The 57,671-nt window shown below is 62.8% G+C and carries 43 protein-coding genes and 2 pseudogenes (2 of these 45 cut by a window edge); 25 read left to right on the top strand and 20 right to left on the bottom strand.

What is annotated here, in order from left to right:
* The 12 genes and pseudogenes from LQK83_RS17015 to LQK83_RS16960 all read right to left on the bottom strand — a co-directional run.
* On the bottom strand, positions 1–939 hold the 5' portion of the coding sequence (locus tag LQK83_RS17015) for an IucA/IucC family protein (protein ID WP_230838591.1). The gene continues 867 nt to the left of window position 1, outside the view; only the first 939 of its 1,806 coding nucleotides appear in the window; the start codon lies at positions 937–939; its stop codon lies beyond the left edge, outside the window.
* Complete coding sequence (gene basC, locus LQK83_RS17010; RefSeq protein WP_230838590.1) at positions 923–2,281, bottom strand: putative histamine N-monooxygenase; 1,359 nt, start codon at positions 2,279–2,281, stop codon at positions 923–925. Before basC ends, LQK83_RS17015 begins: the two co-directional genes overlap by 17 nt.
* Before the next feature lies 1 nt (position 2,282).
* Positions 2,283–2,873, bottom strand: a complete 591-nt coding sequence (locus LQK83_RS17005; protein WP_230838589.1) for a GNAT family N-acetyltransferase — start codon at positions 2,871–2,873, stop codon at positions 2,283–2,285.
* Positions 2,866–4,623, bottom strand: coding sequence for an IucA/IucC family protein (locus LQK83_RS17000; RefSeq protein ID WP_230838588.1), 1,758 nt, complete (start codon positions 4,621–4,623; stop codon positions 2,866–2,868). Before LQK83_RS17000 ends, LQK83_RS17005 begins: the two co-directional genes overlap by 8 nt.
* Positions 4,613–6,088, bottom strand: a complete 1,476-nt coding sequence (locus LQK83_RS16995; RefSeq protein ID WP_330166294.1) for a pyridoxal phosphate-dependent decarboxylase family protein — start codon at positions 6,086–6,088, stop codon at positions 4,613–4,615. The genes LQK83_RS17000 and LQK83_RS16995 overlap by 11 nt, the downstream gene beginning before the upstream one ends.
* A 2-nt stretch (positions 6,089–6,090) precedes the next feature.
* A pseudogene (locus LQK83_RS16990) lies at positions 6,091–7,452 on the bottom strand (diaminobutyrate--2-oxoglutarate transaminase); the annotation flags it as partial.
* 37 nt (positions 7,453–7,489) lie between these two features.
* On the bottom strand, positions 7,490–8,764 hold the full coding sequence (locus tag LQK83_RS16985) for a RhtX/FptX family siderophore transporter (protein WP_230838586.1): 1,275 nt from the start codon (positions 8,762–8,764) through the stop codon (positions 7,490–7,492).
* A 370-nt stretch (positions 8,765–9,134) separates the two neighbouring features.
* Entirely contained in the window at positions 9,135–10,013 is an 879-nt protein-coding gene (locus LQK83_RS16980) for an isocitrate lyase/PEP mutase family protein (protein WP_230838585.1), read from the bottom strand.
* 64 nt (positions 10,014–10,077) lie between these two features.
* Positions 10,078–10,413 (bottom strand): antibiotic biosynthesis monooxygenase, encoded by a 336-nt coding sequence (locus tag LQK83_RS16975; RefSeq protein ID WP_230838584.1) that lies wholly within the window; start codon positions 10,411–10,413, stop codon positions 10,078–10,080.
* The gene (locus LQK83_RS16970) at positions 10,410–12,296 is read right to left on the bottom strand and encodes a TRAP transporter large permease (protein ID WP_230838583.1); all 1,887 of its coding nucleotides are present in this window, start codon (positions 12,294–12,296) and stop codon (positions 10,410–10,412) included. Before LQK83_RS16970 ends, LQK83_RS16975 begins: the two co-directional genes overlap by 4 nt.
* A gap of 27 nt (positions 12,297–12,323) precedes the next feature.
* Positions 12,324–13,361 (bottom strand): TRAP transporter substrate-binding protein, encoded by a 1,038-nt coding sequence (locus LQK83_RS16965; RefSeq protein ID WP_230838582.1) that lies wholly within the window; start codon positions 13,359–13,361, stop codon positions 12,324–12,326.
* 55 nt (positions 13,362–13,416) lie between these two features.
* Positions 13,417–14,850: an FAD-binding oxidoreductase gene (locus LQK83_RS16960; protein ID WP_230838581.1), complete on the bottom strand. Its 1,434-nt coding sequence runs from the start codon at positions 14,848–14,850 to the stop codon at positions 13,417–13,419.
* 195 nt (positions 14,851–15,045) lie between these two features.
* Between LQK83_RS16960 and LQK83_RS16955 the strand changes: the two genes are divergently transcribed.
* The 12 genes from LQK83_RS16955 (at position 15,046) to LQK83_RS16900 (ending at position 34,829) form a co-directional block, all read left to right on the top strand.
* Positions 15,046–15,726 carry a GntR family transcriptional regulator gene (locus LQK83_RS16955; protein ID WP_230838580.1) on the top strand — a complete coding sequence of 227 codons (681 nt, stop codon included), beginning with the start codon at positions 15,046–15,048 and terminating at the stop codon, positions 15,724–15,726.
* Between the two features lie 244 nt (positions 15,727–15,970).
* The gene (locus LQK83_RS16950; protein WP_230838579.1) at positions 15,971–17,350 is read left to right on the top strand and encodes an efflux RND transporter periplasmic adaptor subunit; all 1,380 of its coding nucleotides are present in this window, start codon (positions 15,971–15,973) and stop codon (positions 17,348–17,350) included.
* A gap of 66 nt (positions 17,351–17,416) precedes the next feature.
* Positions 17,417–20,470 carry an efflux RND transporter permease subunit gene (locus LQK83_RS16945; protein ID WP_230838628.1) on the top strand — a complete coding sequence of 1,018 codons (3,054 nt, stop codon included), beginning with the start codon at positions 17,417–17,419 and terminating at the stop codon, positions 20,468–20,470.
* Positions 20,467–23,757 carry an efflux RND transporter permease subunit gene (locus tag LQK83_RS16940; protein ID WP_230838578.1) on the top strand — a complete coding sequence of 1,097 codons (3,291 nt, stop codon included), beginning with the start codon at positions 20,467–20,469 and terminating at the stop codon, positions 23,755–23,757. The genes LQK83_RS16945 and LQK83_RS16940 overlap by 4 nt, the downstream gene beginning before the upstream one ends.
* Positions 23,754–25,154: an efflux transporter outer membrane subunit gene (locus tag LQK83_RS16935; RefSeq protein ID WP_230838577.1), complete on the top strand. Its 1,401-nt coding sequence runs from the start codon at positions 23,754–23,756 to the stop codon at positions 25,152–25,154. Before LQK83_RS16940 ends, LQK83_RS16935 begins: the two co-directional genes overlap by 4 nt.
* Positions 25,155–25,412: 258 nt before the next feature.
* Positions 25,413–27,815, top strand: a complete 2,403-nt coding sequence (locus tag LQK83_RS16930) for a glucan 1,4-alpha-glucosidase (RefSeq protein ID WP_230838576.1) — start codon at positions 25,413–25,415, stop codon at positions 27,813–27,815.
* Positions 27,816–27,852: 37 nt separating this feature from the next.
* The gene (gnd, locus tag LQK83_RS16925; RefSeq protein WP_230838575.1) at positions 27,853–28,857 is read left to right on the top strand and encodes a phosphogluconate dehydrogenase (NAD(+)-dependent, decarboxylating); all 1,005 of its coding nucleotides are present in this window, start codon (positions 27,853–27,855) and stop codon (positions 28,855–28,857) included.
* Between the two features lie 18 nt (positions 28,858–28,875).
* Positions 28,876–30,246 (top strand): glucose-6-phosphate dehydrogenase, encoded by a 1,371-nt coding sequence (gene zwf, locus LQK83_RS16920; protein ID WP_230838574.1) that lies wholly within the window; start codon positions 28,876–28,878, stop codon positions 30,244–30,246.
* Between the two features lie 26 nt (positions 30,247–30,272).
* Entirely contained in the window at positions 30,273–30,968 is a 696-nt protein-coding gene (locus LQK83_RS16915) for an ROK family protein (RefSeq protein ID WP_230838573.1), read from the top strand.
* A 296-nt stretch (positions 30,969–31,264) separates the two neighbouring features.
* Positions 31,265–31,972 (top strand): GntR family transcriptional regulator, encoded by a 708-nt coding sequence (locus LQK83_RS16910; protein ID WP_230838572.1) that lies wholly within the window; start codon positions 31,265–31,267, stop codon positions 31,970–31,972.
* 18 nt (positions 31,973–31,990) lie between these two features.
* Positions 31,991–33,391, top strand: coding sequence for a transaminase (locus tag LQK83_RS16905; protein WP_230838571.1), 1,401 nt, complete (start codon positions 31,991–31,993; stop codon positions 33,389–33,391).
* A gap of 7 nt (positions 33,392–33,398) precedes the next feature.
* Entirely contained in the window at positions 33,399–34,829 is a 1,431-nt protein-coding gene (locus LQK83_RS16900; RefSeq protein ID WP_230838570.1) for a glutamine synthetase family protein, read from the top strand.
* A gap of 94 nt (positions 34,830–34,923) precedes the next feature.
* Here the strand turns inward: LQK83_RS16900 and LQK83_RS16895 are convergent, their stop codons facing one another.
* Genes LQK83_RS16895 through LQK83_RS16880 form a run of 4 tightly spaced genes read right to left on the bottom strand, consistent with a single transcriptional unit; the run spans position 34,924 to position 38,734 of the window.
* A complete protein-coding gene (locus LQK83_RS16895) occupies positions 34,924–35,958 on the bottom strand; it encodes an extracellular solute-binding protein (RefSeq protein WP_230838569.1) in 1,035 nt (344 codons plus the stop codon).
* 25 nt (positions 35,959–35,983) lie between these two features.
* The gene (locus LQK83_RS16890) at positions 35,984–36,787 is read right to left on the bottom strand and encodes an ABC transporter permease (protein ID WP_230838568.1); all 804 of its coding nucleotides are present in this window, start codon (positions 36,785–36,787) and stop codon (positions 35,984–35,986) included.
* Positions 36,780–37,673, bottom strand: coding sequence for an ABC transporter permease (locus tag LQK83_RS16885; protein WP_230838567.1), 894 nt, complete (start codon positions 37,671–37,673; stop codon positions 36,780–36,782). The genes LQK83_RS16890 and LQK83_RS16885 overlap by 8 nt, the downstream gene beginning before the upstream one ends.
* Entirely contained in the window at positions 37,670–38,734 is a 1,065-nt protein-coding gene (locus tag LQK83_RS16880; RefSeq protein ID WP_230838566.1) for an ABC transporter ATP-binding protein, read from the bottom strand. Before LQK83_RS16880 ends, LQK83_RS16885 begins: the two co-directional genes overlap by 4 nt.
* 29 nt (positions 38,735–38,763) lie before the next feature.
* On the opposite strand from LQK83_RS16880, the gene LQK83_RS16875 reads away from it, so the two are divergent.
* From LQK83_RS16875 to LQK83_RS16845, 8 genes and pseudogenes are all read left to right on the top strand, one after another.
* A complete protein-coding gene (locus tag LQK83_RS16875) occupies positions 38,764–39,543 on the top strand; it encodes a TetR/AcrR family transcriptional regulator (RefSeq protein ID WP_230838565.1) in 780 nt (259 codons plus the stop codon).
* Entirely contained in the window at positions 39,540–41,189 is a 1,650-nt protein-coding gene (locus tag LQK83_RS16870; RefSeq protein ID WP_230838564.1) for an amidohydrolase, read from the top strand. Before LQK83_RS16875 ends, LQK83_RS16870 begins: the two co-directional genes overlap by 4 nt.
* Entirely contained in the window at positions 41,179–41,664 is a 486-nt protein-coding gene (locus tag LQK83_RS16865; protein ID WP_230838563.1) for a DUF3237 family protein, read from the top strand. Before LQK83_RS16870 ends, LQK83_RS16865 begins: the two co-directional genes overlap by 11 nt.
* A gap of 279 nt (positions 41,665–41,943) precedes the next feature.
* Positions 41,944–42,786 carry a metallophosphoesterase family protein gene (locus LQK83_RS16860; RefSeq protein WP_230838562.1) on the top strand — a complete coding sequence of 281 codons (843 nt, stop codon included), beginning with the start codon at positions 41,944–41,946 and terminating at the stop codon, positions 42,784–42,786.
* Positions 42,783–43,484, top strand: coding sequence for an ABC transporter ATP-binding protein (locus LQK83_RS16855; RefSeq protein ID WP_442966783.1), 702 nt, complete (start codon positions 42,783–42,785; stop codon positions 43,482–43,484). The genes LQK83_RS16860 and LQK83_RS16855 overlap by 4 nt, the downstream gene beginning before the upstream one ends.
* Positions 43,485–43,657: 173 nt before the next feature.
* Positions 43,658–44,026: pseudogene (locus LQK83_RS21775) on the top strand (TOBE domain-containing protein); the annotation flags it as partial.
* 255 nt (positions 44,027–44,281) lie between these two features.
* Positions 44,282–45,439 carry a tyrosine-type recombinase/integrase gene (locus tag LQK83_RS16850; RefSeq protein ID WP_230838561.1) on the top strand — a complete coding sequence of 386 codons (1,158 nt, stop codon included), beginning with the start codon at positions 44,282–44,284 and terminating at the stop codon, positions 45,437–45,439.
* Positions 45,440–45,754: 315 nt separating this feature from the next.
* Positions 45,755–47,443 carry a M23 family metallopeptidase gene (locus LQK83_RS16845; protein ID WP_230838560.1) on the top strand — a complete coding sequence of 563 codons (1,689 nt, stop codon included), beginning with the start codon at positions 45,755–45,757 and terminating at the stop codon, positions 47,441–47,443.
* Between the two features lie 5 nt (positions 47,444–47,448).
* Here LQK83_RS16845 and LQK83_RS16840 read toward each other — a convergent pair whose 3' ends face one another.
* Entirely contained in the window at positions 47,449–48,195 is a 747-nt protein-coding gene (locus tag LQK83_RS16840; RefSeq protein ID WP_230838559.1) for an EAL domain-containing protein, read from the bottom strand.
* Between the two features lie 11 nt (positions 48,196–48,206).
* Positions 48,207–48,692, bottom strand: coding sequence for a response regulator (locus LQK83_RS16835; RefSeq protein ID WP_230838558.1), 486 nt, complete (start codon positions 48,690–48,692; stop codon positions 48,207–48,209).
* A gap of 155 nt (positions 48,693–48,847) precedes the next feature.
* Between LQK83_RS16835 and LQK83_RS16830 the strand changes: the two genes are divergently transcribed.
* Positions 48,848–51,541 (top strand): ATP-binding protein, encoded by a 2,694-nt coding sequence (locus LQK83_RS16830; RefSeq protein ID WP_230838557.1) that lies wholly within the window; start codon positions 48,848–48,850, stop codon positions 51,539–51,541.
* Between the two features lie 145 nt (positions 51,542–51,686).
* Here LQK83_RS16830 and LQK83_RS16825 read toward each other — a convergent pair whose 3' ends face one another.
* Both LQK83_RS16825 and LQK83_RS16820 read right to left on the bottom strand, forming a co-directional pair.
* Positions 51,687–53,156, bottom strand: a complete 1,470-nt coding sequence (locus tag LQK83_RS16825; RefSeq protein ID WP_230838556.1) for an amidase — start codon at positions 53,154–53,156, stop codon at positions 51,687–51,689.
* A 240-nt stretch (positions 53,157–53,396) separates the two neighbouring features.
* Positions 53,397–54,332 carry a LysR family transcriptional regulator gene (locus tag LQK83_RS16820; RefSeq protein WP_230838555.1) on the bottom strand — a complete coding sequence of 312 codons (936 nt, stop codon included), beginning with the start codon at positions 54,330–54,332 and terminating at the stop codon, positions 53,397–53,399.
* A 156-nt stretch (positions 54,333–54,488) separates the two neighbouring features.
* On the opposite strand from LQK83_RS16820, the gene LQK83_RS16815 reads away from it, so the two are divergent.
* The 4 genes from LQK83_RS16815 to LQK83_RS16800 form a co-directional block, all read left to right on the top strand.
* On the top strand, positions 54,489–55,670 hold the full coding sequence (locus LQK83_RS16815) for a muconate/chloromuconate family cycloisomerase (protein ID WP_230838554.1): 1,182 nt from the start codon (positions 54,489–54,491) through the stop codon (positions 55,668–55,670).
* 9 nt (positions 55,671–55,679) lie between these two features.
* A complete protein-coding gene (catC, locus tag LQK83_RS16810) occupies positions 55,680–55,970 on the top strand; it encodes a muconolactone Delta-isomerase (protein ID WP_230838553.1) in 291 nt (96 codons plus the stop codon).
* 65 nt (positions 55,971–56,035) lie between these two features.
* On the top strand, positions 56,036–56,974 hold the full coding sequence (catA, locus tag LQK83_RS16805) for a catechol 1,2-dioxygenase (protein WP_230838552.1): 939 nt from the start codon (positions 56,036–56,038) through the stop codon (positions 56,972–56,974).
* 108 nt (positions 56,975–57,082) lie between these two features.
* Positions 57,083–57,671, top strand: partial view of a Rieske 2Fe-2S domain-containing protein gene (locus LQK83_RS16800; RefSeq protein ID WP_230838551.1) — the start only. Its footprint extends 770 nt past the window's final position; the window shows 589 of its 1,359 coding nt (coding positions 1–589); the start codon lies at positions 57,083–57,085; its stop codon lies off the right edge, out of view.

The raw sequence follows: 57,671 nt of genomic DNA, 5'->3' as shown, positions 1-57,671 counted from the left end.
CGCGGCCGTCAGCGCGCGCTTACCTGGAATGCCGCGATAGACGGCGGTGTTGAGGATGGTCATGCAGAGCTTCAGCGTCGATGCGTCCGGCCGCGTGACGTTGGAAAGCGTCCGGACCGACTGTTGCGGCAGGTAGAGGTCATCGCCCTCACCCAGAAACACGATATGCCCGGCGGCGATGTCCGCCGCGAAATGCGGCACGATCATATGGTCCCATTGCCACGGATGGACAGGCATCAGCAGGTGCGTTTGAGCTGAGCCTCCGGCGGCAGCCAAAGTTTGCATGAAGGCGCGGTAGCGATCCGCGCCGATGGCTTCTTCGGCGAGCTTCGCGTTGGTAAGCCCCTCCTCGGCAACGAACGTGGCGCGCTTCCGGCTGACGCCCAGCCAGGAAATCCTGACCGGTGTCTGGTTTTCCGGCGTGAAGGCCAGATAGTCGCGATAGCCGAGGCCGATGCGGCCCTTGCTGACCGTTACCCAGGGATGCCCGGTCGTTTCGCCCTCCATCCTGATGTCATCCAGTTCGGCAAGTTCGGCTGCGGTCTTGTCGGCGCGCGCAACGATATGGGCATCGGACAGCAGCGTATTGCCCAGTTCCTTGATGAAATGGGCCACGGTCATCGGCTTGACGCCCAGCTGCGGCAGGAATTCCGCGCAAAAGGCGAGCGGATCGGAGATCGACGTCACGACATCGCCGTCCTGCCTGACGATGCTGTCGGGTTCGATCGAAAGATTGTCGAAGACATAGCGTTTCGCGCGAAAGCGGATGGCGGCGCTTCCGAGCTGGATGCAATAGTGACCGGGCTTTTCGCAAACCGCGTCGAACACGCGTTCATAGGCGAATTCCTCGATCACCTTGGCCAGCAATTTCGAGGCGGCGCGGTGCCAGACCTCTGTCGAAAAGGCGCGCGCAGCGCGGTTGTCAAAAGGCGCGTTCATAGGATTCTCCCGTGGTTTCCGCCCCGCGATCCACATCCTGGGGCAAGCCGAAATTCTGAAAGGCGACGTTGGACCGGACGCGATAGCGCTCGCGGCCCAGCAGCTGGTTGATGATCGTGGCGTTGCGGAAGGCGCCGAGCCCGAGATCGGGCGAGCCGACGCCATGATGGAAGGTTTCGGCGTTCTGCACGAAAACGACGCCCGCGCGATCGTCCGCACGCGCGGCCCGGAAATCGTCGCCAACGATCAGATCGCCCTTCGGATCGGTGGCGAGCACCTCGCCCTTCAGCGCATCGAGCCAGGCGGGCCATTGGTGCCGATATCCCGTCGCCGCGATGACGGCGTCCGTTTCGAGAAAACCGCCCTCGCCCAGATCGTTGTGGCGGATGCCGAGACGGAAGCCCAGCGGCGTATCCTCGAGCGTTTCGACTGCGCAATTGGAGGTGAGCGTCAGACCCGGATTCCGGCCGGCGGCGGAACGGTGATAAAGCAGGTCGAAGATTTCGCCGATTGTCGAGAAACTGATGCCCTTGTGCAGGAGATCCTGGCCGGCGACGACCTTCCGGCGCTGCTCGGCACCCAGGCGATGGAAATGCCGCATGTAGTCGGGGGTGAAATATTCGAGACCCAGCTTGGAATATTCCATCGGGAAGAAGCCGGGCGAGCGGGTGATCCAGTGGATCGAAAACCCGGCCGCGACGGCCTCCGGCGTCAGATCGGAAAACAGCGCCAGCACGCATTCGGCCGCACTTTGGCCCGAACCGACCACGGTGATGCGCCGTCGCCTGGAAAGCTCCTGCCGACGCTTGCCGAATTCGCTGGAATGCATGAGCGGCGCCCGCGTCTCCCGCCGCGCCCATTGCGGCAGATGGGGCGCGGTACCGATCCCGAGCGCGATGTTGCGGGTGTCATAGCGGCGCATCTTGCCGGCATCGGTTTTCGTCTCGACGGTAAAGCGCTGCGTGTCGCGGCTATAGGTCACGTCGGCAACCGGCTCGCCGAAACGGCAGGACGGCAGACGCTGCGAGGCCCAGCGGCAATAGTGGTCGTATTCCTCGCGCGGGATCATGAAGTTTTCATAGAAATAGAACCGGTAAAGCCGGTCATGTGCGGCGAGATAGTTCAGGAAGCTCAAGGGATGGGTCGGCTCGACCATGGTGACGAGATCCGCCATGAAGGGAACCTGCAGCGTCGTGCCGGGAAGGATCAGTCCTTCATGCCAGCGAAAGCTGGGTTTCTTTTCCAGGAAAACGCCGCTCACCTCGGGGTGGGACGACAGAAGGGCCGCCAGACCCAGATTGAACGGGCCGATGCCGATGCCGGCAATGTCATAGGAGGTCATGTCACAATCCGAACTGTTCGATGAAACGTTGGCGATGGCAAAACATCAGCTTTGCCCGCTTGTCGGGAAGGTCGATCTCGCCTTGCTCCTCAAAGGCGCAAAGCGGCGCATAGCGCAGCAGGCGCCGCGCCTGCACACTCGGCTCACCGACGACCTTCGCGGTCGCCGGATCGTCGAGAAAGAGATAGCGCGTGAAGGCGCGAATGATGGCCGGGGCAATGCCACGCCCGAAAAAGGCCGGCTCGCCGACCAGCATGTGCCAGCCCCGGTCCTTGTCCTCGGCGGGATAATAGCGGCCGAGAATGTCGTCCTTGGCCCAATAGGCTTCCCAGTAGCTCATCGGCTCTCCGTCGATGAAGCCGATGAAGGGATCCTGATGCGGATCGGCCAGATTGGTGTCGATATAGCGCTCGATCTCTTCGATCGGCTTGGCCATCTTCCATTGCGGCACGACATGCGCCTGGTTCATCCAGCGCCACAGGCGCTCAGCATCCGCCTTCTTGTCGAGCAGGCGGAAGCTGATCGTGCGGCCGATGGTTTCGTCATAGCGTGAATAGACGAAATCGCTCCGGGACTGCGCCAACTTATGCATCGGCCGGCTCCGGAACGCGGACAGCCAGCGGATTATCGATCGCCAGATAGACCGACTGGGTTTCGAGCGGCCCGACCAGCTCATCCATCTGCGCGAACCGGGTTCTGAGATTGCCCTTGGTCAGGAGGCGCGGCGCCAGCATCTTGGCAATCAGCCCGGACATTCCGCCTTCCGCCAAATGCAGCGCTTTCAACTCCTGCCTCAGGAGATCGAGAAGCACGGCCTCGTCGGCGAGCCCTTCTCGCCCGAGCGCGCCAACCATGCCGAGCATCGAATTGATGAAGGCGTAATAGAGGATCCGCTCGTCGACGGCCTCTTCGCCAAAGACGGACTCGCTGGCGACGCCCAGCCCTGGAAGCGCTGCCGCAAGTGCCTCGTGACCGCGGTGATGATGGAAGAAGCCCTGATTGTCCCGGTAGAAGGTCCCGACCGGATAGCCGTCCCCGATCTCGACCAGCATGTTCTGCTGATGCGCCTCCATGGCGATGCCGTGCCTGAGATAAAGGCCGAAGACGGGACGCGCGAAGACCTTGAGAAGCCGCCCGAACCAGTCGATGGCGACCGTCTCGACAGGCCGATGCTCCTTTTCGGCCAGATCCCGGATCAGCGCGCCGATCCGGCTTCCGCGCTGCGGAAGATGTTCGCAAAGCGCTGCGAGAAGCGTGACGTTCCGTTGCGCTTCCGCCCCGTGGAACGGATTTTCCCGCAGCGAAACGGATAGGCCGTCGATGACCTCGCCCTGGCTGATCACGCCGAGATAGGCCGGATCGGCAATCAGGCCGAGCCCGGGATATCGGGCGCGGAAATCCTGCCAAAGCGGGCTGTTGCGGAAGCGGTACATGTCGTCGCCACGCAAAAGCTCCCGTGCCAGGTTGACGCGCACCGAGTTGGTAATCCCGATCCCGAGCGACAGCTTGAGCATGAATGGCGCATCGGGCCGGTAGAGCGTGCGCACCGACGATGTCGGATACCATAGGCCGCCGGCCTCCCCGCCATCGATGATCAGCCCGTCCTCGACCAGCTTCGCAACGGCAGGATCGGCCAGCATATGGACGGCCTGCCACGGATGGACCGGCAGGAGAAGATAGGCGTCGCGCGGATAGGCGGACCGGAGTGCGGCAAGCTCGTCGCCGCACACCTCGTCGATCCAGGCTTCGGGCGATGGCGCGCCGGCGGAATGCCCGGCATGCGCCAGGCGCCGGTTGACCGCGAACCAGCGCAGGGCAAAGCCCGTGGCGAATTCGGGCGAGTAGCGGCGCGCCTCGTCCTCGTCCATACCTTCCCGGCTCTTGGGGCAGGGATGGACGCCATGACCGGCGATCAGCCCCTGTTCGGCCTCAATGAACGTCACCTTTGGACCGATGAGATCGATAAGGTCGTTCTGCCGTTCCGCCAATGTTTGCTCAATGAACCGGCGGCTTGCCAGAACACGGTTGCGCAGGTCTTCCTTCCCGGCGCGGAAGGCGTCATCGCTTTCCAGCCGATCGACCAGAACCTCGAGGGCTTCGCGAGGCGTCAGACGCCTTTCGCCGCCCTGATCGCGCAGGATGATCTGATCTGCAAAGAGGTGATGGCCGGTCATGGAGCGATAAATGACCGGCACCGATATCGTGCCGCGCGCTTTCGGGAAGGCGATATCCAGCCGTTCTCCGCCGATATGATCTTTCCAGGTGATGAGGGTGCCGTATTCGCGGGTCACGCAGTTCAGCAGCGAGCGCAACGCCAGTTCGGCGGCCATATCAGTCTGCATTGTTTGTCTCCATGTCTTTGGCAACATCGCCGATCGCGTCGAGAACGCGATTGACGACGTCGGGCGTCGAGCGGGGATTGAGAAGCGTCAGTTTGAAATGAACCCGGCCGTCGAGAACGGTCGTGGCGAGCGCCGCGACGCCGGTCTCGAAGAGGCGGGCCCTGATCCGGTTTGTCTTCTCATCGGCGTCTTCGGGGCTGGATGCCGAAACGGTGCGGAAGACGACAGTCGAGAGCGACGGCTGCCGGGCAAGCTCGAGATAGGCTCTGGCCGTGACGGCTTCTGCCGCGGCTGAGGCATTTTCCAGCGTCCGGCAGATCAGCGCGTCGAGCCCGTCCCGGCCAAGCGCCCGCGCCGTCATCAGAACCTTGAGCGCATCGGCGCGCCGGGTGGTCTGGAACGAGTGCTCCACCAGGTTCGGCGCGCCTTCAAAGACGGCCTCTTCAGGATTGAGATAATCCGCCTTCATGCCAAGCGGCAGAAAGTCCGCTTTATCAGCGACCAGAAGAACGCCGCAGCTGATCGGCTGGAAGAGCATCTTGTGAAAATCGAGCGCAATGGACCGGGCTCGTTCAAGTCCGGCGAGACGCTTCTTGTGGCGCGAAAACAGAAGGCCGCCGCCATAGGCCGCATCGACATGCAGAAAGATGCCGTGGCGGTCTGCCAGATCGGCAATTGCCTCGAGCGGATCAATCGCGCCGAGATCGGTCGTTCCCGCCGTTGCAACGATAGCGACCACTGGACGCCCCGCCTGAATGGCCTTTTCGATCCCCGCCGACAGCGCTTCGGGACGCATCCGCCCCTCGCTGTCGACATCGACCGTGACGACGGCATCGGCCGCGAAGCCGAGGATGCGGGCGCTTTTGACAACGCTGAAATGCGCATGCGCCGATGTGAAGATGACTCCCGTGTGCCGCGCGGCCAGTCCGCAACGCTCCGCCGCCAGGTGAAGCGCCGTCATGTTGGACTGGCTGGCCCCGCTTGTAAAACTGCCGCTTGCCGCCTCGCCCAGTCCGGCTTCGGCAGCGAGCCACCGCACCACACGCTCCTCGACCAGCGTCGCGAAGGGCGACTGGTCCCAGGAATCGAGCGACTGGTTGGTGACGGAAATCAGCGCCTCGGCGGCGAGCGCCGGAACAGCGACCGGGCAATGCAGATGTGCCACGGCGCGCGGGTGGCTCACCGCCAGCGCGTGCCGGACGGCTAATCGGCCGACCTCGTCGATGATGGTGGCCGTGCCGAGACCCGTATCCGGGAACGGCTCGATGCTGTCGACGAGCCCCATCAGGTCTTCCAGACGGTTCCCGGCATAGGGCCGATCATGGACATGGGCGTTTTCCAGCGCGACATCGACGGCCTGCATCATGGCGCGCCGGTAGCTGTCGCGCGAGGCGGCATCAGGCCCCAGAACCGAAGCAAAAACGTCGGGCGACGTGGCGAGCCGGGCGTTGAAAGGCGCGTTCATTCTCAGGCCGCCTTTCTCTCGAGACGATCGAAGGCGCTTGCGAGAATATCAGCGACGCGATCGATCTCGGCATTCGAAATGATCAGCGGCGGCAGGAGCCGCAGGACGCTGCCGAAGCGGCCGCCCGTTTCCAGGATGAGCCCCTGGCGGAAGGCCTCTGCCTGCACCGCGCCGGCGGCCTCGGTGGAGGCAGGCAACCGGCCGGCGCTGTCCCTGCAACCCAGCGGATCGATTACTTCGATGCCGAGCATCAGACCTGCGCCGCGCACTTCGCCGACATAGGCGGAACGATGCGCAATGGCCTCAAGATGGCCGCGCAGCCTCTCGCCGGCTTCGGCGGCGCGCGCGACGAGCCCGTCACGCGCAATGATGTCAAACGTCTTCTGTCCGGCTGCCATGGCGAGCTGATTGCCGCGGAACGTGCCGGCATGAGCGCCCGGCTTCCAGACATCGAGGCCCGATCGGTAGACGACGACGGCGAGCGGCAGGCCACCGCCGATCGCCTTGGACAGAACGACAATATCCGGAACGATGCCCGCCCTTTCGAACGCGTAGAAGCTGCCGGTGCGGCCAACGCCGCTCTGCACCTCGTCAAGGATCAGGGGAATGCCGAGTTCGGCGGTCACAGCGCGGACCTTGCGCAGCCATTCGACCGGCGCCGGGATCACACCGCCCTCGCCCTGAACCGCTTCGAGGATCACTGCGGCCGGCCGGTTGATCCCGCCTTCCGGGTCCTTCAGCGCGCGTTCGAAATAATCGCCGGCGAGCTTCGCCGTCTCCTCGCCGCCGCGACCGAAGGGGCAACGATAGCTGTAGGGATAGGGGAAGAAATGCGTTCCCGGAACCAGCTGCCCGACCGCGGCCTTGGGACCGAGAGACCCCATCAGCGACAGCGAGCCCTGAGACATGCCATGATAGGCTCCGGTGAATGCCACGATATCCGTGCGCCCGGTCGCCGTCTTGGCGAGCTTGATAGCGGCCTCGACCGCGTCCGAACCGCTGGGTGAGCAGAACTGGATCTTCGCCTCGCGGCGCAATCCCTCCGGCAAGGTGTCGAAAAGCGCCGAGACGAACCCGTCCTTGACGGGGGTCGTCAGGTCGAGCGTATGAAGCGGCAGGCCCGAGGACAGCACATCCTTCAAGATGGCAATCACCTCCGGATGATTATGCCCGAGCGCCAGCGTGCCCGCACCCGCCAGGCAATCGAGGTAGCTGCGCCCTTCGACATCGGTGACGGTGCAGCCCTTCGCCGTTTTCAGCGCCAGCGGGAAGCGCCGCGGATAGCTGCGGGCATTCGATTCCCGGTCGGACTGGCGCGACAGATAGAATTCATTGCGCAAAGAGGCAGCGGTTTCCATGGCTTGGGCTCCGTTCTGTTGGTTTCAATAAGGACGTGAGGGCTCAACCGGCGGCTGGCGCCGCCGCAGCGTCAGGCTTCATCTTCCCGAGGATCCAGACCGAAAGCCCGACACCGAGAACCGAGATGAGCGTGGAGATCGTGAAAAGGGCGGGGAAGCCGAGTTTGTCGGCGACATAGCCGGCAACCGACGCGCCGATGAGATAGATGACCAGTTCCGCGCAGCTTAGCAGGGTGAAATCCGTGCCCGGCTGGCTGTCGGAGGACGAGGCCATGAAGAAGGAATAGATCGCGACAAGCTCCATGTAGCGGATGAATGTCTGGAAGGCCGAGGCCGAAAGCGCCACGGCGATGCCCGGCCAGATGCCAAAGGCGTTGAGCGCGAAGGCCAGAAAGCACAGGCTGCGCAACCCGCCGAGCAGGATGAGCGTCGCCGGAAGCCCCGCCTTGCGGATGATCAGGGCGGCAACGGCAGCGCCCAGAAGACCGGCCGTGGCCGCCGCCGCACCCGAAACATAACCGATCCACTCGGTCGGAACCTTGATGTCGACGAGATAGGTCCCTTCCATGCCACGCACCAGCCCTTCGCTGGCGCGATAGCTCAGGGCAAACGCCAGGATCAGCCATGCGTTTGGCCGACGGAAGAATTGCAGCAGGCCTATCCGCGCCTTTGTTTCACCTTTGGGCCTCTCGAGCGGTGCGGCCTCATCCATCCAGAAGGCGGCAATCAGCGGCAGCAGCGACAGAGCGGCAACGGTCAGAATGGTCGCCGTCCAGCCGATCTTGCTATAAAGCACGAGCGCCGAGGTTCCGCCGATGATCACACCGAGCGCAACCGCTCCGGCCTGTATGGCATTGCCAAGCGCGCGCGTCTGAGCCGTCAGACGGCGCACCGCAAAGCCATCCGTTGCAATGTCCTGCACCGATGACAGCAGCGTGATGAACAGCGCGACCACAAAAAGCGTACCCGTCTGGTGCGGCTCGACGAAGGCCATGACGGCGATGCCGAGGCTCACCAGCAGCTGCGTGGGGATGATCCAGCCGCGGCGATGACCGAGAAAGGGCACGAGCGCAAAACGATCCACGAAAGGCGCAACCGCGAACTTCAGGACGAGCGGCAGCATCAGAAGCGAAAACAGCCCGATGGCGGTTCGCGACGCACCGCCTTCGCGCATCATCGGCGGCAGGGCGACGAGCAGCAGATAGGTTGGAATGCCCTGCGCGAGATAGAGTCCGCCCAGAATGGGATAGATCTTGTTTTTGAGCAAAGCGGCGCCGGTTCCGGATAGATCGAGCACCGCCACTTTCGATGAACCCATTGTCTGATGAACCTCTCTACGCCGCGCCGGCCAGGCCAGAAGACGGGGATAAACTTGACTATTTTTATCATATTTATTTCGGTTTGGCGGACGATGGCTTGGAGAAGAGCGAACCAGAATTGGACTCTGACGAACCGAAAGCTGTTCTGTAAAAAATGCTGAAATAGACGTCCGAAACGGCGTCATGCTGCCTTCAGCAGCGGGAGGACCCCATGGTCTCGCCTTGCGGGCGGCGAAGATGACAGCGGCACACCAGGTCTGAAACCGCAACGGCAAGAGCCCCGCAATGTGGCAAGGGTATGCCAAGCGGGGTCTCTCTATCCTGCTGAAATCGCGTAAATTCTTTTGCGGCGCATCTGCGCCGCCGCCGCTATCGCTGTTCCGGCCAGCCGAAGCGGTCGTCGAGCGCGTCGTAATCCGCCAGCCCGGTCACGGCGCTGAACTCGGCATAGGTGACCATATGGGCCGCACGGGCTTTCGGAGTACCTTCAGCCTTCAGCACGTCCAGCGTATCCCGCACAGCCTTGACCGCCGAAAAGAGCGCCGAGAGCGCATAGAAGGCGACATTGAAGCCCAGGTCCTCGAGGTCCTTCGCCGTCAGGGCCGTCGTTTCGTTGCCATCGACAATGCTCACAACCTTGGGGCCCGCGACACCTTTCGACACCGCCTCCACCTCAGCGACCTTCTTGATCCCGTCGACAAAGACCAGATCCGCGCCGGCATCCTGATAGAGCTTTGCCCGGCGAATGGCTTCCTCGACCCCCTCGCTCTGGATCGCATCGGTCCGGGCGATGATCATCAGCGGATGAGCGCCCCGCGCCTCGATGGCGCAGCGCAGGCGGCGGACGTTCTCATCCGCCGAAATGACCCGCACCCCGGCGCGCTGGCCGCAGCGTTTCGGCAACTGCTGGTCTTCGAGATGGATGGCGGCGACGCCGGCCTGAATATATTCCTCGACCGTGCGCCGGAGATTAGCCGGGCCGCCATAGCCGGTATCGGCGTCCGCAATCACCGGAATATCGACGGCGCGCACCATGTCGCGCCCATGTGTCGTCATCTCGGTCTGGCTGAGCAGGCCGATGTCGGGAAGACCAAGGCGCGAGGCCGTGGCCCCGAAACCGGTCATGTAGACTGCCGGGAAGCCGGCCATTTCGACCAGGCGCGCCGTCAGCGCGTCCGGCGCACCCGGGGCCTGAAGCAGTTTGCCGGTCTGGATTTCGGCGCGAAGTCGTTCGGCGGCATTCTTCAAGAAATCACTCCTTCCGCAAACCGGTGTTGCGCCTGCCTATGTCTTTCGGCAGCAGGTCGCGGGGTCAGGCCGCCTCTGTCGCTGCCTGATTGTCAAACGTGATATGGAAAACCCGTCCCTCGAAGATCGCCTTCAGGCGCTCCGTCGGGACGCGGGTCTGTTCGCGGATATCCGATGCGAGCGCCCGATCCAGCGTCGCCTGATCCGGATAGGTCGTCGCCAGCACCACGGCATAGGCCGGCGCATCCGCGTCCGGTGCCCTCGGCCGCAGGAGCTGAACGCCGAGATTGCCCGGAAACTGCCGCCAGAGCGGCAGGAGAATGTTGCCGAGAATATCCTCGAACTCCGCCTCGGAGCCCGGCTTCACCGAGCCTTCGAAAAAGGCCGTCCTGACGATCATTGGCTCACCCCCGTATAACGCGGAAGCCACAGCGAGATTTCCGGGAAGACCGACAGAACGATCAGGGAGATCGCGATCACGGCCAGATATTTCATCATCGGCCGGGCGACATTGTGCATCTTCGTGCCCGTCATCGCATTGGTGACGAAGAGGCCGACCCCGATGGGCGGCGCGAACAGGCCGAAGCCCATGGCCACCACCATGACGATTCCGAATTGCAGCGGGTCGATGCCGAACTGCGTGGCGATTGGTGTCAGCAGCGGCCCGAAGAGGATCATGGCCGGCGCGCCTTCCAGCACCATGCCGAAGAAGATCATGATGCCGACGCAGATCAGCATGAGCGACAGCGCGCCATAGTGATGACCGAAATCGACCATGACCGAGGAAATCTGGTCCGGAATGCGTTCGATGGTCAACGCATAGGACAGGCTCGAGGCGGCAGCCACGATAAAGAGAATGCTGCCTGTCATGGCGGCAGCCCGCATGAACAGCCCGATGGTCGCCCGCCAGGTGAGTTCGCGGAAGAAGACCGCGCCGATGACAAAGGCGTAGACCACGGCAAAGGCGGAAATTTCCGTCGATGTCGCAATCCCGGTGGCAACACCGCGGCCGATCATGATGATCATGGCCAGCGTCAGGCCTGCGCCGACAATGAGCGCCGGCAGCGGACGACGCGGCGAATCCGCCGTGAAGACCTTTTCCAGATCGATCTTTTTGCCCGCATAGATCGCGACGACGAGCAGACCGATCGTCATGACGATCGCCGGCATGATCCCGGCCATGAAGAGGCCGCCGATCGAGATATTGGAGACGAAGCCGAAAATGATGAGATTGACGCAAGGCGGAATGGCTTCCGCCATCACGGCCGTGCAGGCCAGAAGTCCCGCCGTTTCGTTCTCGTCGCCTTCCGTCTTGCGAACGGCCGGCATGATGACGCCACCGACCGCAGCGATATCCGCGAATTTCGACCCGGACACGCCGGAGAACAGCGCGGTGGCGAGGATGACGATGATGTTCAGCCCGCCGCGGACATGACCGAAGCAGCGCAGAAGCAGCTCGATCAGGCGCGAGGACATGCCGTTGACTTCCATCGTCAGCCCGGCGAGCACGAAGAAGGGGATCGCAAGGAGCACGAAATGCTCGGCGCCCGAGGTCACCTGCTGAGCCCAGACGAAGACCGGCAGGGACGGGTCAAGCAGGAAGTAGATCAGGGCTCCGAAGGCGAGCGCAAACGCGATCGGCGTCCCGAGCAGAATTCCGGCAATCGCGCCGGCCGCCAGCATGCCAAGCGGCGAGAGCCCGTCTTCCAGCGTCGTATTGAGATAATAGCCGACAACGGCAATGGCAACGCAGACCAGAAAGGCCGAGAAGGTCGCCCGGGCGGGACCGCGCAAGGCATGCAGGATCGCCAGCAGCGCCATGAAGATCGTGCCGATGAACACCGGCACGGTGAACCACCAGCGCGGCAGTCCGGTCGAGGTCGTCTGCCCGTGCGTGTCGAGAAGGAGCGCATAGACCCCATAGCAGAGCGCGACGGAGATGATCGTCGTCAGCCAGGAGCCGAGCGCATCAAGGAAGCTCCGCCAGCGTTTTGGAAACAGCGCCACGACGATATCGATGCCGATATGGTTGGAGCGCCCGATGGCGGACGCCGCCCCCAGGAAAATCATCGTCGACATCAGGCCGCTGGCAACTTCTTCCGCCCAGTCGAAGGGTTCATGGAAGAAATAGCGCGCGACGACCGAGGCAAAGACGATCGCCACATCGAGCGCGAGGAGCGCCCCACCCAGATATTCGATCAGCGCCAGAACGCGCTCGTTCAGCTTTTCGGTTGCGACCGCAGGCCTGAACGCCCCCGCTTCGGTAGATGATAGAACTTCCATGGCACACCTCGCGCGATGCGCTGCGCTTTACTGCGCAGCAGCCAGATCCGTGATCGTCTTGAACATCGGTTCGGTGGACGGGTATTGCTTCAGGAAGGCCGGGTAGAGTTCGCTCGCCATCCGCTTGCGCAGATCCTCGAGCTCAGCCTTCGGCACTTCAGTATATTCGAGCCCCTTGGCCTTGAGCTTGTCCATGGCTTCCGCCTCGACCTTCGGCGCTTCGGCACGGATGGAGGCCGTTGCGAAGGCGGCAGCTTCCATGAAGTCCTTCTTGTGCTCGTCCGGGATCTTCGAAAGGCCGGTCTTGCCGATATAGGACAGAAGCGGCGTATAGATATGGCGCGTGAGGAAGCCGTACTTCACCACTTCGTCCCACTTGTAGGCGAGAACCGTGCCCGGATCGTGCTCCATGCCATCGACAACACCCGTCTGGGCGGCCGTGTAGCATTCGTTGATCGGGATCGGCGTCGGCGTGGCACCGATGATGTTGAACGTGTCGATGAAGGCCTTCGTCGGGAGAACGCGCAGCTTCACGCCATGCAGTTCGGCAACGGAAGTGATCTTCTTCTTGGTGTAGATGCTGCGCGAACCGGCCTGGAAGCCCCAGCCGAGAACGCTGACGCCCGTGCGCTCCTGCAGCATCTTGTCGTAGGCCGCACCGACGCCGGCGTCCAGCGCCTTGGCGCAGTGGTCATAGCTCTGGAAAAGGAAGCCGAGGTCGAGCAGTCCGAATTCGGGCACGAGATTGGCCCAGATCGACGTGCCGGTCAGGATCATGTCGACCGAGCCGGCGCGAACCTGGTTGACCACGTCGGCCTCTTTGCCGAGCTGGCCGTTAGGGAAATATTCCAGAACGATCTTGTCGCCGACGCGCCGCTGCAATTCATCCTGGAAAGGCTTGAACCAGAGATAATGCGAGCCGAAACGCTCCGGCGGCGCGGATGACGAAACGCGCAGCTTGATGGCGCGGGCCGCGCGCGCCGGCGCAGCAAGCGTTGCGCCGAGCGTGGCGGCGGCAGCGCCCTTCAGGAAGGTGCGGCGGGACAGTGACAGCAGATCAGACATTGGTTCCTCCCGGTTGTCTGTGTTGATAGTTCAGGCGCTCTGCCTGACAATGGTTTTATTGGGCTTCCGGAATGATTTTACCCGGATTGAGAATGCCCTGCGGATCCAGCGCGGCCTTGATGGCCCGCATTACATCGACGCCTGCGCCATGTTCCAGATCCATGAACTTGATCTTGCCTGTGCCGACGCCGTGCTCACCGGTTGAGGTGCCGCCGAAGGCGATGGCGCGCCGGACGAGGCGATCGTTCAGCGCGTTCGCTTCCGCAAGCTCGGCGGGGCTCGAGGGATCGATGACGAGGCCGAGATGGAAGTTGCCGTCACCGACATGGCCGACGGTCGAGATGAAGAACGAGGCCGCCTCGACATCCTTCTGCGTCTCGACGATGCAGGGGCCGAGCGCCGAAATCGGCACGCAGACATCCGTGCTCCAGACCCGACCGTTCGGGCGCATTGCCTGAACCGCATAATGCACGTCGTGGCGCGCCTTCCACAGGCGGCTTCGCGTATCGGCGTCATCGGCGCTTTCGAAGGCCAGCGCGCCGTTCTGCTCCGCCATGTCGCGGGCGAACGCCACCTGCTCGGCAACGCCGGCGGCAGACCCGTGGAATTCCATGAACAAGGTTGGCGTCTCCTGGTAGGAGAGCCCCGAATAACGGTTACTGGCCTGAATGGTGCGGGTATCCATCAGCTCGACGCGGGCGATCGGAATGCCGCACTGGATGATGCCGACCACCGTCGCCACCGCTTCATCGATCGTGCCGAACGGACAGATGGCCGCGGACACCATTTCCGGAATACCATAGAGCCGCACCGTCAATTCGGTGATGATGCCCAGCGTGCCTTCCGAGCCGACGAAAAGGCGGGTGAGATCATAGCCTGCGGATGATTTGCGCGCGCGGCTGCCGGAGCGGATCACCCGCCCATCGGCCAGAACGACCGTGAGCGAAACGACATTCTCGCGCATCGTGCCGTAGCGCACCGCATTGGTGCCCGAGGCGCGCGTCGCCGCCATGCCGCCCAGCGTGCTTTCGCCACCGGGATCGACGGGGAAGAAGAGGCCGGTATCGCGCAGATAGGCATTCAGCTGATGGCGCGTCACGCCGGCCTCGACGGTGACGTCCAGATCTTCCGGACGAACGGCGATGATCTGCGTCATCCGGCTGAGATCGAGGCTGACCCCACCCCTGACGGCACTGACATGCCCCTCAAGCGAGGTGCCCGCACCAAAGGGAATCACGGGAACGTCGGCTGCGGCGCAGATCTTCACGATCTCGGAGACTTCCTCCGTGCTCTGGGCGAAGCACACGGCATCGGGAGCCTGCACGGCATGATAGCTTTCGCCCTTGCCATGATGTTCCCGGTCGGCCGGCTTCATGGAGAAGCGCGGGCCGAGCAGCGCGCTCAGGCGCGACGACACGGCATCCGGAAGTCCGGCGGATGCCGGTTGCGCCAGGCGGACCGGCTCCATGCCGGCGGCGTTCTTGCTCATTTTGATCTGCTCCCCCGGGCGAGATGTCGCCCCACGCCACATCGACTAGCACTGTCCTTTTCATAAATCAAGAATATTGTACCTTGGATACCGTACCTATGATTCTCTATCTTTGCGCACGGCGCGAAGTCCTGTACACAGGGTGTCGTCGTGACCTGTCGCGGCGAAGCGCAGTCGAAAGGCCGGATGCCTATGTTGCCCAAACTTCAAATCGATCTCCCGAAGTCGCTTTCCGCCATTGTCGAAGAGCGCATTCGCGATGCGATTGTGAACGCGGAGCTAGCCTTCGGCCAGGCGCTGCCCGAGGACGGGGTCGGCCTGTCGATGGGCGTCAGCCGCACACCGATGCGCGAGGCTCTCGCCCGGCTCCAGATGCAGGGGCTTGTCGTGATCGTTCCCAAGAAGGGGACGTTTGTGTTCAAGCCCACCCTGGCCGATGCCGAACAGCTCGCCTCCTTCCGGCTTGTGCTTGAACTGGAGGCCGTGCGCAGGAGTCTGACATTCGCGGCAGAAGCGACCCTGGCCGACCTGCGCGCTGCGACACAAGACATGCGCCAGGCGCGGACCGAAGAGGACGGCAAGGCCTATGCGCGGGCGGATACACGTTTCCACGAGGCCTTCTTCGCGCATTGCAACAACAGCTATCTGGCCAATGCCTATCATTCCATATCAGGCCGCGTGGCTGCGCTGCGCGCCCATCTGTCTGCCGGGCAGGAGAACGAACAGGTGACGTCATTCGAGGAGCATCTCCAGATCATCGAGAGCTTCGAAGCCGGCCATATCGACAAGATCGTCACGACGCTCAGCAGCCATATTCTGCGCGCCGCCACCGCTTATGAGACGGCGCTCCGGCGTATGGGCGTGGAAGACGCGTAACCGCGCCGGACGCACCCCTCCAGCCAGACCGACATAACAGCCGCACAACCTCCGAAAGCCCGGCGGAGCAGGAGCAACTGTGCTCAACCCTTCGTCTCGCCCTTGACGAACAGGGCTTTTGATGAGGATCCTGCCGGACGGTTTTCGCAACGACTTAATTTTATTTAATTTGCCGGCCGTGTGGCGGCTTTGTACAGCTCATCCACGCTTACCGGGCCGCCACATCTTAAAGTGTATCAGGCACATGACCTCAGATTCCGATCCCACACAGGCGCGCGGCGCCACCTCGAAGACCGGGCGGCTCGTGACGCGCCTGCTCGTGACCGTTGGCCTCTTCGCATCGGGATGGGCGGCCTGGCACTATTTCGGAGCGCAGCCAAGCAAACATGACGGCCGGGGCCGCTATTTCCGCAACGGGCCGCAAACCGTGCGGGAAGCTATTGCGACCAGGGGCGATATCCCGATCTATATTGATGCGCTCGGCACGGTCACGCCGCTCGCCACCGTCACCGTGAAGAGCCAGGTGTCCGGCACCCTGCAATCGGTGGCCTTCACCGAAGGCACGATGCTGAAAGCCGGCGATCCGATCGCCAATATCGACCCGCGTCCCTTTCAGGCGACCTTGAAACAACAGCAGGCGCTGCTCGCCAAGGACAGCGCCGCGCTCGACCAGGCCGAAAACGACCTGAAGCGTTATCAATCGCTGGCGAAACAGGATTCCATCTCCAATCAGCAGGTCTCCGACCAGACCTATCTGGTCGAGCAGGATAAGGCAGCGATTGCCAGCGATGAGGCGCAGATCGGCGCGACCAATCTCAATCTGAGCTATACGCGCATCCTCTCTCCGATCTCTGGGCTCGCGGGGCTGAGACAGGTCGATCCGGGAAACTACGTGACCCCGGGGGATGCCAATGGCATCGTCGTCATCACGCAGATGCAGCCGATGGGCGTCGTTTTTTCGGTGCCGGAAGATTCCATAGCATCCATCGTGACGGCCCTGAAAACTTCTGGCTCGCTGCCCGTCACCCTCAACGACCGGGCCAATGTGCATGAGATCGCCAAGGGCAGGCTCGATACGGTCAACAACCAGATCGACACGACGACCGGCACACTGAAAATGCGCGCCTCCGTCGACAATACCGACCAGACGCTGTTTCCCAACCAGTTCGTCAATGTGAAACTGCTGGTGAACACCGTGCAGGATGCCGTCGTGCTGCCGGCGCAGGCGGTGCAACTCGGCGCGAACGGCAATTACGTCTACGTGGTCGGCAGCGACAACAAGGTGAAGGTCACCCCCGTCACCCTCGGTCCGGGCGCGGGCGACGTTGTGTCGATAGCCTCTGGCGTGGCGGTTGGCGATCATGTCGTCATCGATGGCGTCGATCAGCTGCGGGACGGTTCGGAGGTCCAGCTTGCCGGGGCGGCGCCCGCGCCGACAGCCGGCCAAAATGGCGGCGAGCGCCAGCATTCGGGCCAGCACAAGCATGGCGACTGGGCGGGCCGCAAGGAAGGCAACGGGGGCGATGCGCCCGGCGCAGATGGCCAGCCGCGTCACCACAAGAAGCATGGCGGCGACACGCCCGATGGGACACCGACGGCGCAACCTCCGGCGAACGGGAACTGACCCGTGGACGGCGTGGCGAACCCCTCCCGCATCTTCATCGACCGGCCGATCGCCACGACCCTGCTCATGGCCGCCATCGTGCTTGTCGGCCTCTTCGCCTATCGCTATCTGCCGATTTCCGCCCTGCCGGAGGTGGATTATCCGACGATCCAGGTGCAGACCTTCTATCCGGGCGCAAGCCCAGAGGTCATGACCTCGGCCATCACCGCGCCGCTGGAGCGGCAGTTCGGCCAGATGCCCTCGCTTGCGGAAATGCATTCGCAGTCGAGCGCCGGAGCTTCGGTCATCACGCTGCGCTTCGGGCTCGATCTGTCGCTCGATATTGCCGAACAGGAGGTTCAGGCCGCCATCAACGCCGCCGGCAATCTGCTGCCCTCGGACCTGCCGGCCCCGCCGATCTATGCCAAGGTCAATCCTGCCGACGCGCCGATCCTGACGCTGGGCATAACCTCGCCGGTTCTGCCGCTACCGGATCTGGAAGGGCTGATCGAAGCCAAACTCAGTCAGAAACTGTCGCAGATGCCAGGCGTCGGCCTCGTCTCCATTTCCGGCGGCCAGCGACCGGCGGTCCGCATTCATGCCAATCCGCGGGCGCTTGCAGCCTACGGGCTCAATCTGGACGACCTGCGCTCGACCATCTCCAATCTCAACGTCAACGGCCCGAAGGGCAATTTCGACGGCAAGTCGCAAAGCTTCTCGATCACCGCCAACGACCAGATCAAGGACCCGAAGGATTATCTCTCCTCGGTGATTGCCTATCGCAACGGCGCGCCGGTGAGGCTTTCCGATGTCGCGACCGTCGAGCAGGCCGCCGAAAACCCGCGCCTGGCCGCCTGGATGAACAAGCAAAGCGCCCTCATCCTCAATATCCAGCGCCAGCCCGGCGCCAATGTCATTGCCGTGGTCGATGCGATCAAGGCAGCACTCCCGCAGCTTACCGCGACGCTGCCGGCCTCCGTCCATGTGACACCGCTGACCGACCGCACGGTCACGATCCGCGCGTCGGTCTCCGATGTGGAATTCGAGCTGACGCTGGCCGTCGCGCTCGTCGTGCTCGTCATCTTCCTCTTCCTGCGTAACCTGCCGGCGACGCTTATCCCAAGCCTCTCCGTGCCGCTGAGCCTTGTCGGCACACTCGCCGTCATGGTGGAGCTTGGTTACAGCCTCGACAATCTCTCGCTGATGGCGCTGACCATCGCGACCGGCTTCGTCGTCGACGACGCCATCGTGATGATCGAGAATATCGCCCGCTATCTGGAGATGGGCGAAACGCCCTATCAGGCCGCCGTCAAGGGCGCCGGCGAGATCGGCTTCACCATCATCGCACTGACGATTTCGCTGATCGCGGTTCTGATTCCGTTGCTCTTCATGGGCGATGTGGTGGGGCGCCTGTTCCACGAATTCGCCATGACGCTCGCGGTCACGATTGCGATTTCGGCCATCGTCTCGCTGACGCTGGTGCCGATGCTCTGCGCCAAGTTCCTGAAACCGGAAGCGGAGGGAAGCACGCGCCACCACGCGAGCGGCGGCCGGCTCTTCCAATGGTTGATCGGCCACTATGCCCGCATGCTTGATGTCGTTCTCGACTTTCGCGGCCTCACACTTCTAGTCGCGCTGGCAACGCTGGTCGCCACCGTGTGGTTCTATATCGCCATCCCGAAAGGATTCTTTCCGACGCAGGATACCGGGCTGATCCAGGGCTTTACCACGGCTGCGCAGGACATTTCCTTCAGCGCCATGGCCGATCGCCAGCAGGCGATCGTGGACGCCGTGCTGAAGGACCCGGATGTTGCCTCCGTCTCCTCCTTCATCGGGGTCGACGGCACCAACATGACGCTGAACTCCGGCCGTGTGCTGATCAATCTGAAGCCGCACGATCAGCGTTCGCTGACGGCCAGCGACATCGCACGGCGGATCGGCGATGAAACGGCAAATGTGCCGGGCATAAGGCTCAACATGCAGCCGGTGCAGGATTTGACCGTGGATACCGCGGCCAGCGCCATGCAATATCAGCTGACCATAAACAATCCGGATTTTGCAACGCTCAAGACCTGGGAGCCCAAGCTTCTTACGGAGCTGAAACAGATCCCGCAGATCGCCGAGATCACCAGCGACATGCAGCAGCAGGGCCGCGCCGCCGTACTGACGATCGACCGGGCGACGGCCGCCCGCTTCGGCATCACGCCGGCCACGGTGGACAGCGCGCTTTACGACGCCTTCGGCCTGCGCATCATCTCGACCATCTTCACGCAGGCCAATCAGTATCGCGTCATTCTCGATGTCGATCCGGCGTTGCAGACCAGTCCGAAAGGACTGGATGCCATCTATCTCCCCTCCTCCGCCTCCTCGACGGGACAGGTGCCGCTGTCAAACATTGCCAGCCTGAGCTACCAGACTGCGCCGCTCTCCATCGAACATATCGGGCAATTGCCGGCCACCACCTTCTCCTTCAATCTCGCGCCCGGCGCATCGCTGGGCCAGGCGGTCGAAGACATCGACGCGGCCGTGGCGAAGCTCGACATGCCGAAGAGCTTCAACATCCATTTCGAGGGCGCGGCCTCTGCCTTCCAGTCGGCGCTGTCGAACGAGATCCTTCTGCTGCTCGCGGCCGTCGCCACGATGTATATCGTGCTCGGCATCCTCTATGAGAGCTTCGTCCACCCGATCACCATCCTGTCGACATTGCCCTCCGCCGGCATTGGCGCGCTGCTGGCGCTCGATCTTTCGGGCTCCGGCCTCGATATCATCGGCGTCATCGGCATCGTGCTGCTGATCGGGATCGTGAAGAAAAACGCGATCATGATCATCGACTTCGCGCTGGTCGCGCAGCGCGACGAGGGCAAGTCGCCGCGCGAGGCGATCCGGCAGGCCTGCCTGTTGCGCCTCCGGCCGATCCTGATGACCACCATGGCCGCCATGTTCGGCGCGCTGCCGCTGATGTTCGGCACCGGTGTCGGCTCGGAGCTGCGCCATCCGCTGGGCCTCGCCATTGTCGGTGGTCTGGCGGTGAGCCAGGTTCTCACCCTCTTCACCACGCCGGTCATCTATCTCGCCTTCGAGGGACTTGCGCGCCGCATCCGGGGCCAGCGGGACGAAAGCGCCATAGGGGTTGCGGGATGAATATCTCCGGACCCTTCATCCGGCGACCGGTGGCAACGGCGCTGATCTCGGCGGCCTTCGCGCTGGCGGGGCTGGTCGCGTTCAGGCAATTGCCCGTCGCGCCCCTGCCGCAGGTCGACACGCCGACCATTTCGGTTTCGGCGAAAATGCCCGGCGCAAGCCCCGACACCATGGCCGCCGATGTCGCAGGCCCGCTGGAGAAACATCTGAGCCAGATCGCCGACGTCACCGAAATGACGTCTTCCTCCTCGCAGGGCTCGACGCGCATCGTGCTGCAATTCGGGCTCAACCGCGATATCAACGGCGCGGCCCGCGACGTGCAGGCCGCCATCAACGCCGCGCGCGCCGATCTGCCGGCCTCGCTCCGCTCCAACCCGAGCTATCACAAGAGCAATCCGGCCGATGCGCCGATCATGGTCCTGTCGCTGACCTCGGCCAACCGTTCGCAGGGCCAGCTTTACGATGTCGCCTCGAACATCCTTCAGCAGGCGCTGTCGCAGATCAAGGGCGTCGGCGAGGTCGATGTCGGCGGCTCGTCTCTGCCGGCCGTGCGCGTCGAGCTCGATCCCGGGCCGCTGTTCAAATACGGCATAGGGCTCGAAGATATCCGCGCAGCGCTCGCCTCGGCGAATGCCAATGCGCCCAAGGGCGTGATCGAGCCGGGCGACCAGCATTTGCAGCTCTATACCAACGATCAGGCGAGCAAGGCGGACGATTACCGCAACCTCATCGTCGCCTGGCGCAACAATGCCGGCGTGAGGCTCTCTGACGTGGCCGAGGTCAAGGACAGCGTCGAGGACCTGCGCAACTCGGGTCTTGCCGACGGCAAGCCGGCGGTGCTTCTCCAGGTCTATCGCCAGCCGGGCGCGAACATCATCGAGACGGTCGATCTCATCAAGTCTTCGCTCCCGCAGCTCCAAGCCGCCCTGCCGGGTGATGTCGACCTGACATTGAGCCTCGACCGCTCGACCACCATTCGCGCCTCGCTCTTCGACACGGAAAAGACGCTTCTGATCTCCGTGCTGCTGGTGACCGTGGTGGTCTTTGTCTTCCTGCGAAGCGTCCGCGCCGCGCTGATCCCCAGCATCGCGGTTCCGATTTCCATCATCGGCGCCTTCGCCGCCATGTGGCTGGATGGCGCCAGCCTCGACAATCTCTCGCTGATGGCGCTGACGATCTCGACCGGCTTCGTCGTCGACGACGCCATCGTCATGCTGGAAAACATCGTCCGTCACATGGAGATGGGCAAATCGAGGCTCACCGCCGCCTTCGACGGCGCGCGGGAGGTCGGCTTCACGCTGATGTCGATCAACATCTCGCTGATCGCGGTCTTCGTGCCCATTCTCTTCATGGGCGGCATTGTCGGCCGTTTCTTCCATGAATTCGCGGTCACGCTCTCCATGGCCGTGATGATCTCGCTGCTGCTGTCGCTGACCGCCACACCCATGATGTGCGCGCGGCTCCTGCCGCCGGTCGGCGAAGAAAAGCACGGACGCCTCTATCGCACCACAGAGGCGGTCTTCAACGCCGTCCAACACGGCTATGCCCGCTCGCTGCGTTTCCTGCTGAATTACAGTTTCTATGTGATCCTGTCGCTCGTCGCGACGGTGGCTCTGAACGTCTATTTCTTCACGATCAGCGCTTACGGCCTCTTCCCCAGCGAAGATACCGGCGTACTCGTCGGCGGCATCCAAGCCGACCAGAGCATTTCCTTTCAGGCCATGAAGGGCAAGCTCACGCAATTGCAGGAAATCGTCAAAAGCGATCCGGCGATTGATCACGTCGCCGGGGTCATCGGCGGCCGACAGACCAATTCGGGCTTTATCTTTGCCGCGCTGAAGCCGCTCGCAGAGCGCAAGATTTCGGCCGATCTCGTCGCCCAGCGCCTTCGGCCGAAGCTTGCGGATGTCGCCGGAGCGCGTGTCTTCCTGCAAGGGGCGGCCGATTTCCGTACCGGCGGGCGCCAGAGCAACGCAGCCTATCAATTCACTCTGCAATCGGATGACACCAAGGCGCTTTACGAGTGGGCGCCGAAGCTGACGCAAGCGCTTCAGGGCATCGACATCCTGACGGACGTCAATTCCGACCGCCAGCAGGCCGGGCGTGAGATCAACGTTTCCATAGACCGCGATGCCGTGGCGCGGCTTGGCCTCTCGCTCAGCGCCGTGGATAACACGCTCTACGACGCCTTCGGCCAGCGGCAGGTCTCCACCATCTACAGCGCGCTCAACCAATATCATGTCGTGATGGAGCTTGCGCCCAAGTTCTGGCAGAACCCGGATACGCTGAAGAACCTCTGGGTCTCGACATCCGGAGCCAATGTCTCGGGCGCGCAGAAGACGAATACCAGCGCCGGCGCGTTTTCGAGCGGCGCAAGCGCCAGCAATAGTGCTGCAGCCGCCGCCAGCACGGCGCTACGCAATCAGGCCGTCAATTCCATTGCCACGACAGGCAAGGGCTCGGCCTCCTCCGGAGCCTCGGTCTCGACCAGCCAGGAGCAGATGATCCCCTTTACCGCCTTCGCCAGCTATGGGGCGGATCTGACGCCGCTTTCGGTCAACCATCAGGGCTTTTTCGCCGCGACGACCATCTCCTTCAATCTCGCACCCGGCCATTCGCTCTCGGAAGCGCAGGCCGCCATCTCGGACGCGATGATCCGCCTCGGCGTACCGAAATCGGTGCAGGGTTCCTTTGCCGGTACGGCAAGCACCTTCAGCAAGCAGCTTTCCGACGAGCCGATGCTCATCCTTGCCGCGCTCACCGCGATTTATGTCGTGCTCGGCGTGCTCTACGAGAGCTATATCCACCCGCTGACGATCCTCTCGACATTGCCTTCGGCGAGCGTCGGCGCCATGCTGGCGCTGCATCTCTTTGGACAGGAATTCGACATCATCGCCTTTATCGGGGTGATCCTGCTGATCGGCATCGTGAAGAAGAACGCGATCATGATGATCGATTTCGCGCTGGAGGCGATGAAGAGCGGCCTCACGCCAAAAGAGGCGATCATCGAGGCCTGCATCCGCCGCTTCCGCCCGATCATGATGACGACCTTTGCGGCCCTCTTGGGCGCGCTGCCGCTGGCATTCGGCACCGGCGAGGGCTCGGAGCTGCGGCATCCGCTGGGGATATCCGTGGTCGGCGGCTTGATCGTCAGCCAGATCTTGACTCTTTACACCACGCCCGCCGTATTCCTCTACCTCGACCGTTTCAGCAGGTTCGTATCCCGCTGGTGGAAAAGGATCTATTTCGGCCGCATCGATGAAACGCCCCTGGAGGCAGGACCATGAAGGCTCGAGGATCGAGACTTGTTGCCGGTATCGTCATTCCTGCCGTGCTTGCCGGATGCAGCATGGTCGGACCCGACTATCTGCGCCCGAATGTCGAGACGCCGGCAGCCTTCAAGGAACTGCCGAAACAGGCGGGCTGGCGCACGGCCGCCCCTGCCGACGACAGCCCGAAGGGCGACTGGTGGACGATCTTCAACGATTCAGAGCTCGACCAGCTGGAAAACCAGGTCACGCTCAACAATCAGACACTCAAGGTCAGCGAAGCCAATTACCGTCAGGCGCAGGCCATGATGGAGGAGGCTCGCGCCGCCGTCTGGCCGTCGATCAGCGGTGCATCCGGCCTGAGCCGCGCCCGCCAGACGACGGCGATCGCCAATTCCGCGACCGCCAATGTCACCGCCGGCTGGACGCTCGACCTCTGGGGCAAGCTGCGACGCGGCCTTGAGGAGCAGAAGGCGACGGAGGCCGCCAGCGCCGCCGACCTCGCCAATGCCAGACTGACGGAACAGGCCGCCCTGGCAGCCGCCTTGTTCAATCTGCGCGAAACCGACGCGATGCACGATCTGCTTGCCCGCACCGTCTCGGAATACGAGAAATCTCTGGCGATTGCGCAGAACCAGCATTCCGCCGGCACGGTAGCGCGCTCCGACGTGATCACGGCTCAGGCGCAACTGCTGGCCGCAAGAGTGAGCCTGACCAATACCGGCGTTGCACGCGCCCAGTATGAACATGCGATCGCCACGCTGATCGGCAAGCCGCCGGAAGAGCTTTCCATCGCTCCGCGCCCACTGCCGCGGGCGGTGCCGAAAGTCCCCGTTTCCGTGCCCTCGACCCTTCTGGAGCGGCGGCCCGACATTGCCGCCGCCGAGCGGAAGATGCAGGCCGCCAATGCTGCCATCGGCGTCAGCATGGGCGCCTATTATCCGGACATCTCGCTTTCCGGCGGCTATGGCGTTGCCAGCAATCTCCTGAAAGCCGGCAATCCCGTCTGGTCCATCGGACTGTCGCTGGCGCAGACCTTCTTCAACGGCGGCCTGACCGAGGCACAGGTGAAAGCCGCAAAGGCAAGCTATGACGCCGCGGTCGCCACCTATCGCCAGACAGTTCTGACGGCCTTCCAGCAGGTTGACGATCAGCTGGCGACCTCGCGCATCCTGGCCCAGCAGGCCGGCATCGAAGCGCAATCGGTCGAGGCCTCGCAACAGGCGCTCGACATTGCGCTCAACGAATACAAGGCCGGCACGCAAAACTATACCGCGGTGGTCACCGCACAGGCCTCGGCCCTTTCAAGCCGGCAGCAGGCGCTGGAGACCACCAATCAGCGCCTGCAGTCCGCGATCTCCCTGATCGTGGCCCTCGGCGGCGGCTGGAATGCAGACGCGCGGGAAACGAACTGAACGGGTGGCAAAAGCAACCCTGTCAGCGATGAGCCGACGGCACGCTCGCCAGGCTTCGCCCGCGCCTCCGGGCCGGTATGTTAAATATATTTAATATTGCAATTTCAACCCCCTAGCAGGGAACAATCGGAGCCTCCGCCCGTTGTCCGAAATGTCTCAAGTCTTTTGACACGCAGTCGAGTGGTGTCCCGAAATCAATCCCGCCTGCGCCCGCCGAAAACGACTTTTCGAAACGACATTGTTTGCAAGGATGCTGATATGAGCCGCATGATCGACTTTGCGCCGGGCGCGCCGGGGATCGAAGCAAGGTGGACCTCCAGCGCGAAGAACGGTGTCGGCACGGCACTGTCGGAAGACTCCCCGGTCTGGTTCACGCTCAGCCACGGCATCCTGAACGAAATCTATTATCCCCGCGTCGACAGCGCCTGCACGCGGGATTTCGGCTTCATCGTTACAGGCCCCGAGGGATATTTCTCCGAGGAGAAGCGAGACTGCTTGTCGCAGACGCAGCCCTTCGAAGGCGCAATTCCGGCCTTTTCCATCGTCAACACGGCGCGCGACGAAGCCTATCGCATCGAAAAAAATATCGTGAGCGACCCGCACCGCCCCTGTGTCCTCCAGCAGGTCTCCTTTACCGCGCTGAAGAGAGAGCCTGGCGACTACCGCGTGACGGCGCTTCTCGCGCCGCATCTGGTCAATGCCGGCCAACTCAACTCTGCCTGGATCGGCGAATTCCAGGGCCGCAAGGTGCTTTTCGCCAGCGGCCGGTCCCGGTATCTGGCGCTTGTGTGCGACCTGCCATGGCAGGCGGTGAGCGCCGGCTTTGTCGGCGTCTCCGATGGCTGGCAGCAACTGCGGAAATCCGGCCGGCTGAGCGAGCAATATTGCCGCGCCGACGATGGAAATGTCGCGCTTTCCGGCGAGATCCCATTCACCCTGGCGCACAACACCGCCACGCTCGCGCTCGGCTTCGGTCAGACGGAGTATGAAGCGGCAACCTGTGCGCTGAACAGTCTTCGCGACGGCTTCGCTCAGGCCCGCGAGCACTACATTTCCAACTGGCGCAGCTGGCAGGCTGGCCTCCAGCCGCTCGATCGCCACACCCATGACGGGATCAATGCCTATCGCATATCGACGGCGGTTCTCGCCTCCCATCGTGCCGCCGACAGGCATGGCGCTGTTGTCGCCAGCCTTTCCATCCCGTGGGGCTTTTCCAAGGGCGACGACGATCTGGGCGGTTATCATCTGGTCTGGCCGCGCGATCTGGTCGAAACGGCCGGCGGCTTCCTCGCAGCAGGCGACGGGAAAGAGGCGCTGGCGATCCTTGCCTATCTGCGCGAGGTGCAACAGCCATCCGGCCGCTGGCCGCAGAATCTCTGGCTTGACGGCAAGCCCTACTGGCCCGGTGTGCAGATGGATGAATGCGCCTTCCCCATCCTGCTGGCCGACATGCTGCACCGGCATGGCCATCTCGATGCGGATGCCCTTCAGACATTCATGCCGATGATCCGCAGAGCGGCGAATTACATTCTCGCCAACGGACCGGCGACCGGCGAGGACCGATGGGAGGAAGATCCGGGCTACAGCCCCTTCACGCTGGCCGTGGAAATCGCCGCGCTTCTGGGTGCAGCCGATCTGGTGGAACGCGATGGCGATGCAACCGCTGCCCGCCATCTGCGCGAAACGGCGGATTGCTGGAACGAACAGATCGAGGCATGGACCTTTTCCGGCGACACGGATCTCTGTGCCTCGCTCGGCATCTCGGGCTATTACGTGCGGATTGCCGCGCCCGGCGCAACCGATACGGCCGGCCCCACTGGCAACACGCCCATCCGCAACCAGACGCCCGACCGTGCCATCCTGCCGACCAACACCGTGATCAGCCCTGATGCGCTGGCGCTGGTGCGCTTCGGCCTGCGGGCGCCGGACGATCCACATATTCTCGATACGATCAAGGCCATCGACCATTCACTGCGCGTGGAACTGCCGCAAGGTCCGCTCTGGTATCGCTACAATGATGACGGCTATGGCGAACATGATGACGGCGCGCCATTCGACGGCACGGGCATCGGCAGACCGTGGCCCCTTCTGGCCGGCGAGCGGGCGCATTACGAACTGGCCGCTGGCCGCCGTGACGCGGCGGAAAGCCTGCTTGCCACGCTCGAGCGGTCGGCAGGCGCAGGTGGACTGATCCCCGAACAGATCTGGAACGGGCCGGATCTGCCTGAGCATGAACTCTTCCACGGCCGCCCCTCCGGTAGCGCCATGCCGCTCGTCTGGGCCCATTCGGAACATGTCAAGCTCCTGCGTTCCCTTGCCGACGGCGCCGTATTCGACATGCCCCCGCAGGGTGTGCAACGCTACATCAAGGACAAGACGGTCTCCAAACTGCGGATCTGGCGCTTCAACAATCGCCTCTCGGTCATTCCCCCCGGCAAGATGCTGCGGCTCGAACTTGCCGCCTCCGCGACGGTGCGCTGGAGCCTGGACGGCTGGACGACCGTCAACGACACTCCGACAGTCGAGACGGGCCTGGGGAGCCATTTCGTTGACCTGCCGGCGCAGGACGGAGCAGCAGGTCAGGCCATCGACTTCACCTTCTTCTGGCTCGAGACAGGGCAGTGGGAGAACGCAAATTTCAGCATCCGCATCGGCGGATAAAGCAACGGCTTCGGCCGGACAAGACGGAGTATTGAACATGCAGATTGGAATGGTTGGGCTTGGCCGCATGGGCGCGAACATGGTGCGGCGCCTCCTGAAGGACGGTCATGATTGCGTCGTCTTCGACGTCAATCCGGATAATGTCGCAGCCCTGGTGAAGGAAGGCGCAACCGGGGCCAGTTCTGCCGACGATCTCGTGTCCAAGCTCGCCGCGCCGCGCGCCGTCTGGCTGATGCTGCCCGCCGCCATCACGCCGAAGATCGCGCGTGATTTTGCCGGAAAGCTCGAAAAGGGCGACGCCATCATCGACGGCGGTAATTCCTTCTACCGCGATGCCATCGACCTCGCCGCGGAATTTGCCGTCAAGGGCATCGATTACATCGACACCGGCACGTCTGGCGGCGTCTGGGGCCTGGAGCGCGGTTATTCGCTGATGATCGGCGGGGCAGACGCTGCCGTGAAGCGGCTCGACCCCATCTTCGCCTCGCTCGCACCGGGAGCAGGCCTAAATATCGCAAACGATCCCGCGACCGGCACAGCACCGAAGGGTTATCTCCATTGCGGGCCCGCAGGCGCCGGCCATTTCGTCAAGATGGTGCATAACGGAATCGAATATGGCGTCATGGCCGCCTATGCCGAAGGGCTGAACATCCTGAAGGCCGCCAATGCCGGGACGCGCGAGCGGGCAGTCGATGCGGAAACCGCGCCGCTTGCCAATCCGCAATACTACCGCTTCGACATCGACCTCGCCGCCGTCACCGAAGTCTGGCGGCATGGTTCGGTCATAGGCTCCTGGCTTCTCGACCTGACGGCGGAGGCGCTGAAGGAAGACCCGCATCTCCAGACCTACAGCGGCCGGGTCTCCGATTCCGGCGAGGGTCGCTGGACCCTGCAGGCAGCCGTCGAGACCGGAGTTCCCGCTCCCGTTCTGTCGTCAGCGCTGTTCGAGCGCTTTTCCTCGCGCGGTGAAGCCGAGTTCTCCGGCAAGGTTCTCTCTGCCATGCGCCACGCCTTCGGCGGCCATCTTGAAAAGTCGAAGTAAGGCGGAGGTTCAAGCATCATGACCGAACAGAAATCGGACGTGCTGGTGGTCTTCGGCGCCACCGGCGACCTCGCACACAAGATGATTTTCCCCTCGCTCTACGCCATGGTGAAACGCGGCACGCTCGAGACGCCGGTTGTCGGCGTGGCTTTCGACGACTGGTCGCGCGCGCAGCTGATCGATCGGGCGCGCGATTCCGTCCAGAGCCATGTCAGCGACATGGACGAGGCCGTGTTTGAAAAGCTTGCGTCCCAGCTCGTCTACGTCTCAGGCGACTACCGAAGCCATGGGACGTTCGAAAAGCTTCGCGGAGCATTGGGCGAACACGAACATCCGCTCTACTATCTCGCCATCCCGCCCGCCCTCTTTTCAACCGTCGCCGACGGGCTGGACAAGGCCGGGATCGCCAAAGGCGCGCGACTGATGGTGGAAAAGCCCTTCGGCCGGAATCTCGAATCTGCGAAGGACCTCAACAAGATTCTGCACGCGGTCTTTGACGAGGATGCGATTTTCCGGATCGATCATTTCCTCGGCAAGGAAGCGATCCAGAACATCCTCTACTTCCGCTTTGCCAACCGCTTCCTGGAGCCGGTCTGGAACCGGGATCATGTCGAAAGCGTGCAGATCACCATGGCAGAGGATTTCGGGATCAAGGGGCGCGGCAAGTTCTATGACGATGTGGGCTGTATCCGCGACGTCATCCAGAACCATCTGGTCAACGTCCTGCTGCTGCTTGCCATGGAGCCGCCGGCTTCCGGCGCATCGGACGATCTCGTCGACGAGAAGGTACAGATCCTCAAGGCCATGCCGCCGCTCAGCAATGATGACGTGATCCGCGGCCAGTTCGACGGCTATCTGGACGAGCCCGGCGTCGCCGCCGGATCGGTCACGGAGACCTTTGCCGCCGTGCGCTTCCAAATCCGCACATGGCGTTGGAACGGCGTCCCCTTCTACATTCGCGCCGGCAAGAACCTGCCCGCGCATGCCACGGAGGTCGTGGTGCGCTTCAGGCGACCGCCTGTTTCACTGTTTGACGATGTCGAGGCAGCCCAGGGGAATTATGTGCGGTTCAGGCTGGGACCGGATATCTCCATCGGCATCGGCGCGCGCCGCAAGACGCCCGGCGTCGGCATGCGCGGCGAAGCCGTTGAGCTTGCCGCTGTCGATGACGGTCATGGCGAAATGGCGCCCTATGAACGCCTGATCGGCGACGCGATGAATGGAGACCGCCAGCTCTTCACCCGCCAGGATGCAGCGGAGCTGGCCTGGCGGATCGTCGAACCCATTCTGGACGACAAGTCCAGGCCGCCGGCCTACCAGCCCGGAACCTGGGGGCCATCCGACATGAACGACTTCGCGCCGCCCGGCGGCTGGGTCGATCCGGCCTGACGCCAAGAACGCCAAGGGAGACAGTCATGAACAAACGCAATTCGGAAGGCGCAGACCGCATCGTCCTTGCCATCGATATCGGCGGCAGCCATGTGAAAATCCTCTCCAGCGCCGGCGGCGAGGAGAGGAAGGTCGACAGCGGCAAGGCAATGAGCGGCACCGAGATGGTTGCGGCGGTCAAGGCCATGGCCGAGGGCATGACATACGACGTCATCACCATGGGCTATCCGGGACCGGTGGTCCATGACAAGCCGCTGCGCGATCCCGTCAATCTCGGCGGGGGCTGGGTCGGCGTCGATTATGCCAGCGCCTTCGGATACCCCGTGCGGGTCGTCAACGATGCGCTGATGCAGGCCATCGGCTCCTATGAGGGCGGCCGCATGCTGTTTCTCGGCCTCGGCACCGGGCTTGGCGCGGCGATGATTGTCGAGAATGTCGCCCAGCCGATGGAGATCGCCCACCTGCCCTATCGCAAGGGCAAAACGTACGAGCATTATGTCGCCGAGGCCTATCGCGAAAAGAAGGGCGACAAGAAGTGGCGCAAGCGCGTGTTCGACATCGTCGGATTGCTGTCGGCCGCGCTGGAGCCGGATTATGTCGTCATTGGCGGCGGCAATGTCGAAAAGCTCGACGAATTGCCCCCGAAATGCCGCCGCGGCGACAATACGCTTGCCTTTGAAGGTGGCTTTCGTCTGTGGAAGGACGAGCGGCTGATCGTCTGACTTGGGGCAGCAATCCATCCAAAAAAGCTGTTTTCGTGATCACGATAAAAGCTCCTTCCCAGCGAAGCATACGGAAACAGATCGTCTCATTCCAGAGAGGAGCCACGCCTCACCCGACCGCGGCACCCTTTCCGGCGACCGGGAAAACTCCGTAAATTATTGGTATTAATGTCCATATCGGCACGCTTGCAGATTCTCGTCGTCTGCGAGCGACCCGTTGCAAAATGTTTCATCTCATAATAATTGTGATCACAATAAGCGCTCAGGGCCGCTCCAGTCCCTCAAGGTGATCCAGCATGCGTGACGAAGGCGACGAGGTTCGGCCCGAGCAGACCATGCAGGACCGCGCCTATCAGACGCTGCGCCATGCGCTCATCGTCGGCAAGCTACCGCCGGGCAAGGGCATCAGCCTTCGCGCCATGGCCGAAGACCTCGATGTCGGCGTCATGCCCATGCGCGCCGCCATCGCGCGGCTTTCGGCAGAAAATGCGCTGACCGTTCATGACAATCGCCGTGTTTCCATTCCCGAAATGACAACAGATCGCTTCGATCAGCTCATGCAGGCGCGCCTGCTCATTGAGCCCACCTGCGCGATGCGCGCGCTTGGCGCCATCGATGAGGCGACACTGGCGCGCATCCGCGCCCATGACGACGAGATCAACAGAAGCTATCAAATCGGCGATGCCGAACTCTACATGGCCTCCAACCATGCGTTCCACTTCGAGATCTACCGCGCCGGGCGGTCGGAGGTGCTGACGCATCTTCTGGAGAGCGTGTGGATGCAGTTCGGCCCGTTCATGCGCACGGTCTACGGCGCGGTCGGCGCCGTCCGCCTCACCGACAAGCACGAAATGGCGATCGACGCCATCGAGCGGCGGGACGTCACCCGGCTGAAGCTCGCCATCGAGGCCGACATTCTCGACGGCATGGACCTGCTGGGCAAATCAATCTTCACGCAGCCTGCGGAAATGCGGAGCGTCAGCGCCGCCTCCGGTCAGGCCTGAGCAACAGGGGGAAACCGCATGACACATCCAGCTTCGGCCCGGGCGCAGGCACGCGGGCGCATCGCCGGCGAGGCACTTGAAGCCCTGCTGACAGCCGAGAAGACCCGCTATGTCGAGAGCCGCCCGCTTGCGGCTGCCCGGTCGACGCGCAATTCCAGGGGCGGCTTTGCCGGCGGCGTGCCGATGCACTGGATGCGCGACTGGCCGCAACCGTTTCCGATGGTCATCGACATGGCGCAGGGCAACCGGCTGCGCGATATCGACGGCAACGACATTGTGGATTTCTGCCTCGGCGACACTGGCGCGATGTTCGGCCATTCGCCCGCTCCCGTCATGCAGGCCATCCGTCGGCAGGAGGCCAAGGGCCTCACCTTCATGTTGCCCTCGGCCGATGCGGACCGGGTGGGCGAACTGCTGGAGGAGCGCTTCGGTCTGCCCTGCTGGCAGATGGCGGTGACGGCCAGCGACGCCAACCGTTTCGCACTGCGTGCCGCCCGCGCCGCAACGGGGCGCAAGCGCATCCTCGTCTTCGATGGCTGTTACCACGGCACCGCGGAAGATACGCTGGTCGATCTCGTCGACGGCAAGACGGTGGCCCGGCGCAGTTTGATCGGTCAGGTGCAGGACCCGAGCCAGACGACGGTGATGATCCCGTTCAACGACCGGGCCGCTCTCGAAGCAGCCCTTTCCGGCAACGACATTGCCTGCGTGATTGCCGAGCCGGTCATGACCAATTGCGGCATGATCCTTCCCGAAGAGGGCTTCTGGGCGTTCCTGCGCGAGGCGACCCGCAGGAGCGGAACGCTGCTTTTGCTCGACGAGACGCATACGATCTCGACGGGTCCGGGCGGCTATGGCCGGGTCCACAATCTGGAGCCCGATCTCTTCGTCGTCGGCAAGCCCATCGCCGGTGGTGTCCCCGCGGCCGTCTGGGGCATGACCCAGACGGTCAGCGACCGTCTCTTTGCGGCCCGACCCGAGTCCGAGCACGGCCATTCCGGCATCGGCACCACGCTGTCGGGCAATGCGCTGCAGCTTGCCTGCGTGCGCGCCACGCTGGAAGAGCTGATGACGCCGGCCAATTATGAGAAGATGCTGGCCGGCGCGGAAAAGCTGGACGAAGGCATCTCGGCGCTGATCGCCCACCACGGACTGCCATGGCACACGGCTCGTGTCGGCGCGCGGCTGGAGATCGTCTTCAGCTCCGCACCGGTGCGCAATGCGGCGGAAGCCCGCGCGGCGCAGGATGCGATGCTCGAAAGCACGCTCCATGTCGCACTGCTCAACCGAGGCTTCCTGCTGACCCCGTTCCACAACATGATGCTGGTCAGCCCCGACACGACCGAGGCGGACATCGCCGCCTTCCTCGCCGCCTTCGGCGAGGTTCTTGCCCTTTTGCCGCCTGCAAACGAACAATGAGGACTGCATGATGAGGAAGATTGACGCGCCCGCACGGCCAAAAGCGCCGGACCTGCGTGCTTCCATAGAAGAGCTGCAGGCCTTTCTGACGGCGCATCCCGAGATCGAGGCGTTCGACCTCATGCTGATCGACCCGAACGGGATCGCCCGCGGCAAGACGGTGCGCCGCCACGAAATCGAGGGGATCTGGGAAAACGGTCGCCACCTGCCGGGCTCGATCCTCGGGCTCGACGTCACCGGCGAGGATGTCGACGAAACCGGCCTTGTCTGGACGGATGGCGATGCCGACCGCTGCGGCTGGCCACTGCCCGGCACGCTTGTCCCATCGCTTTGGACCGATCCGCCGCGCGGGCAGTTCCGCGTCGCGCTGCACGAAATGGACGGCACTCCCGTCTGGGCCGATTGCCGCCATGTGCTGCAGCGCCAGATCGACCGACTGGCCGTCCGCGGCCTTTCCGCGGTCGCCGCCTTCGAGCTGGAATTCTATCTCATCGAAGCAGACCGCGACACGCTGACGCCGCAGGCTGCGCGGATGCCGCTTTCCGGCACCCGCCCATTCGGCACCAATGTCTATTGCGTGGAAGAACTCGACCGGCTCGAACCTTTCAGCCGCGATCTTTATCTGGCGGCGCAAGCGCAGGGCCTCCCCGTCGAAACGCTGATTTCGGAATATGCCGCCGGCCAGTTCGAGCTCACGCTGCATCATGGCGATGTCATGCAGGCGGCGGAAAACCTTCTGGCGCTGAAACATCTCCTGCGCGGCGTGGCGCGCCGCCACGGCATGCAGGCCTGCTTCATGGCCAAGCCCTTCGCCGAGCGCTCCGGCTCAGGCATGCATCTGCATGCAAGCCTCTGCGACCGCGACGGGCGCAATCTCTTCGCCGACCGCGACGGCGCGCTCTCGCCCGATCTCCTCGGTGCCATCGGCGGGCTTCTCGACACGGTGTCGGAAAGCATGCTCGTCATGGCGCCACACCATAATTCCTGGATGCGCTTTGCCGCGCGCAGCTATGCGCCGACGACGCCCAACTGGGGCATCAACCATCGCGGCGTCGCCATTCGCGTACCGGCTGGTTCGCCCGGCGGGCGGCATCTGGAGCAGCGCCTTGCGGGCGTCGACGCCAATCCGTTCCTGGTCGCTGCGGTAACGCTGGAGGCGATGCTGCGCGGCATGGACAGCCAGCGCGATCCCGGCCCGCCAGTGGACGCAGGTGCCGCGGAAGCTGAACGCTCCAGCGCCGGGGATGCAGACGGCGGGCCGGCCCTTCCCCGCAACTGGACCGACGCGATCGAAGCAGCGAACGGCTCCGCCTTCCTCAAGGACGTGCTGGGGGAGACGATGCACCGGGTATTTGTCGCCATCAAACGCGCCGAAGCGGCCCGCTTCGCGGCCTATATCTCACCGCTCGATTATCAACTCTATCTGGAAACCGTGTAAGCCCGCACGCACCAGAACGAAAACCCGCCCGGCGATAGGAACATCGCCGGGCGGGTTTTTGAACTGGTTCGTGCTTACGCGAAACGAGGCGCGATCACTTCGTCAGATCGGTCCAGATGCGGGTGTAGATCTGCTGGACATCCGGGGGGCAGGCCGTCTGGAAATGGCCGGCGGACTTCAGGTCGGCCGGGATGGTCAGTTCCGGAGCCTTGAGCAGGTTGGGATCCATCTTGGCTTCCGAGCCAGTGATCGAATTGCCGTAGCGGGTGTAGTTCGACACCATGGCAGCGTTTTCCGGATCCATCAGGAAGTTGAGGAACAACTTGGCGTTCTCGACATTCTTGGCGTCCTTGAGGATAGCCACGTTATCCTGCCAGATAAGGAAGCCTGTCTTCGGCAGGCCGAAGGCGAAGCCCGGGTTTTCGGCGCGGATGCGGGACGAAGCGCCGTTCCAGAAGATCGAGGCGTTCAGGTCTTCCTTGATGAATTTCTCGAAGCTCGGGTAGTCGATCGAAGCCCAGGAGGCCTTGGCTTCCATCAGCTTGTCGTGCGCCTTTTTCAGAATGGCCTTGTCGGTCGTGCAGGCTTCGCCGCCGACATAGTTGATTGCCATGTCGAGGACTTCGTTCATCGAGGGCACGACGTTGATCTTGCCCTTCAGTTCCGGCGGCGGATCGAAGATGATGGCGGCCGTGTTGAGATCGCCCTTGTACACCTTGGTGTTGACCATCACGCCGGTCGTGCCCCAGACATAAGGCACGGTGTAATGCCGGCCCTTGTCCCAGGCAACGTCCACCCATTCGGACTTCACGTTCTTGAAGTTCGACATCTGGTTCGGCTCGCTCTTCATCAGAAGGCCGTTTTCGATATAGGTCGGGACGATATAGGCGGAAGGCACGATGATATCGAAGCCGTGACCGCCAGCCTGAATCTTGGCCAGCGCGCTTTCGTTGGAATCGTATTCGGTAACCGTGACCTTCACGTCATAGGTCTGTTCGAACTTCTTGATCAGGTCCGGCGGCGTGTAGAGGCCGAAGTTGAAGATGTTCAACTGGCCGGCGGCCAGCGCCGGAAGGGCCGAGGCCACCAGAATGGCCGTGGCGGCTGCCATGCGGGATGCGAATTTCATGTCATTCTCCTCTGGATTTTTGTCTTCAGTCTTTCTTGCGTGTTGCTACCCATGACCCCGCCACGATCAGCACGCTGAGCAGCAGAAGAAGCGAGGAGATGGCATAGATTTCGGAGGTGAGGTTTCGCTTCAGCTCACCCATCAGATAGGTCGGAAGCGTGTCCTGCCCGGGCGATTTCAGGAAATCGCTGATGACGAGATCGTCGAGCGAAATGACGAAAGCCAGCATGAAGCCCGACAGGATCCCCGGCGAGAGAAGCGGCAGCGTCACACGACGGAACGTGTAGAAGCGGCTGGCATAGAGATCGGCGGCGGCCGTCTCCAGGCTCAGGTCCATCCCCTCCAGCCGCGCCCTGATCGGCAGATAGGCAAACGGGATGCAGAAGGCCGTATGCGCCGCGATCAGGAATCCGAGACCGGTATAGCCCGTCACCTGCTTGATCTGGCCCACAATGATGACAAGCGCGATCGCCAGGACGATTTCCGGCACCATGAGCGGCTGGTTGAGGATGATGTGAATGACGCCCTCACCCCGGAACCGCTCATTGCGGGTGGTGGCGAGCGCCGCCATGGTCGCTAACAGCGTCGAAATCACCGAAGCCGTGGTCGCCAGGATCAGCGAGTTGAGCGCGGCATCGAGAAACGCCTGATTATGGATGGCCGCGCCATACCATTTCAGCGAAGCGCCTTCCCAGTTGCCGATCACCTTGCCGGCGTTGAAGGAGTAGAACACCAGGATCGCCATCGGGATGTAAAGGATGACGAAACAGGTGATGGCGATCGCCGCCGCGCCTGGGAGTTTCCTCACGTCGAAGCTGCGGTTAGCCATGGTCGCGCTCCTTACGCCCGGCGGTGAGGCGGGTGTACCAGATGAGCGCCAGCAGAACGAGAACGGTCAATGTTATCGAGAGCGCAGCACCCAGCGGCCAGTTGCGACCCTGCCCGAACTGCAGATCGATGAGGTTGCCGAGCATCATAGACTTGCCGCCGCCCATGACGCGGGGCGTCACATAGGCGCCGAGCGAGGGCACGAAGACGAGGATCGAGCCGGCGATGACGCCTGGCTTGATCAGCGGCAGGATAACCCGACGCAGGCAGAAGAGGCGCGAGGCGTAGAGATCGTAGCTCGCCTCGGCGAGGCGGAAATCGAACTTCTCAATGGCGGCATAGACCGGCAGAACCATGAGCGGCAGGAAGACATAGGTCATCCCGAGCAGCACGGCGAAGTCGGTATACATCATCTGGATCGGCTCCTTGATCAGCCCGAGAGCCAGAAGAATGCGATTGAACACGCCTTCGGAGCGGATCATTTCCTGCACGGCGATCGTGCGCACCAGCAGGTTGGTCCAGAAGGGAATGGTGATCAGGAAGAGCCAGAAATTCCGCTGCGTCGGCGGACGTGTGGCAATGAACCAGGCGGTCGGCACCCCGAAGATCAGCGTAATGAGGGTCGTCAATACAGAGAGGATGATCGAGCGGAAAAGGATGGAAAGGTTGGCCCCCGACAAACCGATCGTGTCATCGAAAATGTTGCGCTCGAACAGGACAGAGAACCAGCCGTCCGTCGAGAAGATCCATTTGACGTTGCCGAAATCTCCGGGCGTGAGGAAGGAATAGACGAGGACGACGCCCAAAGGCAGGATCGAGAACAGCATGATGACCGCCACCGCGGGCAGCGAAAGCGCCCAACGGCGCCAGGTATCCGGGCCGTTCATGCTGCGATCTCCTCGTCATTCACGATCCGCAGCGCCTTTGCCGGCAGCGCAATCCGGATGCGCTCGCCTTCGTTGAGGTTTCGGGTGCCGTGCAGGGCGTTCTGTACGCGCGCCACGAGCTTGGCGCCGTCGGCAAGCCCGAGATGGACATGCGTGTCGGTCCCGAAAAAGACCAGTTGATCGACCGTGGCCTCCAGCTCGAGTGCATCCGGCGCATTTCCGGCGAGCATGACATGTTCGGGCCGGATCATCAGTGTCAGCGGCCCATCGGCCGCCCCCTCCAGCGCCATCCTTCCCTGCCCAACTTCAACCGCGCCGTTCGCCGCCTTTGCGGCCAGGAAATTCGACTCGCCGATGAAACCGGCCACAAAACGGTTGGCCGGACTGTCGTAAAGCTCACGGGGCGTGGCGATCTGCTGAACGCGCCCGCCGCTCATGACCGCGATGCGGTCGGACATGGTCAGCGCTTCTTCCTGGTCGTGGGTGACGAAGATGAAAGTCAGCCCGGTTTCGCGCTGCAGGCGCTTCAGTTCGATCTGCATGTCCTTGCGCAGCTTCATGTCGAGCGCCGACAGCGGTTCGTCAAGAAGCAGGATGCGGGGCTTGGCGACAAGCGCGCGAGCCAGCGCCACACGCTGCTGCTGCCCGCCGGACAGCTCCGAGCTCTTGCGGTTTTTCAGATGCAGCAGCTGAACCAGAGACAGCATCTTGTCGACCGCGGGGTCGATTTCGGAGCGGGGGCGACCCTGAGCCTCGAGTGCAAAAGCAACGTTTTCGCCGACGGTCATGTGGGGAAAGAGCGCATAGCTCTGGAAAACCGTGTTGACCGGCCGCCGGTTGGGCGGCATCGCGGCGATATCCTTGCCGTCAAGCACCAGAGAGCCGCCGCTGGGGCTGATAAAGCCGGCGATCAGCCGCAAGAGCGTGGTCTTGCCGCAGCCGGAAGGGCCCAACAGCGTGAAAAACTCGCCTTCCGCAATGGAGAAGGACACCTCGTGCAAGGCCGTAACCTCGCCCTTGCCATAGCCGAACCGCTTGGACAGTCCACGAATGTCGAGCATCTGCTTAAGTTCCCTTATAGGTTTTTAATATGCGTATTGACAAAATACATTTAGTCAACCAAATTTTTTATCGACACAAAAATTTGATCGCGAAAAAGAAGATGATGGCCTATCTCCTCAACCCGAACGACCCGACAGAGCCAGGCTTGCGCAGCCGCAAGAAGGCAAAGCGCCGCGACGAAATCATTGCGGCAGCGCGTGCGCTCTTCGCCAGTCAGGGTATAGACGCCACGACGATGGCCGATATCGCCAATGCCGTGGGCATCTCGGCGCCGACGGTGTTCAACTATTTCGGCTCCAAGGATGGCGTGCTGATCGCACTCATCAGCGAAGGCACGATGGCGGCGCGCGAAGAGGACCGGGCCCTGCACTGGCACGAGAACACCGATCTGGGGTCCCTTGTTCTCGAGCTTTTTCTTCGCATTTCAAGCCGTACGCTGGAGATCGCGGACAAGCGGGTGTGGCGTTATGCGGAATCCGCCGCGATCCGCAACCCGGAAGCTGAACTGAGTTTGCAATACCAAACCGTTTCGGAAGCCTTGATCACTGTGGTTGCCGAGTTTTTCGACGGCCTTGCATTGCAGACACGATCAGGGTCGGCCGTCGCGCCGGAATTTCTGGCCCGCCTGTTTCATGACGTCTGGATGCAGTGCTTCATCAACCTGATTACCAATGAAGACCAGACGCTTGCCGCACATGAAGCCCGGCTTCGCACACGCCTTGTGCCGCTTGTCCACCTCCTGTTCGACGAAACCTGTATCGCCTCTCCTGCCCGCAAGAGTGACAAAGCCAAAGGAATGTCTGCATGACCGCCTCGCTGATTTTCGTGAACGCACGGGTGCTGACCATGGATGGCCGCATGCCATATGCGGAAGCGCTCGCCGTGGCGGGTAACCGGATCGCGGCGGTCGGCGACAAGGACACGGTCCTAGCCCTCGCCGGATCAGAAACGCGCATCGTTGATGCAGCAGGCGCAACGCTGATGCCCGGCTTCGTGGAAAGCCATCTGCACGTGTTTTCGGGCGCCTATGGCCAGACGCTGTTGCAATTGTCGGGCGTCCATGGCTACGAGGCGTTGAAGTCGGCCGTTGACGCCTTCGCATCGGAGCGCCCGAACGAAGGACTTCTTCTGGCCCAGGGGGCCGACTATGAAATTCTGGGCCGGGAAACGCGGCTCGACCGCCATGCTCTCGACCGTATCTGCCCAGACCGGCCGCTGGCGGTGATGGCCTACGATTTCCACACGCTTTTTGCCAACACGGCGGCGCTCAAGGCCGCGGGTCTCCTTGAAGGTCGCGACCTGCCCGTCGGCAACGAAGTGGTCATGGGCAGCGACGGGCTTGCCACCGGCGAATTGCGCGAAAAATTCGCGCTACTTCCGGTGCTCGATCTTCGCACCTCCGGCGGTCGTGAAATGCTCGGCATGTCCGGCATCGAACCGCCTGTTGCCCCCACTCCTGCCGAATGGCGCGACGACATGGACATCCTCAAAGCCGGCATGCGCTTTGCGGCCTCCAAAGGCATCACCTCCATGCACAACATGGACGGAAATCGCCATCTCATGGAACTGCTGCGCGATGTGGAGGCCGAAGGCGGGCTTCTCTCCCGCATCTCCGTGCCCTTCCACCTGACGCGCGACATGCCGCTCAGCGAACTCGACCGGGCCTCTGCGATGACGCGCGACTTCACCGGCGACAAGCTGACCTGCGGCCGCGTGAAGATCTTCATCGACGGCGTGATCGAAAGCGGCACGGCCGCCATGATCGACGACTACACGGACAAGCCGGGCCTGCGCGGCAACCCGATCTTCGATCGGGCCTCGTTCCGGGAGGCCGCCATCGAGGTCGACCGGCGCGGCATGCAGATCGCCGTCCACGCCATCGGCGACGCCGCCGTGCGGATCGCGCTCGACGGCTACGAGGCGGCCCGCAAGGCCAACGGTCCGCGCGACAGCCGCCACCGGATCGAGCATATCGAAATGATCGACCCCGCGGACGTGCCACGCTTTGCCGAACTCGGCGTCATCGCCTCCTTCCAGCCGCTCCATGCACCGGTCGGCGAAAATCCGACCAGCCGCAGCATCGGGCCCAAGCGCGCGCCTTACGCCTATGCCTGGCGCCTCCTGCACGAGACGGGGGCCAGGCTCGTCTTCTCTTCCGACTGGCCCATCGTGCCCATCGATCCGCTGCTCGGCATCCAGACGGCCATGACGCGCAAGCCGCATCTGCCGGGCCTGCCCGATCATCGTCTGCCGCTGCACGAGGTCATCGCCGCCTTCACCAGCAATGGCGCCTATGCCGGCCACATGGAGGACAGGACGGGCACGCTGCGTACCGGCATGCTTGCGGATCTGGTCCTGCTTTCCGCCGATATCGAGGCCACGCCGATCGAAGAGATTGCCGGCATCGGCATCCGCATGACGGTCTGCGATGGAGGAGTTACCCATGAGGCGTGAGTCCGTTCACGCCGACATGACGACGCTCGGCGCGCGCCAAACGCCCGGCGAACCCCGGCTCCGCAAAGCATGCGTCATTCGCGCCGATCTCGGGCCGGCGCTGGAATTTGCCACCACGCAGGGCACGGTGCGCGCCATGTTTCCCATCGTCGGCGGCGAAGCGGTCGGGTCAGGCTGGAGCGGCCGCATCCTGCCCGGCGGCGCGGATTTCGCTCTCGCCTTGCCGGACGGCTCCTATGCCATCGAGGCACGCTACTGTCTTGAACTAGACGACGGGACGCCGGTCATGATCACCAATGCGGGCCGCATGGTCCTGCAGCCCGATGGCAGCTATTTTGGACGCACCCGCGCCGAACTCGAGGTTCCGGAAGGCCTGCATCGCCATCTCGGTGCGGCCGTCTATTTCGGCACGGCCCTTGCCCAAGCCGGCGATGCCGACCACGTCTATATCGAACTGTGGGAAGCTGTACTCTGAGAGCTGGCGGCGATTAACGAGGCCGCCTTGGGTCCATTGCAAAGAAGCGGTGCCGGAGCTCGATGAAATCCTGTTTCGTGTCATTGGTGTTGCTCAGCAAAGGCGCAAACAAAAGGCTGCAGAGAAGCAAAATCACGCCCGGAGAACGACAAGGAACCATCACAAAAACATGAAAAAATCTTGACGCGAATGTTGCGTAACTGACAAGTCGCGCTGTTATCAGGACCTCCGATCCCGCCGAGGCAGACTGCCTCTCCCCTGCTTCCGGAGTGTCCAGCCATGAAGATCATCCAGATCACCGATACCCATTTCAGCCCGACAAAACCGCATTTCAACGGAAACTGGGAGCCCCTGCTCGCCTGGCTCGAAGCTGAAAAGCCCGACCTTATCATCCATACCGGCGACCTGACGATCGACGGCGCCGATCAGGCCGACGACATCGTCTTTTCGCTCACGCTGATGCGCCAGGCGAGCGCGCCGATGCTGATCGTGCCCGGCAATCACGATGTCGGCCACCTTCCCGGCTCCGCTCAGCCCGTCGACAGCACGCGACTGAACCGCTGGAACCACTATGTCGGCTCCGACCGTTTCACGCAGGATATCGACGGCTGGCGGCTCATCGGCTTCAATTCGCTCGTGCTCGGACGGGATGATGCACTCGAGGAAGAGCAGCTGGACTGGCTTGCCGAAGCGATGGCGGGTGCGGGAGAACGCCGCATCGCGCTCTTCACCCACAAGCCGATCTTCGTCGACGATCCGCAGGAAGGCGATACCGGCTACTGGAGCGTCCGCCCGGCACCGCGCGCCCGGCTTTACGAGATGATGGAGCGCCACGATGTCGGCCTTGTCGGCTCCGGCCATCTGCACTGGGCCTGGCAGGGTGCCTTTGACGGAACGAACCTCATCTGGGCTCCGGCCGCGTCCTTCATCATCGACAAGCTGGAGCGCGAAATGCCGGGCGACCGGCTGGTCGGCGCGGTCATCCACACATTCGACGCGGCCACGGTCACCAGCGAGATCGTCACCGTGCCGGGCATGACCGCCCACGTGCTCGATGAGGTCATCGACGAAGTCTATCCGAGACCGGCGGCAAAGGCAGAGGCCACAGAGGCGGCAGAATGACCGCCCTTCGTCTTTCCGGCATCACCAAGTCCTTCGGCGGCAACCTCATCCTGAAGGGCATCGACCTTCAGGCGGAGGCGGGCGAGTTCATCGCGCTTGTCGGGCCCTCTGGCTGCGGCAAGAGCACGCTTCTGCGCATCGTCGCCGGTCTCGAGCATCCGACCTCCGGCTCCGTCATGGCCGGGAGCAAGGAACTGACGGCGCTGGCGCCTGCCGACCGCAATGTGGCGATGGTCTTCCAGTCTTACGCACTTTATCCGCATCTGACTGCCGCGCAGAACATTGCCGTGCCGCTCGCCATGCGGCAGCTGACGCGCGCGCATCGTCTGCCGCTGATCGGCAATTTGATTCCCGGCCAGAAGCAGATCCGCACGGACATTCAAAAGCAGGTCGCGGAGATGGCCCGCTCGCTCAAGATCGAGCATCTGCTTGATCGAAAGCCGGGCCAGATGTCGGGCGGCCAGCGCCAGCGCGTCGCGCTCGCCCGCGCCATGGTACGTCGTCCGAGCCTGTTTCTCATGGACGAGCCGCTGTCCAATCTCGACGCCAACCTGCGCGTCCATGCGCGCGGCGAAATCGTCGAGCTGCACCGCAAGGCTGGTGTGCCGACGCTCTATGTCACCCATGATCAGGCCGAAGCGCTCTCCATGGCCGATCGCGTGGCCGTGATGATCGGCGCGGCAATCTGCTTCAGCTAGCCGCGCCGCGCACCATCTACGACGATCCAGCCCATGTCGAAGTCGCCCGCTTTCTCGGGCAGCCGCGCATCAACACGCTGGATGTCGAGGTCAGCACCGGCCGCTCGGTCGCTCTCGGCTCAGCCCGCCTGCTGATCGGCGGCGCCGTCCGCGTCAAGGATGACGTGACCATCGCCGTGCGGCCGGAACATCTGCGGCTCTATGCCCGCAACGCCGCGGGCCTCCCCGCCCATGTGGAGCGGCTGGAATTCCTGGGCTCGGTTGTCGTTCCCGGCACCGGCTATGTGCCGAACAACGAGCTGGCGGCCAAGTCGCCGCAATATCTCGGCGACTTCTACAAGAAGAACCCGCTCTTTCTTGCCGGCCTGAGCCAGATGCCGCGCATGATCCCGTGGTATGCCTTCCCCGGCTCCAACGGGGTGCGTGTCACACAGGCCATCGTCGACAACCTCGCGCGCGTCATCGACCAGTCGGCCAAGCCCGATCAGGCGCTCGAAGACGCCGCCCGCGAAGTCAAGCGACTGCTGCCGCGCACCAACTGATCTTCCGGATTATCAAAACCGTCGACCCGCTGCGCCCTGCGTGGCGGGTTTTTCATATCCCGGCATGACATATAGGACAGGCGCTGCGTCGTCTCGAACGACAATCCGCTGTTGCTCCTGCCGGTCTCAACCTTGCCCTCCTGTCGCCGGTTCAGATAATTTAATGATTCTCAAGGTGCTTCGCCGCCGACGCTGCGCGTCATTCGGGCAAAGACCGTAACCAGGACGAAACCCCATTTTTGAGGCGGCGGCGCGATGAGCATATCTCTTTCCGGACCGGTCCTGGCGCGTGCCGAACAGCTTGACGCGCTGGACGCCATTTTCCCGTTCGTCCGGCGCGACCAGCTGGCCGCCCTTCTGACCGATGAGGATGTGGCGACGCTCAAACATCTGGCGGGGGAAGGCGTGGGCGACAACACGCTGCGCGCCTTCGCCTCCGATCTCGCCTACCTGGAGGCCTGGTGTCTTTCGGTAACCGAGGCGCCGCTGCCCTGGCCTGCGCCACAGGACCTCATCCTGACATTCATCGCCCATCACCTGTGGGACGCGGTGCGGCGCGAGAGCGATCCGTCGCATGGAATGCCTGTCGATGTGGAGGCGCATCTGCGCAGCGAAGGCCTGCTGAAGGCGAGCGGGCCGCATGCGCCGGCCACCGTCAGGCGGCGGCTCGCCTCCTGGTCGGCCCTGACGAAATGGCGGGGGCTTGAAGGCAATTTTGCAGCGGAATCCGTCCGGTCTTCACTCCGGCTGGCCGTGCGCGCACATGCGCAGCCGCGCGCGAGCAAAAGCGAAACCGCCGTCACCGGGGACGTGCTGGCGAAGCTTCTGGCCACGTGCGACACCAGCCGGCTTTCCGATATCCGCGACCGGGCACTTCTTCTGACGGCCTTCGCCTCCGGTGGCCGCCGCCGCTCGGAACTGACGGGACTGCATGTGGAAGACCTGATCGACGAAGCGCCCGTGTCCGAAAAGCCCGGCGACCCGAACTCCCGCCAGCTGCCCTGCATGGCGCTGCGCCTCGGCCGCGGCAAGACGGCGGGCGCGCAGATCGCACCGCTCGTCGTCATGGTCGGCCGCCCGGTGGCCGCGCTCAAAGCCTGGCTTGCCGCCGCACGCATCGAGACAGGCCCGGTCTTCCGCCGCATTGATCAATGGGGCCATGTCGACAGGCGCACGCTCACGCCGCAGGCGGTGAACCTGATCGTCAAGTCGCGGTGCGAGAAGGCGGGTCTTGATCCGGCTAAATTCTCCGCCCATGGACTGCGGGCCGGCTATCTCACCGAGGCCGCGCAACTGGGCGTACCTTTGCAGCAGGCCATGCAGCAATCACAGCATCGTTCGCTGGCGCAGGCGTCGCGTTATTACAACAACGAGAAACGCGCGAACGGCAAGACGGCCGACACAGAGACCTGAAGAGACCGGCGGAGGCTGTCCGCCACCACCTGTGACGCCAGATAAGACAGTGTGGAAGATTTATGTCGGCGCGGACGGATGACTCACTTGTCCACCATATCCACAGGCAGGACGGTCACAGCTTCGCCACACAAAAACCTAACAGAGTTTTAACTTGTCGCGCCGAAGAGGCCTGCGTATAGCGGCCAGTGGCAGGCGGCACTTGCACGTTTTGCCCTCAACTTCGTCTAACTCTCTGAAAAGAGATAATATTCCTCTGGGGACGACAAGATTTTGGGCAGACTGCATCTCCGTTACGGCATGATTCCCTTTGGCATGCGGACACATAGCCGCCTTCTGTGCGCGATCGTCCTGCTCGGCACAGCAGGAGCCATCTGCGGCTTCGAAGCCTTGAAGGCCACTGTTCACCAGGAAACGCCCATCATTTCGGCTGCCGCCATTGCTGCGCCGATCCAAAAGGCGGCCATGCCTGAAATTCCGGCTCTGGCTGCCAGCCCCAAGCAGGCGCGCCTGCCGATGCTTTCGGTCGCCAACCCGGTATCCCGCGTCGATATGCTGGAAGCCCGCATGGACGGGTCCTTTGCCGAATACACCTATTTCATGACGAATATCGACCTCGAGGCCCAGGCATCCGCCGAGGAGACGAAGCCTGAACAGGCCTTTTCAGCACCGGCAGGCCGCCCCGGACCCGAAGACGTGTTCGCGGCGGTCTTGAGAGACGTGAAGCCCGTGCGCTCCAGCCGCATTGCCGGCATGCCGCTGGCCTATGCGGATTTCGGCAACGACCACAAGGCGGGCAAGCCGCTCAATGTCAGCCTGTCGGTCAAGCAGCAGGCCGAGCCGGTCTCGCGGGTTGCGCTGATGCCGAAGGCCGACGAAGTGCTGGAAGAAGCGCTTGGCGGTCTGGAGGTTCCCCTTGCCGAGGCGCGCCGCCTGTCGGCTGCGCTCGCAACCTCCGTTCTCCATTTCGGCGATGCCTTCGAAGTCATTCTCGCCAACGACAATGACGGCAAGCATATCGTCATGGCGCGCCTGCAAAAGGCCTCCGGCGAGGATACGATCCTCGCCCGCGTCGAGGACCAGAGCTTTCAGCGCATCACCAAGCCGGCGCTCTACGAGCGCCTGAAGCGGGAAGCCATTGCCAGCGAGCAGGGCAATGTGATCGATGCCGATACCAACGCCACGCCCGACCTGAAGGAAGAAACCGCCTTCGCGCCGCTTCTCGTCAAGAAGATGCTCGCCGCCCATGTGCCGCCGAAGATCATTGTCGATGTGGTGGATCTCGCCAAGAAGAACGGAATCAGCGCCGCCAGACACGATGATCTGGCCAAGAAGATCAATCTGGTCTTCCGCGAGGGGAGCGGCAAGCGCGAGCTGATTTCGGTCGCCTTCAAGACCAAGGATGGCGAGCGCAAATTCTACCGCTACAAGCTCAACAAGACATCGCCAGCAGAATTCTTCGACGAAAAGGGCCACTCCGTTTCGAAATTCCTTCTGGCCAATCCAGTGCCCGGCGGACGGCTCGGCGACGGCTTCGCCTGGCGCATCCATCCGATCCTGCATGTGCGCAAGCACCACGACGGCGTTGACTATGCCGGCCCGATGGGGTCACCCATTCTGGCTGCCGGCGACGGCACCGTGGTTCTGATCTCCTGGGAGCCGGGCTATGGCCGCTATGTGCGTGTGCGCCACGACCAGGGCTATTTCACCACCTATGCCCATATCGCCAGAGCCGCGAAGGGCCTCTCCGTTGGCCAGCGCGTGACGCAAGGCCAGGTCATTGCCTATGTCGGCTCGACCGGACTTTCGACCGGTCCACACCTTTATTACGAACTGCGCAAGAATAACCGCTATCTCGACCCGACCGCCAATCCTCTGCCGGCCGGCACGGTCCTCTCCGGAAACTCGCTTGAGGACTTTCGCAAGCAGGCTGACCAGATCGAGGGCATGACCAAACTCATCGGCGTCTCGGACAAAGCCGTTCAGGCGCCCGATCACGGCTAAGCCGGTTAGAACGGCTTGACGATCCGATAGTCTGCAAGCAGCGCCGTTAGCGCATCCGGGTCCATCGCCTTGTAGAAATGCCAGCCCTGCATGTAATGGCAGCCGGCCAGTTTCAGCAGTTTCCACTGATGCTCGGTTTCGATGCCTTCAGCGGTAATCTTGAGACCGACGGCGCGGGCCAGCGCCACCACGGCATGCACGATGGCCGTCGACTTGAGGTCACCCAGCCCGTCGACAAAAGACTTGTCGATCTTCAGCTTGTCGACCGGCATTTTCAGCAGATAGGTGAGGGAGGAGAACCCGGTGCCGAAGTCGTCAAGCGCGATGCGGATCTTCGCAGCGCGCAGCGCATTGATGTTGAGATTGGCCGTCTCGAAGTCTTCGATATAGGAGCTTTCGACAATTTCCAGTTCGATCTGCGTCGCCGGAACGCCGATCTCCCTGACCATCTCGATGAAGCGCGGTGCGAAGTTCGGGTCGCGGAAACGACCGGCCGAAAGGTTGATGCCGATGGACAGGCCCGGCCAGCGCAGCGCGTCGCGGCAGGCGCGCTCGGCAATCCACCAGTCGAGTTGCTCGACCCGATCGGTTGCCTCCACATAGGCCAGCACATCCGCGGTATTCCTGAACTGTTCGGTGGGCTCGACAACCCGCAGCAAGGCCTCCGCTGCGGCCACGCCCTGTCCGTCGGCGGTCATCTGCGGCTGATAATGCAGCGTCAAATGGTCGAGAAAGCTATCATGCAAAATCAAACTGCGCTCCCTCAACACACGGCGGTCTGATCGCCCTCTGCAACCGATGTGGCGGCATCGACGCCAACAGCCAGCAGCGCGCGATGCGCGCGCACCATGAAGCGGACCTGATGCGACAGCAGCCGCCAGTTCACTGGCTTGCACATGAAGGCCGTCGCCCCGGCGGCATAGGCCGCGTCGATGGACGGAATATCCTCGTTGCCGGTGATCACCATGATCGGCATCTTGTCGTAGCGCGGCCGGCTGCGAAGGAGCGCGACGAGTTCGATACCGCTCATGCCGGGCATGTCGACATCGACCAGCAACGCACCATAGTCCTGCGCTTCGAGACGCTCTAGTCCGCTCTCCGCACAGTCCGCCGTCTCCACCGAGACGGTGGGCGTGGTCATGTAAACGGAGCAGAACTCGCGCTGAATGGGATCGTCATCAACGGCCAAAATGTTCAGCGCATCGGTGTCGACATAGTCGAATTTTACGTTTCGCGCGACTGTAGCCATTGACACTCTCGTCTGCTGAGCCCGGCTCTGAACCGCTGGCACCCCCGGAACCCCTCCAGATACGAAAATTCCTATACCGTGCGGAGCGCTAAGGTTTTGTAAGGATGCTTGGTTTACGATTCTATAAGCAGTCTGAATTTGAAGAAAACGTGACAATGGCGAATAGAACATTTTCCATCCGAACAAAATTAGTCCTGCTCGTTATTGGCGCTATATCGCTCGCGGAAATCTTCGTCATTACCTTCACAGCCTGGCAGGAAGCCTCGCGATACGCCATTTCGCGCCCGCAAGCACTATTTTCAGTTGCACGCATCATCGCCTCAACTTCAGCGAATGCCGCAGCAACGCGCGATGTCAGCCTTGCCCAGGCCGCCATGCGAGGCATGGGTGAGATCAACGGGCTGGTTTATGTCGGATTGAACCTGCCCGATGGCGAGACGCTGGCCGATTTCGGCGCCACCGAGCAGCTGGCGAGCGATCTCGTGCTCATCAATCCAGAACAGAAGATCACCATGTCCGACATTCTCGGCAGCCGCACCATCGAGGTGCAGGTTCCGGTCATCCTGGCGGGCCAGCAGATCGGCCTGCTGCGCCTGATCGGCGACACGCGCGATCTGCCGGGCATCGTCTGGTCGGCGGTACAGAACGCACTCCTCGGCGGCGCCGCGGCACTGGTCATCGCCATCTTGATTGCACTCAAGCTGCAGGGCGCGATCACCCGCCCGCTGATCCGGCTCGCCGGGGCCATGGCGCAGATCAAGGCCAAGCACGATTACCGCATCACGCTGAAGACGGAGAGCAATGACGAGGTCGGTCTGCTCGTTGAAGGCTTCAACGGCATGCTCGCCGACATTCACGAGCGGGACGAACGCCTCGCCCGTCACCGCGAGCGCCTGGAACAGGATGTTGCCGACCGCACCGCCGATTATCAGCGCGCCGCCTCCGAAGCCATGGCTGCCGATCGCGCCAAGTCGGACTTCCTGGCCACCATGAGCCACGAAATCCGCACTCCGATGAACGGCATTCTCGTGATGGCGGAATTGCTGGCGGGCAGCGAAATGCCCGAACGCGCCCGCAAGCAGGCCGAGGTCATCGCCCGCTCGGGCGCCAGCCTGCTCGCCATCATCAACGACATTCTGGATCTGTCGAAGATCGAAGCCGGCAAGCTCGACGTCGAGCATCTGGAGGTGAGCCCGTTCGAGGCGGTCGACACCGTGCTGAGGCTCTTTGCCGACCGCGCGTATACCAAGAAACTCGATCTGACCGCCAAGCTCGACCTGCCGCGCAACACGCGTGTCGATGCAGACCCGACGCGGCTTGGGCAGGTTCTCGGCAATCTGGTCAACAATGCGCTCAAATTTACCGAGAAGGGCGGCGTGACCATCCATGTCCAGCAGGATGGCAAGGATCGGGTACGCTTCTCGGTTATCGACACCGGGATCGGCATTGCCGAGGACAAGCTCGGCACGATCTTCGAGGCCTTTTCCCAGGCCGACCAGACCACCACCCGCCAGTTCGGAGGCACGGGCCTCGGCCTCACCATTGCCCGCCGGCTGGTCACGGCCATGGGCGGCGAGATCGCGGTCACCAGCAAACCCGGCACCGGCACGAATTTCCATTTTTCGCTGCCGCTGACCCAGGCCTCCTCCGACACGGACTGGGCGCGCTGGAGCAGCCGGAACGCCGCAACACCCCGTGCGGTCATTTCACTTGACGGCGAGCAGACGCAGGATGCGCTCGCGCATTACCTCAAACGAGCAGGCTTCGCCGTCGAAGCGGTCGCTGCCGACATGCTCGACAGCCGCGCTCACGGGGCGCAGCTTGTTATCGCCGCTATGGATCGCCTCTCCGGCCGGTCGCGGCTCGAACCCGGCGCCTCCGGCGCGATCGTCGCCATCGGCTTTGCCGAGGAGCGGCCCGAGGGTCTTCTGGCCACGCGCCGCGCCGACTGCGTCCTCACGCGACCCGTCTCCGCATTCGAGATCAACGATATCGTGACCCGGCTTGTCGAAGGCCGTCCGCTCAGCGAGGAGACGCGCGGAACCGAGCAACGGGACAACGCGACACCCAGCTTTCGCGGCCTCAAGGTTCTTGTGGCGGATGACGCCGAGGTCAATCGCGAGGTGGCCGATGCGGCGCTGCGCCGTCTCGGGATCACGGCGGATTTTGTCGAGGACGGGCGACAGGCCGTCGATGCGGTTCTCAAGACGCGCTACGATCTGGTTCTCATGGACGGCTCGATGCCCGAACTCGACGGCTTCGACGCCACACGCGAAATTCGCGCGGCAGAGCTGGGCGGCGGCCGCGATCGCACACCGATCGTGGCACTCACCGCCCATGTCATCGGCACGGCGGCGGATGCCTGGCGCGAGGCCGGCATGGATGGTGTTCTGCACAAACCATTCACGCTCGCACGGCTCGCCGAAATCATCGCGACGCATGCGCGCGGCGACCATGCCCTGCCCGAGGAGCAGGCTGTGACCGAAAGCGAAGCCGGCGCAACGCAGCTTGATCTCGTCGTGCTGGAAGACCTGCTGAAAATGGCCGGCGGGGCGGTCCCCGTCGTGGATCGCATTGTCGGTCTCTACGAGACCCAGTCGGCAGACCGGATCGCCGAACTGCGCGAGGCCGTCGCAAGCGAGAATGTCGAACGGCTCGGCCGCGTCGCCCATGCGCTGAAATCGATGAGCTTCAACGTCGGCGCGCGCACCATTGCCGAAACCGCCGCCCGCTTCGAGCGGATCGCCCGCGAGGAGCAGGCGCTCGTCGACCTCGCGGAGATCGACCGACTGCAGGAAGACCGCGGAACCGTGATGCGCGCCATCGGCGACTGGCGCAGCCGCCTGTGAACGATCGATGGGCACGCGCTATCACGAACTGGGCTAGCGCGCCCGCAAGAATAGCTCCGAATGCCTGAAAGCAGGCAATCTTATCTCGCAGGGTTTAAAAGCCGCATCACAAAGCAACGCGGCTTCCGTGGCCAGACCTGATCGCTTAGAAGCCCCTCGGGTCGATCGGCGTCTGCATGGGGTGGGCGGATTCGATCACCTGCCCGACGGCAAGACAACGGTCCTCCCTGAAGCGCCCGGCAACAACCTGGACACCGGACGGAATGCCGTCAGAAAGGCCTGTCGGAACGGAAAGGCCGGGCATGCCCAACAGTGCCGGCAACAGCATCGGAGACTGGATGTCGAGGATCTTGCGGATATCGTCCGCGCCGCCCTGATCCCTGTCGACCGTCATGGCAAGCTCCCAGGAATTCGGCATCAGAATGACCGGATAGGTTTCCATGAGAATCTGCCAGGCGGCGGCGATTTTCTCCCGCAGCGAAATGGCGATCGAAAATTCCGTGAGCGTGATCGGGTCCACGATACCCGCCCAGGTTTCGAATTTCTTCTTGATCGGGGCATCGCCCAATGCCAGGGCAGCCGCGCCCAGCGTTTCGCGAAACTCGTTGATGACCAGTTTTGACCAGAGGTCCTGACCCTCGGCGAAATCGGGAAGCTCGACCTCCTCGACGCTATAGCCGGCGGCTGTCAGCGCCCTTGCGGCACTTGCAAGCGCCGCAGCCACCCCGGGTTCAGGCCGATACTTGCCGCCGCCGGAGAAAAGCGCGACCTTGCAAGGCTCGCCCGCACCCGGCATCGCCAGGGGAGCCGGCACCTGCCAGGCATCTCTTGCGTCCGGTTGCGCCAACGCCTCGAGGCCGAGAGCGACATCGGCGATGTTGCGGCCCATGACGCCTTCAACACCCATGATCGCGCCGCAAACGCCTCGTCCCGGCCCCATGATGCTTGGGATTCGCCCATAGGTCGGACGCAGTCCGGGGACGCCGCAGACATAGGCGGGATAGCGAACCGAACCGGCAATGTCGTTGCCATGGGCAAGCGCGCCGATACCGACCGCAACCGCACTGGCAGCCCCGCCGCTGGAGCCGCCGGGAGTGCGTTCCTTGTCCCACGGGTTGTAGGTCCGGCCGTGCAGATCGTTGTCCGTGAACCACCGGAAGGAGAATGCCGGCGTGTTGGTCCGCCCGATGATGACGGCGCCGGCGCGCCGGAAATTCCGGACCGGCGGGCTGTCCTGCTCGGCAATCATGTCCTTGAATGCTGTAACACCGTTGGTCGTCGCGTGCCCTTGCATGTCGACGTTGATCTTCGTGGTGACGGGAACGCCATGGAGGATGCCGAGCGTTTCACCCTTCAGCACCGCAGCATCGGCGCGATCCGCCGCCGCCAGAGCCTCATCGGTCAGCACCTCCGCAACCGCATTGACCTTCGGATTGACGGCTGCAAGGCGTTCAAGAGCGCTGATCGTGGCCTCTCTGCTGCTGATGTCGCCGCGCTTGATGGCCTTCGCGAGGTCAGCCGCACCCCAGCTCCAGAGAGGCGCAGAGGCGTGTCCGGCCTCCGGGGCCGTTGCGGAGAACGTTCGGCGATCTGACAGGGGTTGTTTGTAATCCATGTGCGGCTCCTTAATCGGCAGTTTGAAACAGACAAAATACCCGCGAAGCCGGACGAAACTTCAGGCTTATGCCGGGCAAACCGGCGGGCCGCCTGGATCCGATACTCCCCCCAGAACCCGCTCTGTCTGTCAGGATGAAATGACATGATAACGATAGTCAAAGACCGCTTCGGTCTGGTTCCATACCTCGGGGATATTATGAAGGTACCGAGCGTAGAGGACGCCGCGACTCCGATGCGTCTAAAACTTCGGGCGCGTCGGCAGGTGATGTTCGGTATCAAGCCAGGGCGGGCTTTCGGTGTACATGTCCTGAATGAGTTGCTTGATCAGTTCGATATGGGGAGAGTTGTCTCCAAGCCGATGGTTGAGGATGACCGGAGACTTGGCGCGATCCCCCTCGATCAGCCTGTATTCCAGGTCGGAGCGCAACTGGCGCGCCGAGGAAGGGACAATGCACAAGCCGGCTTCTGCCGCCACTAGGCCGAGCGCGGTCTGAATGTCGCCGACTTCATGAACACTCTCCGGGTAGACGTCGTGGCTATGCAGGAGATTGAGAACCTGATCGGCATAGCCGGGCCGGGGCTTTTTCGGATAGACGATCAGCTTCTGGCCATTCAGCGCACGCACCGGCAGGGGCGCCGATGCCTCCGCCAGTGCCGATCCCCTTGCAATCGCGAGGGCAAGACGTTCCTCGCGCAAGACGATGCCGACGATGCCCGGATCGCTGTGCTGCACACGCCCGAAGCCAACGTCGATCCTGCCTTCCTTGAGCGCCGCGATCTGTTCAACAGAAGCCATGTCCAGCAGTTGAATATCAAGCGCAGGGGCATGCTGACGCAGCTTGCGCACCAGGGTCGGAAGCCCGCCATAGAGCGTCGAAGCGACAAAGCCGATCGAAACGATCTTGTTCTGGTTCAGCCCGACGCGTCGCGTTGCAGCCTTCATCTGGTCAATGCGCCCGAGGATTTGCAGAGCCTGCTCATAGAAGACGCGGCCGGCTTCCGTCAGTTTCACCGGCCGGCTCGAGCGCAGCAGCAGCGGAACCCCAAGCTCCTCCTCCAGCATCTGGATCTGGCGGCTGAGCGGCGGTTGCGCCATATTCAGTAGCTGGGCCGCTTTGGTGATGTTCCGTTCGCGTGCGACCGCGACGAAGTAGCGTAGCTGCCTGAGTTCCATCCATGCCTCTCCGATATCCCTTCGCCATTATTTCAGGTATTTTGCAGTGCAACAAGGCCAAGAAGGGCCGCATTCGACCATAAACATACCTTTGAGGTATCGCAATGTACCGAATTGGTGTTGGACGTTCTCATTCAAACGCGCCAAGCTCGCACCATGAACACGAGCTTTCTCCCCGATATAGCGTCTTCCCGGCTGGCAGCCACTGTCGAGCGTGTAGAGACCATTCTGGTCGATCTGCCAACGATCAGGCCTCACAAACTCTCCGTCGCCACGATGGATGGGCAGACCCTGATGATCGTCAGAGTCTATTGCAGCGACGGCATTGTCGGCGTGGGCGAGGGCACGACGATCGGCGGCCTGGCTTACGGTGGCGAAAGCCCGGAAAGCATGAAGCTTGCGGTCGATCACTATTTCGGGCCGGTCATGACCGGACAGGACGCGCGGCGTGTCCGCGCCCTGATGGTCCGTATCGGCAAGATGGTGAAGGAAAACCGCTTCGCCAAGAGCGCGGTTGAGACGGCGCTTCTGGATGCGGAAGGCAAGAGAACCGGATTGGCAGTCAGCGAGCTGCTGGGCGGGCGGCTCAGGGATCGGTTGCCGGTGGCCTGGACGCTGGCCTCCGGCGATACGGCGCGCGACATCGCCGAAGCCGAACAGATGCTGGACCTTCGCCGCCACCGGATTTTCAAGCTGAAGATCGGCAAGAGAAGCGTCGGCGAAGATGTTGCCCATGTTGCGGCCATCAAGCGGGCACTCGGCGACCGCGCCGCGGTGCGCGTCGATGTCAACATGGCCTGGAGCGAGACGCAGGCCGCCGAAGGCATGGCGGCACTGGCGGATGTGGGATGCGAACTCGTGGAGCAGCCGGTGGCCACGGCCGCGGCACTACGCCGGCTGGTTCGCCGCTTTCCTGTCGCCCTCATGGCGGATGAAGTGCTGAACGGGCCGGAAACGGCCTTCGATCTCGCCGTCGGGCGCGGCGCGGATGTCTTCGCCATCAAGATCGAACAGAGCGGCGGGCTTTTCGAGGCGCAGCGTGTTGCCGCCATCGCCGATGCAGCCGGCATTGAGCTTTATGGCGGCACGATGCTGGAAGGGGCCGTCAGCACCGCCGCCTCTGCGCATCTTTTCTCGACGTTCAACAATCTCGCCTGGGGGACGGAGCTTTTCGGACCTCTGCTGCTGACCGAGGAAATCCTACGTGAACCGCTCGATTACAGCAATTTCGAACTCACGGTTCCCACGGGGCCGGGGCTTGGGATTGCGCTGGATGAGGACAGGCTTGCCTTCTTCACCCGTGACGGGGCCCGCAAGACGATTAGTGTGAAAGGCTAGGGTGAGAACATGCTTTTTCATGTCCGTATGGATGTAAAAATACCCCATGGCCTGCCGGCCGACGAGGTTGCAGGCATTCTTGCCCGCGAGAAGGCCTATTCGCAGGAACTTCAGGCGTCTGGCAAGTGGCGGCACATTTGGAGAATCGCCGGCCAATACGCCAATTACAGCATTTTCGACGTGCGCGATAACGCCGAGTTGCACGACATCCTGTCGCAGCTTCCGCTCTTCAAGTTCATGGAGATCGAAGTGACGCCGCTGCTGCGGCATCCCTCGGCCATTCGCGAAGACGATACCTGATCCGTTGTACCCGGCATTCGCAGGACACGCGCATGCCCCAAGACTGTAAAAGTGGAGGAATGAACATGAGTGTAAAGATTTTCGACCGGCCGGAAACGAAGTCGTTTCTGGAGACCGTATCCGGGCTCGACAAGGCGGGCGGCAATCCGCGCGTGAAGCAGGTGGTCCATCGAATCCTGTCGGACCTGTACAAGGCGATCGACGATCTCAACGTGACGCCCGACGAATACTGGACCGCGATCGCCTGGCTCAACGAGATCGGCGCTTCCGGTCAGGCTGGCCTGATCTCTCCCGGCCTCGGCCTCGATCACTTCCTGGACGAACGTCTGGACGCGATCGACGATGCACTCGGCATCAAGAATGAGACGCCCCGCACCATCGAGGGTCCGCTCTACGTCGCCGGCGCCCCGGTTTCCACGGGCTATGCCCGCCTGGACGACGGCACGGATGAAAACGGCCACACGCTGATCATGCATGGCACGGTCTTCAAGGCCGACGGTACGCCCTTTGCCGGTGCGACCGTCGAAGTCTGGCACTGTGACACCAGGGGCTTCTATTCGCATTTCGACCCGACCGGAAAGCAGGCCCCGTTCAACATGCGCCGCACGATCATTGCCGACGAAAACGGGCGCTACAAGTTCCAGAGCATCGTGCCGCACGGCTACGGCGTACCGCCGGGCAGCCCGACGGAACAGCTGCTGTCCGCACTCGGCCGTCACGGCCAGCGCCCGGCCCACATCCACTTTTTCGTGAGTGGCGCGGACCATCGCAAGCTGACGACGCAGATCAATATTGCCGGCGATCCGCTCGTCAACGACGATTTCGCCTATGCCACCCGTGACGGGCTGGTCCCGGATGTTGTCGAACGCAGCGACGAGGCAAGCATCAAGGCCAACAACCTCAAGGGTCCCTTCGCTGAGATCACCTTCGACATCCACCTGACCCCGCTGGTCAACGGCGTCGACAACCAGATCAACGAACAGCGCAAGCGCGCCGCTGCCTGAGACGGCTGAGAGACAGGGGCACGCCGCCCCTGCCTCGCTCCCCGATCCGATAACCCACCAGACTTTTGAGCGCTGCGCCTGACCCCGGCTGCAGCGGGAGGAGAGATCATGTCCGATACGAACCGGAACCTGGGCGAACTGGAAGAACTGCTTGCAACAGCCGTTCAGGATGACCCCGATGCTGGCGTCTTCCGCTGCCGCCGCGACATCTTCACGAATGCCGAGCTGTTCGAACTCGAGATGAAGCACATCTTCGAGAGCAACTGGGTCTATCTGGCGCATGAAAGCCAGGTTCCCGAGAACAACGATTACTACACGACCTATATCGGCCGGCAGCCGATTGTCATCACACGCGACAAGACCGGCGCGTTGCACGCGGTCATCAATGCCTGCGCACATCGCGGCGCGATGATCTGTCGCCGCAAGCATGGCAACAAGGGCAGCTTCACCTGCCCGTTCCACGGCTGGACCTTCTCCAACACCGGGAAACTGCTCAAGGTGAAGGACGAGAAGACGACGCAATATCCGCCGCAATTCGCCCAGAACGGCTCCCACGACCTCAAGCGCCTGGCGCGGTTTGAAAGCTATCGCGGTTTCCTGTTCGGAAGCCTGAGTGAGGACGTCACTTCGCTGGAGGAATTCCTCGGCGAAACGAAGGTCATCATCGACCAGATCGTCGATCAGGCCCCGGAAGGGC

Source organism: Rhizobium sp. C1 (assembly GCF_021026335.1).
In the GTDB taxonomy this organism is placed as follows: domain Bacteria; phylum Pseudomonadota; class Alphaproteobacteria; order Rhizobiales; family Rhizobiaceae; genus Ensifer_A.
The sequence above is the reverse complement of the archived record's forward strand: the minus strand, read 5'-3'. Positions and strand labels throughout refer to the sequence as shown.

What these genes read in the sequence shown, in the direction of transcription:
- LQK83_RS16905 (WP_230838571.1), top strand. Translation starts at nt 31,991, where the DNA reads ATGACACATCCAGCTTCGGCCCGGGCGCAGGCACGCGGGCGCATCGCC.
- LQK83_RS16940 (WP_230838578.1), top strand. Translation starts at nt 20,467, where the DNA reads ATGAATATCTCCGGACCCTTCATCCGGCGACCGGTGGCAACGGCGCTG.
- basC (WP_230838590.1), bottom strand. Translation starts at nt 2,281, where the DNA reads ATGACCTCCTATGACATTGCCGGCATCGGCATCGGCCCGTTCAATCTG.
- LQK83_RS16960 (WP_230838581.1), bottom strand. Translation starts at nt 14,850, where the DNA reads ATGAGCAAGAACGCCGCCGGCATGGAGCCGGTCCGCCTGGCGCAACCG.
- LQK83_RS16870 (WP_230838564.1), top strand. Translation starts at nt 39,540, where the DNA reads ATGACCGCCTCGCTGATTTTCGTGAACGCACGGGTGCTGACCATGGAT.
- LQK83_RS16950 (WP_230838579.1), top strand. Translation starts at nt 15,971, where the DNA reads ATGACCTCAGATTCCGATCCCACACAGGCGCGCGGCGCCACCTCGAAG.
- LQK83_RS16850 (WP_230838561.1), top strand. Translation starts at nt 44,282, where the DNA reads ATGAGCATATCTCTTTCCGGACCGGTCCTGGCGCGTGCCGAACAGCTT.
- LQK83_RS16895 (WP_230838569.1), bottom strand. Translation starts at nt 35,958, where the DNA reads ATGAAATTCGCATCCCGCATGGCAGCCGCCACGGCCATTCTGGTGGCC.
- LQK83_RS17005 (WP_230838589.1), bottom strand. Translation starts at nt 2,873, where the DNA reads ATGCATAAGTTGGCGCAGTCCCGGAGCGATTTCGTCTATTCACGCTAT.
- LQK83_RS16860 (WP_230838562.1), top strand. Translation starts at nt 41,944, where the DNA reads ATGAAGATCATCCAGATCACCGATACCCATTTCAGCCCGACAAAACCG.
- LQK83_RS16875 (WP_230838565.1), top strand. Translation starts at nt 38,764, where the DNA reads ATGCGTATTGACAAAATACATTTAGTCAACCAAATTTTTTATCGACAC.
- LQK83_RS16995 (WP_330166294.1), bottom strand. Translation starts at nt 6,088, where the DNA reads ATGAACGCGCCTTTCAACGCCCGGCTCGCCACGTCGCCCGACGTTTTT.
- LQK83_RS16900 (WP_230838570.1), top strand. Translation starts at nt 33,399, where the DNA reads ATGATGAGGAAGATTGACGCGCCCGCACGGCCAAAAGCGCCGGACCTG.
- LQK83_RS16985 (WP_230838586.1), bottom strand. Translation starts at nt 8,764, where the DNA reads ATGGGTTCATCGAAAGTGGCGGTGCTCGATCTATCCGGAACCGGCGCC.
- LQK83_RS16930 (WP_230838576.1), top strand. Translation starts at nt 25,413, where the DNA reads ATGAGCCGCATGATCGACTTTGCGCCGGGCGCGCCGGGGATCGAAGCA.
- LQK83_RS16815 (WP_230838554.1), top strand. Translation starts at nt 54,489, where the DNA reads ATGAACACGAGCTTTCTCCCCGATATAGCGTCTTCCCGGCTGGCAGCC.
- LQK83_RS16975 (WP_230838584.1), bottom strand. Translation starts at nt 10,413, where the DNA reads ATGATCGTCAGGACGGCCTTTTTCGAAGGCTCGGTGAAGCCGGGCTCC.
- LQK83_RS16910 (WP_230838572.1), top strand. Translation starts at nt 31,265, where the DNA reads ATGCGTGACGAAGGCGACGAGGTTCGGCCCGAGCAGACCATGCAGGAC.
- catA (WP_230838552.1), top strand. Translation starts at nt 56,036, where the DNA reads ATGAGTGTAAAGATTTTCGACCGGCCGGAAACGAAGTCGTTTCTGGAG.
- LQK83_RS16835 (WP_230838558.1), bottom strand. Translation starts at nt 48,692, where the DNA reads ATGGCTACAGTCGCGCGAAACGTAAAATTCGACTATGTCGACACCGAT.
- LQK83_RS16970 (WP_230838583.1), bottom strand. Translation starts at nt 12,296, where the DNA reads ATGGAAGTTCTATCATCTACCGAAGCGGGGGCGTTCAGGCCTGCGGTC.
- LQK83_RS16880 (WP_230838566.1), bottom strand. Translation starts at nt 38,734, where the DNA reads ATGCTCGACATTCGTGGACTGTCCAAGCGGTTCGGCTATGGCAAGGGC.
- LQK83_RS16915 (WP_230838573.1), top strand. Translation starts at nt 30,273, where the DNA reads ATGAACAAACGCAATTCGGAAGGCGCAGACCGCATCGTCCTTGCCATC.
- LQK83_RS16825 (WP_230838556.1), bottom strand. Translation starts at nt 53,156, where the DNA reads ATGGATTACAAACAACCCCTGTCAGATCGCCGAACGTTCTCCGCAACG.
- LQK83_RS16965 (WP_230838582.1), bottom strand. Translation starts at nt 13,361, where the DNA reads ATGTCTGATCTGCTGTCACTGTCCCGCCGCACCTTCCTGAAGGGCGCT.
- LQK83_RS16820 (WP_230838555.1), bottom strand. Translation starts at nt 54,332, where the DNA reads ATGGAACTCAGGCAGCTACGCTACTTCGTCGCGGTCGCACGCGAACGG.
- LQK83_RS16830 (WP_230838557.1), top strand. Translation starts at nt 48,848, where the DNA reads ATGGCGAATAGAACATTTTCCATCCGAACAAAATTAGTCCTGCTCGTT.
- LQK83_RS16935 (WP_230838577.1), top strand. Translation starts at nt 23,754, where the DNA reads ATGAAGGCTCGAGGATCGAGACTTGTTGCCGGTATCGTCATTCCTGCC.
- zwf (WP_230838574.1), top strand. Translation starts at nt 28,876, where the DNA reads ATGACCGAACAGAAATCGGACGTGCTGGTGGTCTTCGGCGCCACCGGC.
- LQK83_RS16855 (WP_442966783.1), top strand. Translation starts at nt 42,783, where the DNA reads ATGACCGCCCTTCGTCTTTCCGGCATCACCAAGTCCTTCGGCGGCAAC.
- LQK83_RS16845 (WP_230838560.1), top strand. Translation starts at nt 45,755, where the DNA reads ATGCGGACACATAGCCGCCTTCTGTGCGCGATCGTCCTGCTCGGCACA.
- gnd (WP_230838575.1), top strand. Translation starts at nt 27,853, where the DNA reads ATGCAGATTGGAATGGTTGGGCTTGGCCGCATGGGCGCGAACATGGTG.
- LQK83_RS17000 (WP_230838588.1), bottom strand. Translation starts at nt 4,623, where the DNA reads ATGCAGACTGATATGGCCGCCGAACTGGCGTTGCGCTCGCTGCTGAAC.
- LQK83_RS16865 (WP_230838563.1), top strand. Translation starts at nt 41,179, where the DNA reads ATGAGGCGTGAGTCCGTTCACGCCGACATGACGACGCTCGGCGCGCGC.
- catC (WP_230838553.1), top strand. Translation starts at nt 55,680, where the DNA reads ATGCTTTTTCATGTCCGTATGGATGTAAAAATACCCCATGGCCTGCCG.
- LQK83_RS16945 (WP_230838628.1), top strand. Translation starts at nt 17,417, where the DNA reads ATGGCCGCCATCGTGCTTGTCGGCCTCTTCGCCTATCGCTATCTGCCG.
- LQK83_RS16885 (WP_230838567.1), bottom strand. Translation starts at nt 37,673, where the DNA reads ATGAACGGCCCGGATACCTGGCGCCGTTGGGCGCTTTCGCTGCCCGCG.
- LQK83_RS16890 (WP_230838568.1), bottom strand. Translation starts at nt 36,787, where the DNA reads ATGGCTAACCGCAGCTTCGACGTGAGGAAACTCCCAGGCGCGGCGGCG.